Genomic DNA, 57,671 nt, shown 5'->3' on the forward strand with positions numbered 1-57,671 from the left:
GGACACCGCAGGAGATCTACTTCGGAAAGGAAGACCTATAGCAGTCTGACCTAAACTAATCTAGGCTAAAAAATGGTCTTGACAATGGGGTCCACCATACTTTAACGGCTAGCTCTTAGTCGTGTCTGGATAGAGCGGATGATAATAAAAAGGCCTTCCATGAAAAATGGAAGGCCTTTAGCTTTTGGCAGTCCCTAGGGGGTTCGAACCCCTGTTACCGGGCTGAGAACCCGGCGTCCTAGACCACTAGACGAAGGGACCATTTGGCTGGGGAACAGGGATTCGAACCCCGATTACCTGATCCAGAGTCAGGCGTCCTGCCGTTGGACGATTCCCCAATGGTCGACCGAGCTTCAACCCGGTGCGAGAGGTATAATACCATGGAGGCTGGATGTTCGCAACCCTGGAGTAAATATCGAAATAGTTCTTTTTTTGGGCGTACTTCTCCTCTTTTACGAAACCGGCTGTATGGATATAATGGCAAAAGAGGGATAAGGTATTTTGGAGCGTCTATTGTAGCGTACCTCTAAAAACGTAAGTTATCCATTGGGACTACCTCACTGGAACTAACTGGAAGTGAGGTTCGTGAGGTTTTAGAGGTCCCCTTTAGACGTTATCGTATTAACTTGAGGAGTGATAGTGTTATGGCATCCAAAGAGTGTTCGTTTCTCTCCAGACGTCCTCTAAATGTTCGAGCTAGATGGGACTCCGAGGACGTTGCATTGGTCAGCGGACGGGACGTCTTCGGCGCAATGAAACATAAAGGCGCAATAGCTTTGGCCGCGAACGCCAGGCATCCCCTTACGGTGAAAGGGATTCTAAAAGCTGCGAAAAAACTTGATGCCGCGGTCATTATAGAAATAGCGAAATCGGAGACCAACTATTGTGGAAGTAACTTCGATACTCTGCCTGAGGCTGCTGTTCGATATTCGTCCGAGATCGGTCACGGAGCTGTCTTTGCCCTCCATGTGGACCACTACGGCATAAAGGGTTATGACGATGTGATCAAGGCGGTCTCCGATCTAGGTAGGATAGTCAGAAATGGTTGGACCTCCGTCGCCATAGACGCCTCCCATCTTCCTGATTGGGAGAATCTTTGTGCTACCAGAGATGTCGCTATGCATGTGCCACCTTATTTCGGTTTGGAGGTAGAGGTGGGCGAGATAAAAGGAGCAGGGGAACTTTCAACGGTCGAGGAGGCTCTGTACTTCGTAGGCGGATTGAATTCCTGGAGCATCTTTCCCGATCTTTTGGCCATCTCGAACGGGAGTTTGCACGGTACCTACGATGCCTCGAAGGGACAGGCGGAGGGGATCGATCTCGAGAGGACGAAGGAAATCGCCGAAGCCATAGCTCCCTACGGTGTATCCATCGCTCAACACGGTATATCCGGTACCGCTATAGACAAATGCGCTGAATTCTCAAAATACGGCATAAACAAGGGCAACGTGGCGACCTTGTTCCAGAACGTGTTGTTCGGTATCAAGATGGATCAGGAAACCGGTAACGCCGTGATAGAAGGGGATAGCTACATAAAAGAACAGGACCGTGGAATACCGATGGATCTCTGGAACGACCTGGTCTCTTGGTGTGACGGTCAGGGTTACAGCCGTAAGGACGGGAACTATAAAAAAGCCAATCTTCCTTTCTGGGAGCGGATAGCGTCTCTTCCGTCGGATCGTCTCGATATGATAGTAGAGGAAACTCAGTGGTGGGCCGAGAGGTTCATAAAGGCCTTTAACGCGGAGGGAACCGCCGAGATAGTCAAGGAGAGAATGTCGTCCAGGGAAAACTGGAATCCGTTTCCCGACATGAAAGTTCAGGCTTCCAGAGGGGATTTCGGTTCGGATAAGGCTCCCAATGCCGCGAAGAAAGACGGGGAGGATTACTCCGACTAGCATATTTTGCCCAGAGGCCTCCTATTACGGGGGCCTTTACTATATAATTTCAGGACCGATGTTCGATTTTAAAAGGGGGCCTGGAAAATGCAGGACAGATCTATTCGCTTGGAGGACCACTTTCTGGATGTTCTATCAGTAGAGATAGCCAACTACGAAAGGGTAAGCCATCTCTTGGACGATATGGAAGAAGCTCGTCTGGTTATAGACCCTATCGTGGTCGATAGCAGAAAACTGACGTCCAGTTATATCAGACGTAATAGGGTGCCTTCCGGAGGGACAACTCCGTTCGTAGTCTATTGTCGAATTCGTGGGGGAGGCCCGGCGAAGGGAGTTCTTGTAGAGGACTCCATAAACAGATGGTATGGTGAAGAGATGATATCGCGTGCGACGAAGAGGATCGTCGATAGGGGGTTCTACTCTCGCTATCAGGTGGAGGATGCGGTGGAAAGGATCGGCTCCATGGGGTGGGTCCCCATCGATCCCGACGAGGGCGGTCGTCGATGAGGCTATTTAAAACGGCCCTGGCGGTGCTGTTGCTTTCTCTCTTTTCGATATTTTCATCTCCTTTTATCTGTTGCGCCAAGGTGAAGCTTACCGCCGACAACATGACTTTCGATACGGCTACGGGGCTTTTGGTCGGATTGGGAAACGTGACGTTGATAAGGGAGGATCTCAAGGTAGTCTCCGATCGTTGCGAGGGTAGCTATAGGGAAAATACCGCCAGAATGTGGCAGAACGTCAGAGCCGAGGGGACCTGGAGCGGAGAGAACCTTTCGTTTCAGTGCCAGGAGCTGAATGCCTCCTTCTCCAAGCCGGAGAGGATCTCCATGGTCGGCTCCGTCGAAGGTCGTTTCGGAAGCCGCTCTTTGAGGTGTTATGACGTGGAGATGATCGGAGATCGCTTCATAGCGACTAAGGTCTCTCGTTTCCAGGACGACGACGAGGGGATCTCCCTGTCCTGCGATAGGGTAAAAGGAGCGATCGGCGACGGTATGCTTCGAGAGTTCGAGGCCAACGGATCCGTCAAGATGGAGATAAAACACCTGAAAGACGGAACCTTGACGAAAATCTCCGGTGGCAAGGCGCTATATTCGAAAGACAGGGGTTCCATAGTTATGAGCGGAGGTGCGGTGGCGGTGCAGAGAGGTAGAAAGATAACCGCCAAAAACGTGGTCTTTTATCCGGCTACAAGCAAGATAGAGGCGAAGGGGAGCCCCAAGATAACCTTCGACGTGGAATGAGGTTGTATCATCCATGACATCACGAAACGGAGTTACCCTTTCAGCGGAAGGGTTGACGAAGAGCTACAGAAAGCGGACCGTTGTTTCAGGGGTCGACCTGAAGATTCCTATGGGAAAGATCACCGGACTCCTGGGGCCTAACGGAGCTGGAAAAACCACCAGTTTTTACATGATAGTGGGGTTGATAAGACCCGACAGAGGTCGCGTTCTACTGGGAGACAGGGAGATAACCGACCTCCCTGTCTATAAGAGGGCTCGTATAGGAATAGGCTATCTGCCTCAAGAAAGTTCTGTGTTTCGAAGTCTAACGGTTAGAGAAAATCTGGATCTCGTGTTAGAGGAAAGACACGTCGCTAAGGCGGAGAGACGGGAGATTGCTGATCGTCTGGTGGAGGATCTGGGACTTCAGAGACTGGTGGACGTATCGGGATACGCTTTGAGTGGAGGAGAGCGACGGCGGCTTGAGATAGCTAGGTGCTTAGCTATAATGCCGGACTTTATCTTTTTGGACGAACCATTCAGCGGGATAGATCCGATAGCGGTCTACGATATACAACAGATAATTTTGGGACTCAGGGAAAAAGGTTACGGAATAATGATAACCGATCATAACGTCAGGGATACCCTGGCCATAACCGATAAAACCTATCTGATCCACAGAGGAGAAATAGTCATAGAGGGTAATCCCGATGAGGTAGCCAGGAGCGAGGTAGCCAGGAAATTCTATCTCGGAGAGAGGTTTACCTGGTGACTTTTCGATCAAAGAGGAGCTATTTTATCGATGTCTCCCGATCGGAGGATGCTCTCTACCCTTTCTGCTGCAGAGGCCACCTTTGCGCTGAGGGGCGCTCCCAGCATGACCCTCTCTGGCTGTATCCCTATTACAAACGTCTCCAGATCGAGCTGGTTCAACATCAGGTTCAAGGGCATGTCGTGATTTGTGAAAGAGACATCCGATATCCTCTCTATTGAAAAACGCCTGAAATCCCCGGGGATGAGTCCCATGTCGGAGGCGTCTACCAGGATCAGCCTTTCTGGTCTCTCCCTCTTTATGGCGTATACGTAATTTCCGGGTACGGTATAACATGTGTATACCACCGTGTCGGCAGGAGGGGTTCTCTTTAATCTGTCGGATATTATCACCCCTACCGCGTCGTCCCCGTAGAGCTCGTTTCCCAGACCCCATATCATCGTCTTGCTCATCTTATTATGCACCTCGATCTATCTTGAACTGGAGGAAGCTCTGTGTCGGTAATTCTCTCTCGTATGGTCAGAAACGCTCTTACAATGATGCTGGGAACCTTCGCCAGCCGAATACTTGGACTGGCTAGAGAGATCATAACCGCGGCCCTTTTCGGGGCCTCTCGTTCTCTCGACGCTTTCTACATAGCCTATACCCTTGCTAATCTGGCAAGACAGCTTCTGGCGGAAGGGGCTCTCTCTGCAGCGTTCGTGCCGGTTTTCGCTCAGGTCCTCGAGAAGGACGGATGCGAGAGGGCCGAAAACCTGGCCAGGCAGGCTTCATCTGTGTTGCTTTTTTTGTGTGCCGTGGTTGTCGTTTTGGGTTATCTAATGTCTCCATTATTGGTCTCCTTGATGGCCCCGGGATTTGACGTCGAAAAGACCAACTTGGCGGTGTCCCTGACCAGGTGGATGTTCCCATATCTGATGATGGTATCAATGGCCGCACTTGCCATGGGAGTCTTAAACAGCATGGGCAGGTTTTTCGTGCCTGCCGTGGCTCCCGCCATGGCCAACGTAGCATATATTACGATCGTGCTCCTGTTTGCGTCAAGGAGCGGCGTATCCTGTCTGGTCTGGGCGGTTCTTCTAGGAGGGGTCTTGCAGATGGGGGTACAGCTTCTGGCGGTCTCCAGGGAAGGAGTCTCCCTCCTCCCGGCGATTCCTAAAAAAGGAGATCCAGAGCTCGGAAGGATGATGTTGCTCTTCCTTCCCTATGCGGCAGGTCTCTCTCTGAATCAGATAAATCCGATCATCAGCAGGGTATTGGGCTCTTTTCTCCAGGATGGGGCCATTTCTGTCCTGAACTACGCCAACAGAGTTATACAGCTTCCTCTCGGACTCGTCGTGATAGCCATATCTCAGGCGGTGCTTCCGGAACTATCGAGATGTATGTTGGAGGGGGACAGGGTGTTCTCTGAGACCGTTCGGGATTCGGTGAGGTTTGCTCTTTTCGCCATATTGCCGATAACGGTGGCAGCCTGCATGGTCTCGGGGCCCGTGATACACGTTCTTTTCTACAGAGGAGCTTTCGGCGAATGGGCATGGAACGCGACCTCTTTGGCCATGTCTATGTATGCTTTAGGACTTCCAGGAATGGCCTGTTCGACTGTAATCATGAGAGCGCTCTACGCTAAGGGGCTTCCAAGGGCGGCCGTTGCAGTGACCCTGTCAAGCGTCGTCTCTAACCTGGTAATCAGCGTCTTGCTCCTGCGTCCCATGGGATTCAGTGGGCTGGCTTTGGCTACCTCGATAGCCTTTACTCTTTCCTCGTTTGTCGGGCTTTATCTTCTAGGTAGGAAAACGACGCATCGAATAGGTCTTTTCGACATGTCCTGGATCGTTAAAAATATGGTAGCTCTGTCGGCTCTGGCAGTGGTTCTGTACGGTTTCTCGGTTTTGTATCCCTATCCTCAGGGCGGTTCGATGGCTTGGAGGTCCCTATGGATCCTGTTCGCCGCGATTTTAGGAGGGGTCTCCTACATAGGAGGAGCCGCCGTTATGGGGTCTGGTGAGCTCCATTGGATAAAAGAGGCCGTTGTCTCCAGAAAGAGAAAGGACAAAAAATGCGATGAATCGAATAGGTAAGATGTTTATTTTTTCATCTGCACTAGTGATGCTTTTTGTTGTCGGTATTCCTTGTTGGGGTTCTTCTTTCGAGGATTTGGAGGCCGATCGTTCCTCGGTGGTGTGGGTCGAAGGTCAGATCATGGGCGATATGGTTTTAGGGGCGAAAGGAAAATTGACCTTCCTGTTTATGGACAGGAGGTTGTGTGATGTCGCCAGAGTGGATAGAGGAAATTTGCCGGAATGGCTGACGTGGAACCTTCAATATGAAACGGTCGCAAGGAAAGGGAAAAGAGAGTTCTTCCTGTTGAGATACGAGGCGATAAAAAACTGGGAATTCGACCCTACCGAGATAAAGATAGGAGGGTACAAATTAAAGATGAGCGACGTCGTATCCAGAAAGGACATGATAAACGTAGGCCCCCTGTCTTCCGGTACGGTGGCTACGTTGGCGTTTTCCATGCCCAGGTCTCTGCTGAAGCCGGGGCGTTCTCTGGAGATGGCTTATGGTGAATGGACTACCGATTGGATTGTCCCGAGGAGGTGAGGTTAGTGCACGTCTTTAAATGCGCGGCCTGTGAAAAGGAATTTGAAAGCGAGAAAAGAGAGCTTAGGTGTCCTTTTTGCGGCAGCAATGTCTTGATTCATGTCAGCGGAGAAAAGTTCAATTCGAAAAGTTGCAGCGGTAACTGCAGTTGTTGCAGTGGCTGTGGGAGTTGAGTTTATGGGGTTCCTGACATTGGCCATAGAGAGCAGTTGCGACGATACCGCCGTAGCCATACTCGAAGGCCAGAGAAATGTACTGTCCTCCACGATGTCATCTCAGGTGGAGAGACATGCTCCCTTTGGGGGGGTTGTTCCGGAATACGCCTCCAGGATGCACCTGGAGGCGATTCTTCCCTTGGTGGAAAGGGCTTTAGCTGAAGCCGATGCAAAACCGTCGGATTTGGACCTCATAGCCGTGACCGCCGGACCGGGGCTGATGGGATCATTACTGGTAGGTGTCATGACGGCCAAGGGATTGGCCCAGGCGTGGGAAAAACCGATTTTAGGGGTAAACCATCTGGAGGGACACGTGTTCGCCAACGTGGTGAATCATCCCGACCTTGAGCCTCCCTTCATAGCGATGATAGTCTCCGGCGGGCACACCGAAGTTGTTCTCGTGGAAGATCTAGGGCTTTACAGAATATTGGGTGGAACCAAAGACGACGCCGCGGGAGAAGCGTACGACAAGGTGGCTAAACTTCTAGGCCTTGCGTATCCGGGAGGACCTATCGTGGACGAATTGGCGAAGGACGGAGATCCTCAGGCATTCGACTTTCCGGTTCCCTTGAAAAGATCGGATGAGATATCCTTTAGCTTTAGTGGTTTGAAGACAGCCGTGCTCTGGCAGATAGAACGCATGAAGAAAGAGGGAACATCTCTCCCCGTGGAGGATATATGTGCTTCCTTTCAGAGATCCGCCGTAGAGGCTCTGATATGTAAACTGGATCTGGCTGTCCAAAAGACCGGGGTTAGAAAGGTGGTACTCTCAGGAGGCGTCGCCGCCAACAGCTGTCTCAGGGATATGGTTCTCGATCGCGGATCCTGGAGGGGATATGTCCCAGATATGTTCTATTGTACCGACAACGCCGTCATGATAGGAGCGGCGGGATACCACGGTTGGATGAGAGGACGTAGAAGCGGCTTGGACTTGTCTCCTTCTCCTTCGTGGAGCATTATGGATGGAGTTTGACCAAATGTGATTATAGAAGAAAAACGGCGATTTTAGCTCGTAATGCGTGTTATTTATCTCACAATGCTCCTGATCTCTCTTGAGATTTAAAGGGGCTGCCTGTATCATCAGCATCGTCGATTAGCACTCACAAGGTTTGAGTGCTAATATCACCAAAGAAATTTTGAGGGAGGTATTTAGCGTGAATCTCAAACCCCTTGCGGATCGTATCGTAGTCAAGGTCGTTACCAGTGAAGAAATGACAAAAGGTGGACTCTTCTTGCCCGACACTGCCAAGGAGAAACCTCAGGAAGGCGAGGTAATGGCTGTAGGTTCCGGGAAAGTTCTGGAGAACGGTCAGAAGCTTCCTCTTGAGCTCAAGGTCGGCGACAGGATTATCTTCAGCAAGTATGCCGGTACGGAGGTAAAAATCGACGGAGACGAATACGTGATCTTCAGCGAGAGAGACGTTCTCGCCGTAATAGAGAAGTAGACGTTTAAGACCGTTAGATCATTAATTTACCGATAGAAAGAACGGGAGGTTCGACAACTATGGCAAAAATTCTCGCTTTTGGTGAGGAAGCTCGTCGCGCAATGGAGCGCGGGATCGATAAAGTCGCTGATACCGTAGGAGTTACCCTTGGTCCCAAGGGACGTAACGTTGTTTTGGAGAAGAAATTCGGCTCTCCTACTATCACCAACGACGGTGTCACCATAGCCAAGGAGATCGAGCTGGACGATCCCTACGAGAATATGGGTGCCCAGCTGGTCAAGGAGGTCGCTTCCAAGACCAACGATGTGGCCGGAGACGGTACCACCACGGCGACCGTTCTTGCCAGGGAGATAATCCACGAGGGTATGAAGAACGTCGCGGCCGGTGCTAACGGAATGTTCCTTCGCACCGGTATCGAGAAGGCCGTCAACTTCATAACCGAAGACCTGAAGAAGAAATCCATACAGGTTAAGGGCAAGTCGGAGATCAGCCAGGTGGCCTCTATCTCCGCCAACGACGAGGTGGTCGGTAAACTGATCGCCGAGGCGATGGAGAAGGTCGGTGAGGACGGGGTCATCACGGTAGAGGATAGTCAGACCATGGGAACCACCCTTGAGACCGTGGAGGGACTTCAGTTCGACAAAGGTTATGTCAGCCCTTATATGGTCACCGATCCCGAGCGTATGGAGGCCGCCCACGAGGACGCCTATATCCTGATATACGATGGTAAGATCAGCAACATCAAGGACGTCCTTCCCATCTTGGAGAAGGTGGTCCAGACCGGGAAGCCTCTTCTCATAATCGCCGAGGACATCGAGGGAGAGGCTTTGGCGACCTTGGTCGTCAATAAGCTGCGCGGTACCATGCAGGTTGCGGCGGTCAAGGCACCCGGCTTCGGCGAGCGTCGTAAGGCTATGCTTCAGGATATCGCCATCGTGACCGGCGGAGAGGTCATCACCTCCGATCTGGGAGAGAAGCTGGAGAACGTGGAGCTCTCCAAGCTCGGTAAAGCCAAGAAGATCCGGGTTACCAAAGAGGAGACCACCATCGTCGAGGGCTCAGGCAACCCAGAGGATATTCGCAAGAGGGCTGCTCAGATTCGCAAGGAGCTTGAGGACTCAACCTCCGATTACGACAAGGAGAAGCTCCAGGAACGTCTTGCCAAGATAGTCGGAGGCGTCGCTGTGATACAGGTCGGTTCCGCTACCGAGACGGAGCAGAAAGAGCTGAAGCTCAGGATCGACGATGCCCTGGCCGCTACGAGAGCTGCCGTTGAAGAGGGAATCGTTGCCGGGGGCGGTGTCGCACTGGTCAGCTGTATCGATGGTTTGTCCAAGGAGATAGATAAGCTCCATGGAGACGAAAAGACCGGCGCCAGCCTGGTCCTCAAGTCCCTTTCCTCGCCTCTCCACCTTATAGCCACCAATGCCGGCCTTCAGGGCGACGTTGTGGTAGAGAAGGTGCGAGGCCTGGAGGACGGTTGCGGGCTTAACGCTGCCACCGGAGATTACGTCAACATGATCAAAGAGGGCATCATCGATCCCGTGAAGGTGACCAGGAGCGCCTTGGAGAATGCCGCTTCCGTGGCTAAGATGGTCCTGACCACCGAGGCCCTCGTGGCGGATAAGCCCGAGGAGAAGAGCGATCCCGCCGCCGGAATGGGTGGGATGCCCGGCGGAATGGGCGGTATGTACTAGACTCGATGTCCTGAAGGTCCTTTCCGGAACCCCCGGTTTTTCGCCGGGGGTTCCTTTTTTCGATTTTATCGTTTGAAAGATCACCAAGGCCTCCCTTTCTGGTATCATGAACGGAGCGACGGGAAGGTTCGTATTTAAACGGGGGAGGAACTTTGAGATCATGGAAAACATCGTGATTTTGGACTGCGGCTCTCAGTTTACCCAGCTGATAGCCAGGCGCATCAGGGAGTTGAAAGTACACAGCGAGATAATGCCGTGGGACTCCACCTTGGAGGAGATAGAGGCCAGATCTCCTATGGGTGTGGTCATATCCGGAGGTCCCAGGAGTGTGTTGGAGGAAGGCGCCCCCTGGATAGATCCCGCAATATTGAATATGTCGGTTCCTGTGATGGGGCTCTGTTACGGGATGCAGTACATCTGTAAGGCCATGGGAGGAAGGGTTCGATCGTCCACAAGCAGGGAATACGGTCGAGCTCACGTCACCATAGTGGACGACGAGGCAACGATCTACGACGACGTCCCCTCGAGGACCCAGGTCTGGATGAGTCACGGCGACGACGTCGAGGCCATCCCTGAGAACATGGTCTTGACTGCCAAGACCGACGACGGCGTTATCGCCGGTTTCCGCAGCCCCGACGGGCGATTGGTGGCGTTTCAGTACCACCCCGAGGTTGCCCATACGGAACACGGAACGACCATGCTTTCCAATTTTTTGTTTAAGATATGTGGGTGTAACGGAGACTGGGATCTAGGAGACTGGGTCGAGAGTTCCGTGGCCTCCATCAGATCTACAGTAGGTGACGACAGGGTTATCTGCGGTCTCTCCGGAGGCGTGGATTCCTCCGTGGCCGCCGCTTTGGTGTCCAAGGCCATCGGGGACAGACTTCAGTGTATCTTCGTGGACACCGGAATGCTCAGGAACAGGGAAGCCGAGGAGGTCTTGGAGAGTTACGAGGCCATGGATTTAAACGTCGTTCACGTGGATGCTTCAGAACGTTTTCTGACCGCATTGGAAGGTGTTACCGATCCGGAGAGAAAACGTAAGATCATCGGTGAGCTTTTCGTGAGAGTTTTCGAGGCCGAGTCGTCGAAGATAGCCGATGCCAAATGGCTTCTGCAGGGAACGCTCTACCCTGACGTCATAGAAAGCGGCCATCAGGGGAAGAACGCTGCGGTCATAAAGAGCCATCACAACGTCGGAGGCCTTCCCGAGGACATGGACCTGAAGGTCCTGGAGCCTCTAAGAGATCTCTTCAAGGACGAGGTAAGGGCTATCGGAAGGATACTCGAAGTGCCTCGGGATATAGTCAATCGTCATCCCTTCCCAGGTCCAGGTCTGGCCGTTCGCTGTCTTGGAGATATTACCAAGGAAAAATTGGATGTCCTTAGAAAAGCCGATCGGATATATATCGACGAGATCAAGAAAGCCGGTCTGTACGATAATATATGGCAGGCCTTTGCAGTGCTCCTTCCGGTCTATACCGTAGGAGTTATGGGCGACGATAGGACCTACGCCAGGGTTTTGGCTCTTAGAGCCATAACGTCCTCGGACGGTATGACCGCAGAGTGGTTTCGTTTCCCCTTGGAGGTCCTCGACAGGGTCTCTACCAGGATATGCAACGAGGTATCCGGCATAAACAGGGTAGTTTACGACGTAACTAGCAAACCACCTGCAACCATAGAGTGGGAGTAGTTTAAGGCCGGGCCTTTGCTTGTTTTTATCCTGTCCCTTTACTATAATGTTGGAGCTTTGGCGAGGTGATCCCCCTATGGGGGACCTCGTTAACGGTGTGTTGTATCGAACACAGAGGAGGTCTGTTTTATGGGTCAAGTGTTTTTGCTTGTCGGTTTTTCCGGGATTCTGGCCCTGATCTACGCGATGATGGCTTATCGCAAGGTCAGCGGTTTCAGGGTCGATAACGAGAGGGTGGAGGAGCTTTCCAGCATCATCCATCGCGGTGCCATGGCTTTTTTGAACAGAGAATATCGTTGGCTTTTCCCTTTCGTAATCTTGGTTGCCGTGCTTTTAACCTGGAAGCTAGGATTGCCCACGGCTCTGGCTTTCGTGCTCGGAGCCATGTGTAGCGCCGTTGCTGGCTATATCGGCATGAACGTTGCGACCAAGTCCAACGGAAAGACCGCCTATGCAGCCACCAGAGGGATAAATCCCGCCCTCAACGTGGCCTTCAAGGGTGGCAGCGTAATGGGCATGGCGGTCGTGGGTCTCGGTGTTTTGGGAATATTGGTCTGCTATTTTCTGTATCGTGATCCCAGCATTATCACCGGCTTCGGATTCGGCGCTAGCTCCATCGCCTTGTTTGCCCGTGTAGGCGGAGGGATCTATACCAAGGCCGCCGACGTCGGAGCAGACTTGGTAGGCAAGGTCGAGGCGGGGATTCCCGAGGACGATCCTCGAAATCCTGCCACCATCGCCGATAACGTTGGAGATAACGTAGGGGACATCGCCGGTATGGGAGCCGATCTTTTCGAGTCCTACGTGAACTCTATAATAGCTGCCATGGCTATAGGGGTCATAGTTGCCGGAGGTGTTGGCGTCGCCTATCCTCTGGTGTTGGCTGGTATCGGAATAATTTCTTCGATCCTCGGTACCGTCGTCGTTAAAGTCAAGGAGGGCGGAAATGCTCAGACCGCGCTCAGAAAGGGGACCTTCCTGACCGGGGCTTTGATGATGGTAGGGGCTTTCCTGGCCACCAAGTTCATGATGAACGATATCGCCCTCTTCTGGAGCGTCCTTTCCGGAATCCTGGTAGGTGTCCTTATCGGCTGGGTTACCGAGATATATACCTCGGCGGACTACAAGCCGGTTAAGCAGATAGCCCAGGCTACCGAGACGGGAGCTGCCACGACGATCCTTTCCGGGATCGCGGTGGGAATGATCTCCACGGTCGTTCCGGTCATAATGATATGTATCGCCACCCTGGTCAGCTATAAGTTCGGTGGACTCTTCGGTATAGCCTGTTCCGCCGTCGGAATGCTTTCCATCACCGGCATGACCCTCAGCGTCGATGCCTACGGTCCCATAGCCGACAACGCCGGCGGAATTGCCGAGATGAGCAAGCTTCCTCCTGAGGTCAGGAAGATAACCGATAAGCTTGACGCTGTCGGCAACACCACCGCCGCTATGGGCAAGGGGTTGGCTATCGGCTCGGCCGCTCTTACCGCCCTGTCTCTGTTTGCCGCCTATGCTGCCGCCGTCAACCTTCAAGCCATCGACCTCAGCAACCCGACGGTGATGACCGGACTCTTCCTCGGTGGAATGCTTCCCTTCCTTTTCAGTGCCCTAACCATACAGGCCGTCGGAAGGGCCGCGGAAAAGATGATCGACGAGGTCAGACGCCAGTTCAGGGAGATCCCCGGCATTATGGAGGGAACAGCCCGCCCGGAATACGAAAAGTGCGTCGAGATCTCTACCGGTGCGGCTCTCAAGGAGATGGTCTTGCCCGGTCTTTTGGCCATAGTCTGTCCCGTCTTGGTGGGTGTCTTCCTCGGCCCCGAGGCCCTTGGTGGACTTTTAGGAGGAGCTATAGTCACCGGTGTGATGTTGGCTATCTTCATGTCAAACTCCGGAGGAGCCTGGGATAACGCCAAAAAGTATATCGAGGAGGGACATCACGGAGGCAAGGGCACGGAGCAACACGCCGCCGCCGTGGTCGGAGATACCGTCGGAGATCCTTTCAAGGATACCTCCGGACCGAGTCTCAATATTCTCATCAAGTTGATGTCCGTCGTGGCCGTGGTTATGGCCCCTCTCTTCCTGTAGCAGGAGATATTTAAGCCTACGAATCGGATATCCGTTTTACCATCTCAAACGGGGAGAGCATATGCTCTCCCCGTTTTTAAGTAGACCTAGCTTTTGAGGGGGTGAGTCAGTGGGCGATGACGTGGATAGAATAAAATCCAGGCTAGATGTTGTGGATATAGTCGGAGATTACGTAAAACTGACCAGGAGCGGTAGAAACTACAAAGGTCTCTGTCCCTTTCACGAAGAAAAAACTCCTTCCTTCTATGTATCCCAGGAGAGGCAATCCTGGCATTGTTTCGGATGCGGAAAGGGTGGGGATATCTTCAGCTTCGTTATGGAAAAAGAGGGGCTTTCATTTCCTGAGGCTCTCTCCCTTCTGGCTCGCCGAGCGGGCATAGAGATCGAGTCATATAGTCGAGGCGACGGATCCGGTAAAAAAAGTCTTTTCGACGTAATGGAGGAGGCTTGTTCCCTTTTTAGAGAATGTATGGACGGGGATCAGGGGAGTGTCCCTCGAGGGTATCTGGACCGTAGGATGATCCCTTCCCAGGTTCGGTCGTCGTTCGAGTTGGGGTGGGCTCCTCCTTCCTGGTCTTTCATGGTCCAATCTCTCAAGGAGAAAGGGATATCCTTGAAGGACGCGGAGAGGTGTGGACTGGTCCTCAGAGGAGATCGAGGTCCTTACGATAGATTCCGCGGCAGGGTCATCTTCCCGATCAGGGATATCACCGGTCGTTTAGTGGCTTTCGGTGGACGTATCGTCGATGGCGACGGAGCGAAGTATCTTAACAGTCCTGAGACCGAGATTTACAGCAAGAGGAGGACCCTTTTTCTAATAGATAAGGCCAAGGGAGCTATAAGAAACGGCGGACACTCGATAATAGTCGAGGGATATATGGACGCCTTGCGACTTCATATGGAGGGCTATCCTCAGACGGTAGCCACCTTAGGCACCGCTTTGACGGAGGATCAGGCGACCATATTAAAACGATTGGCCGATGAGGTTTTCATCTGTTACGATGCCGATCAGGCGGGACAGGCTGCGGCGATAAGAGGGATGTACGTTCTTCAGAAAGCGGGCTTATCGGTGAAAGTCGTCGCTCTTCCCGAGGGACAGGACCCGGATGACCTTTTGAGAGCCGACGGTGGCAAGGCTCTTTTCGAAAGTTGTCTGAAAAGAGCTTTGCCCCTGGTGGAACATCACATAAAATTGCTCTCTCCCGCCATCAAGGACGACAGTACCAGAAAATCGGCAGTTCACGATCTTCTAGAGGGCCTTTCAAACATAGACGTGACCGATGTATCTCCCTATCTTCCCTCTTTAGCCGCTTTGTTGGGCATTAGGGATTTCGAGGTGTTGGATGCATTGGAGAAGGTCCGTTCCGGACGCAGGAAGGGCGGTCGTTTTGTCGATACAGAGATCTCGCCATCTCTTCCGGAAGAGGGCAGAGATAGCCTGGAAATGCCTCCTTTGCCTGAGATAGCGCTGATCTCCCTACTCTGGAGCGAGTTCGATCTTCGTAGAAAATGCGATACCAGAGAGGTTATGGAGCTTCTATCCGATCCCAGACTTAAACTCATGGCCGGTTCCATAATTATGGGAGAATCTCCCTCCTCGTTGGAAAAGCGATGGCTCGAGATGGGGGAGACCTTTCAGCTTCGGGTTTTAGCCAGAGGAGGAGCCTATTTGGATGAATTCACTCAAAATTCCGATTGGAAATGGCGACATTTTTGTCATCTCCTCTATCGCCAAAAGGGGCAGATGAGGTATAATGAACTTCGTGTAAAAATGCTCAAAGGGGAGGCTACGACCCGGGAAATAAGGGAAATGGAGGACCTTCGACAGAAACTGGTATCCCAGAAAGGTTCCTGATTGTGGAAGAGGACGGTGGTTGTGATATGAAGCACATCGTTGACCAGCAGGAAGTAAACGACGATCTAGATATAGGAGCGGATCATACCGAGATCGTTCTGGACCAGTACCTCGATAAGATAAAGGATATTCTTCTCGAGGGGCAGAGCAAGGGATTCGTTACCAAAGAGGACATCAAACGTCATATGACCCCTCAGACTCTGAACGAGGTGTTGCTGGAGAAGATATACGACAATCTTCGGGCCTTGGGGATAGATATCCAAGGGGTTGACGACGAGGACGAAAAAAAAGGCGACGATTCCTCTTCTCGCATTTCCGGAGAATCGGTCTCTTCCGACTCCGGAGGCGGAGGAGACCCTGTCAGGATGTATCTTAGGGAAATCGGTACCATCCCTCTATTGAATCAATCTCAAGAGGTGGAACTGGCGAAGAGGATAGAGATGGGGGACGACGAGGCCAAATCTCAGCTGATAGAGGCGAACCTTCGCCTGGTAGTCAGCATTGCCAAGAAATATATGGGACGTGGGATGCTCTTTCTGGATCTGATACAGGAAGGGAATCTGGGGCTCATCAGGGCCGTCGAAAAGTTCGATTACTCTAGAGGTTATAAATTCAGCACCTATGCCACCTGGTGGATCCGACAGGCCATCACCAGGGCGATAGCGGACCAGGCCAGGACCATAAGGATACCGGTCCATATGGTGGAGACTATCAACAAGGTGATGAGAGCCTCCCGCAACCTTGTCCAGAGCCTGGGAAGAGAGCCCACTGACGAGGAAATCGCCGCGGAGATGGGCATAGAGCCGGCCAAGGTAGTTCAGATAAGAAAGGTCGCCCAGGAACCCATATCCTTGGAATCCCCGGTGGGGGAGGAAGACGACAGCGAACTGGGAGACTTCATAGAGGATAAGGACATGATAAGTCCCGACGACTCCACCTCGATGGAATTCCTGAGGGATCAGTTGGACGATGTCCTTGAGGGGCTTACCGACAGGGAGAAGCAGGTTCTCCGACTTAGATTCGGTTTTGACGACGGTCAATGTTACACCCTGGAGGATGTCGGCCGTCGTTTCGGTGTCACCAGGGAGAGAATCCGTCAGATAGAGGCAAAGGCTTTGAGAAAACTTCGTCACCCCAGTCGGAGCGTTACTTTGAGAGACTACATGTCTTGATTTTTTCGGGGGTTCTATGACTATAAGAGTAGATAAATTTTTGAAGCTTGCCAGGTTGGTTAAGAGAAGGACAGTGGCCCAGGAGATGGTGGAAGCCGGTGCCGTGAGGATAGACGGTAGAAAGGTTAAACCGTCGTCAGACGTGAAGGTCGGCTTTATCCTAGAGGTGGCGTTTCCCCGCAGGCTTCTGGTCGTGGAGGTTTTGGTGGACGAAGAAGCTGTCTTGAAGAGACGGGGTTGCGAACCTTACAGGTTGATAGAGGACAAAAGGGTGGAGCCAGAGACCAAACTTTGGGATCGATAGCAATTTACTTGCAGGATTGGGAGGTAGTCGCATGAGTACCATAGTTGGAATACACGGCAGAGAGATTCTTGATTCGAGAGGAAATCCGACGGTAGAGGTAGAGGTCGCGTTGGAATGCGGCGTGATAGGCAGGGCTGCCGTTCCCTCGGGAGCTTCGACCGGAACCTTCGAGGCGGTGGAACTGAGAGACGGAGGCAGCCGCTATATGGGGAAGGGCGTCCTTAAGGCTGTCGAGAACGTCAACGAGCGGATAGCTCCGGAGATCGTCGGGATGGATGTCTCGGAACAGTCCTATATAGACGGAGCGATGATCGATCTGGATGGGACTCCCAACAAGGGAGATCTCGGTGCCAACGCGATTTTGGGGGTCTCCCTGGCGGTCGCTAGAGCTGCTTCCGATTACTACGGTATGCCTCTTTGGAATTACATAGGTGGGTTAGGTCCTTTTACACTTCCGACCCCCATGATGAACGTCATCAACGGAGGAGCACACGCCGACAACAACCTGGATATCCAGGAATTCATGGTAATGCCTTACGGCGCATCAAGTTTTTCCGAGGCTCTCAGGATGAACGTAGAGATATACCACACCTTGAAGAAAATGCTAAAGGAAAAGGGCTACTCCACCTCTCTGGGAGACGAGGGGGGCTTTGCCCCTAACCTGGGAAGCAACAGGGAGGGGTTCGATATACTGGTCGATGCGATAGGGAAGGCCGGATACACCCCCGGTGATCAGGTGGGTATTGCTGTCGACGTAGCTGCTTCAGAGTTGTTCTCCGACGGGGTCTATTCGTTTAAGGGAGAGGGTAAGTCCTTTTCTGCCGAGGAACTCAACGGTTATTACGAAGGTCTGTGCAGGGATTACCCTATAGTCTCCATAGAGGATGGAATGGCCGAGGAGGACTGGGAGGGTTTTGCCCTGATGACCGAGACACTGGGCGACAGGATCCAGATAGTGGGAGACGATCTTTTCGTAACGAATCGAGATCGCCTGAACAAAGGCATAGAGATGAACTCCGCAAACTCCATATTGATAAAACTCAACCAGATAGGAACCCTGACCGAGACGCTGGAGGTAATAAAGACGGCGAAAAACGCCGGTTTTTCCTCTGTGATATCCCACCGGTCAGGAGAGACCTCGGACACGTTTATCTCCGACTTATCCGTTGCGGTGTCGGCGGGACAGATAAAAACAGGTGCTCCCGCTAGAACCGATCGAGTGGCCAAGTACAATCAGCTTCTCCGTATAGAGGAATCAATAGGTTGTTGCACCCCTTATGCCGGGTCCTCTTCGATAAAAGGGCTTAAGGTCCGTAGTTGAAGGTCGAACCATCGATGGCGGAGGAGGGATGCGGATGAAGGTCGCGGAACCTACGGTAGAGCGACTGGTCCAGTATCGTAGACTCCTGGAGCATATGGACAGAGACAAGGTCCAGGTAATCTCCTCCAAGGAGATAGGCGATATGCTAGGCTTCAAGGCCAGTCAGGTGAGAAAGGACCTTTCCTACTTCGGTGAGATAGGAAAACGAGGCGTAGGATACAACGTCGATCGACTGTTGAAACACGTATCCGATATACTTTCTCCTCCTAGAAAATGGAGTGTAGGCCTGGTCGGGGTAGGAAGGCTCGGAGAGGCTCTTTTGGATCACAAGGCCTTTTTATCGGATAAATATGAGATTGTAGCGCTCTTCGACGTTTCGGAGGAAAAGGTAGGAAAGACTTTTTTCGGACGGCCCTGTTTCCATGTCGACGATATGTCGAGAAAACTTAAGGACATGGACATAGAGATATTGATACTGACGGTCCCTAAGGATGCTGCGCAGCGATGCGTGGATGCCGGTGCGGAAAATGGGCAGATAAAGGGGATTCTGAATTTCTCTCCGTCTTCCGTGGTCGCTCCTCCTGGTGTCATAGTGTACTCTGTCGACATATCGGTAGAACTGGAGAAACTGCTCTTTTATCTGAAACACGAGGGGACCGAAAGTATATAAACTGTCCGGTCCATGGTAGAATAGTTATTCCTGGTCGTGGACAAGGGATATAAGATATAGGAGGCGGTATCGTTGAATCAAACTGGACAGGCGGGCGCGATGCAGATGTTTTTCCCTCTGGTAATATTTGTCGTCATCTTCTACTTCTTCATCATAAGGCCACAGAAGAAGCGGCAGAAGAAGCACGATGAGCTTTTAGGTTCTCTCACCAGAGGCGACCGAGTAGTGACAGCCGGTGGCTTCATCGGCATCGTGAGAGAAGTGAAGGACGATAGCCTGATCCTCGAGATAGCCGACGGTGTCAAGGTCAGAGTCCTTAAGGGGTCCATTTCCAGCAAGATGGTTGCAGAAAACCCTGAAGCCAAGAAGTCGGTAAAGGACGAGGTCACATTAGAGTCCGATAACGATAAGACAGAGGACAAGGGCGAGGACGCGGACGAGGAAAAGTAGAGACCTTCGGTTTCGACCGGAGTGGGTGTTCTTGACGCATCCACTCCTTTTTCGTTTTTTTTTATTTTTTGTTTTTTGAGGAGGTAGTGACGTTCTATGCTGAGAAAAGATCGTTGGCGGCTCACGTTGGTAGCCGTCGTCGTTATCGCCGCCTTGGCGTCGGTTTTCCCAATAAAAGGGCGGATTAATCTCGGACTCGACCTCAAGGGAGGGGCTCATATAGTTCTCCAGGCAAAGGGAACCGAGGAGAACCCCTTGACCGGCGACAGCGTCGAAAGACTTCTTGCTGTCCTTAGAAATAGGGTCGACCAATACGGTGTATCCGAACCTCTGATACAAAGAGAGGGTCAGGACAGGGTGATCGTGGACCTTCCAGGTGTGGAAAACCCCGAACAGGCCCTTGAGCTGATAGGCAAGACCGCTCTTTTGGAGTTCAGGCAGGTAGTTCAGGCTACTTCCGCATTGCCTCCTAGGGCTCAGAGGGAGAACTACGATTCCGACGAAGAATATCAGGCCGCCGTTTCAAGGTGGAACAAGGTTAAAACCGACAGAGACGACCTGGAAAGTCGACTGAGATCGGAAGCTTCATCCGAGGCAGGGGCGGTCGTGGGAAGCGACGAAGCCGGACGTATCTATCTTCTGGGGCCTGTCTATGTTGGAGGAAAAGACCTAAAGGACGCAAAGGCCACCTACGATAACCTGGGTAGACCTGTCGTAAGCCTTGAATTCAATGACGACGGAGCTAAACTCTTCGATTCGGCCACCGCCGAGAATGTCGGCAGCCAGATAGCTATCGTGCTCGACGGGATGGTGGTATCCGCTCCGGTGGTGCAGGAGCGAATTAGCGGAGGAGCTGCCCAGATCTCCGGTCGTTTTACCCCGGAAGAGGCCCGTAATCTTGCAATAATGCTTCGTGCCGGAGCTTTGCCCGTTCCTGTAGAGGTATTGGAAAATCGTTCAGTAGGACCTACCTTGGGAGCGGACTCGATCAACTCTGGGCTTAAGGCGGGACTTATAGGGTGTGCCCTGGTCATACTGTTTATGTTGCTCTATTACAGGATTTTGGGCATCGCTGCAGATATCGCCCTTTCGGTAACGATCTTGATACTTTTCGCTTTGCTTATAAGTTTCAAGGCGACTCTTACCCTTCCCGGAATCGCCGGTATCATCCTTACCATAGGAATGGCCGTCGACGGCAATATATTGATATTCGAGCGGATCAAGGAGGAGTACAGGGACGGTAAGACTCCTTTTGCCTCTCTGGATTCGGGGTTCAAGAAGGCCTTCAAGACGATTCTCGACGCCAACGTGACTACGTTGATAGCGGCAGCGGTCCTCTACTACTTTGGAAGTGGACCTATCAGAGGATTCGCCCTTACTCTGGCTTTTGGTATAGTGGCCAGTGTCTTCAGCGCGGTGTTGGTGACCCGTGTCCTCCTCCAGGTCATGGTCAGCCATAACAGCATACCTTCTCTGGCTCGTAGGAAGTAACGGGAGGCCGGTCGACATGAATAAGACAGCGGAATATCGTTTTAATTTTATGGCCTTTCGTAAAAAGGCTATGTTTCTAAGTGTTGTTTTGATTTTGGTGAGTTTGGGGTCTCTGTTTTCCAGAGGGCTTAACCTCGGGATAGACTTCACCGGAGGCAATTTGGTCCAGTTGGAGTTCGGCTCTCCCGTAGAGGTCGGAGAGGTACGAGACGTGTTGGCCGGGGTCGGCCAGGGTAAGGCCGTTATACAGGCCTACAGCGACAAGGGAGTCATTATAAGGATGAAGGCCGACGAGGAGGACGCTCGACGAGATGTACTCGAGGCTCTCAAGGCTAAATACGACTCGGTTCAGGTCCTTCGATTCGAGAAGGTCGGACCGGTGGTAGGAGATCAGCTTCGTAAAGAGGCTTTCATCGCCCTTGGGCTCGCTCTGGTGGGAATATTGATTTACATCACCGTACGGTTTCAGTTTCGTTTTGCCGTGGTCAGCGTACTGGCCCTGCTGCACGACTCGATAATAACCCTGGGTATCTTCAGTATCATGGGAAGAGAGATATCGGTCACCTTTATAGCGGCGATTCTGACCATCGTGGGATACTCTCTGAACGATACCATAGTTGTTCTAGACAGGGTGAGAGAGAACTGGAAACACCTAAGAGGCTGGGGAATCGACGGCCTTTTCAACGTATCGGTAAACCAGACTTTGTCCAGGACGATAAACACATCTCTTACCACGTTTCTTCCCGTTTTGGCCTTCTATATATGGGGAGGACCGGTTTTGGCTAACTTTTCCTTTGCCCTCATGATAGGGATAATAGTGGGAACCTACAGTTCCATTTACGTGGCCAGCTCGATACTGGACGAGTGGTTCACCAAATCTCCGGTCAAACAGTAGTTCGGATAGTTTTTTCAGAGAGGAGGAAGCCTGGTGCTCCTCCTCTCTTTTTATTACAATGTTCGTCGGAGAGTTTTATATGAGCTTTCCCCGAAGGAGTTGTTTGGATAAGTGTTGCCTACCTGTACATTCGACGACATTCGACTTATATCCATAGACGACGACATCCTGAAAATGGCCGGAAAAATGAACTGCTCGGATGTTGTCGCGGCGGTCTTGAGTTCCAGGGTTGAAGATGCCTCGATAGGTATCGGAGACTTTAGAATAGGAGGCCTGGATGAATCTTTGTCCTCTCTGGATCTCGGTCCCGGAGTCTCTGAGGCTGTGGATACATGGAAAAGGGCTGTCTCCGGTCGTTCCGTTCTGGTCTACGGCGATTACGATGTAGACGGAATAGCCTCCACCGCTTTAGCGGTGGAGTTGGCCGGAGTCTCCGGTGCCTCTTCGGTCCATTACTATCTTCCCCATAGACAGAAAGAGGGATACGGGGTACATCTTTCCTTGATCAGAAAGGCGCTGGCTCAAGGAGTCCAGACCTTGATAGTCACCGATTGCGGCTCCAAAGACGTGGAGCCCTTGGGAGAAGCGGTCGCTGGAGGCATGGCCGTCATCGTCTTCGATCATCATTCGGTGGACGGAGAGACGATCGACTTACCCGCCTTCGTCAATCCCCAAAGGGGTGGATCTCCGGAGGCCCGAAACCTCTGTGCTACGTCCGTCCTCTGGAGTTGGGCCGCTGTCTCGTCCATTGCTTCCAGAAGATGGCTAGAGAACAGACTGGACCTAGTCGCTCTCGCTACCGTGGCCGACTGCGTGCCCATGGGCAGGTTCAACCGAGTCCTGGTCGACCGGGGGTTGGAGGTACTTCGGAACACGAGACGACCGGGGATAAAGGAGCTTTATAGTCGTCTGGGAATCTCAACTGCCGTTTTGGACGAAGAAACGCTGGCCATGAAGGTTATTCCCTGTCTCAACGCGGCAGGTCGACTGGACGTGGCTGATCTGGCTCTCTCGATCGTTCTCGGTACGGGAAACGTGGCGGGTGATGTGGATAGACTGGATGCCTTGAATCGCAGGAGAAAAGACCTTTCCGCCGATATCTCGTCGGAGATCGCCGAAAAAATAGAGAGAGACATGGAGCACGTTCTTTACGATGATCGATGGCCGGTGGGGTTGTTGAGCGCCATAGCCAGTCGTCTCTGTCATTCCTACGATAAGGGGTTTGCCCTGGCCGCTCCTTCGGGAAACGGAATAAAGGGCACCTTGAGGGTTCCGGAGGGGGCCAACGCCGTCGAGATATTGTCAGAACTGGACGATATGCTCAATGCATGGGGTGGCCATCCATATGCGGCAGGTTTTTCCGTCGATCCATCCAGATGGGAAACCCTGTCCTCCAGACTTTCTGAGAAACTTAGATCCATAGTGCCCGAACGGGTCGTAGAGACCGCCATAAAATATGACCTTTCTCGTTTCGATATGGGGTTATGGAGGGAACTGCGGATCATAGGGCCTTTCGGGCAACTCAACCCATCTCCGTGTTTTTTTCTTCCCAGGCGGGGAGGGGAGAGGCTTTTGCCTCTCGGAAAAGGGGGAATCCACGGCAAAATCGACGTAGGGTCGGGCTTCCTGATAGCTTTCAACGGAGCTGAACAACATCGGGATATGGATAACATCGCCGGATGGCTATACAAACCGCGACTCAATCAATGGAAGGGCAGAATAAATTTGCAGTTCTTGGTGGAGAAGATAGTCCTCTCCTGCTAAACTTGACGATTACTCCGGAGGTGAGAGCCTTGACGAACGAAACCGATAAATCGCCCAGCAAGAGGGAACTTTTATCCCTTAGAGATAGTTTCATGGGACGCATTCCCATGTCCCAGAGATCTGTAACTGTGAAGTTTGCCTGGCAGGAGTTATGGTCGAAGGTCTCTCGTTACCTTTCCAAAGAAGATCTTATGGAACTCGGCGAGGCCTTGATATTCGCCGCCGAGGCCCACGGTGAGCAGAAGAGAGGGACCGGCGAGCCCTATATAATCCACTGTGTCTACGTCGCTTCGATACTTGCCGATATGAAGATGGACGTTAAAACCATGGAGGCAGCCTTGTTGCACGACTGTATAGAGGATACCGTCGTGACCAAGGATACCTTGGCCGAACGTTTCGGCGAAGAGGTCGGGGTTTTGGTCGACGGGGTCACTAAACTGGGCAAACTTCCCTTTAAGTCTTTCGAGGACTACCAGGCGGAGAACCTCCGAAAGATGTTCTTGGTCATGGCCAAGGATATCAGGGTGGTCCTGATAAAACTGGCGGACAGGACCCATAATATGAGGACTCTGGGTGCCCTTCGAAGGGATAAGCAACAGAGGATAGCTAAGGAGACCCTTGAGATATACGCTCCCTTGGCCCATAGGTTAGGGATATATCAGGTCAAGAGAACTCTGGAGGACCTGGCTTTCAAGTATTACGATCCCAATATGTATTACGAGATAAAGAAGAAGGTTCAAAAAAGGTTGCCCGAAAGAGAGGCCACCATAAAGAAGGCCATAGATGTGCTGGAGGAAAAGCTAAACTCCCAGGGCATCGATGCCCTGATAAAGGGACGAGCAAAGCATTTCTACAGCATTCTCGAGAAGATGAACCGCAAGGGACTTTCCGTCGACCAGCTTTACGATCTTCTGGCGATGAGGATCATAGTTGACGATATAACTACCTGTTACACGGTTCTGGGGATAGTTCACACCATATGGAAACCCATACCGGGGCAGTTCGACGACTATATAGCCAACCCCAAGAACAACATGTATCAATCGCTTCATACCACGGTGGTAGGCCCTTCCGGTGAGCCTTTAGAGGTTCAAATAAGAACCTGGGAGATGCATTGGCTGGCCGAGTACGGTGTAGCTGCTCACTGGCGCTATAAAGAAGGCGCCGACAAGATGGACGATCTTGATGCCAAACTGGAATGGATCAGGAAGGCCATAGAGGGCGGTCAGGAAACCCGTCCCGATGAGTTCATGGAGAGGTTGAAGGACGATGTCCTGACCTCCGATGTCTTCGTGTTTACTCCTCAGGGGGACGTGAAATCTCTTCCCAGGGGGGCCACTCCTATAGACTTCGCCTACGCCGTGCATACTCAGGTGGGGAATCAATACGTAGGAGCGATGGTCAATAACCGGATAGTTCCCACCGACTACGAACTCCAAAATGGCGACATCGTAAAGGTGTTGACCTCCTCTCAAGGGAAACCCTCTCGGGACTGGCTCAAGGTAGCGAAGAGCAACAAGGCTAAATCAAAGATCAGGACCTATTTCAAACACTTGGACTCTGTAGCCAAAGCAGAATCTCTGCAACGTGGCAGAGATCTGGTGGATAGAGAATTGAAAAAGCGTCTGCTCGGCAGTGAGGAGAACTCCTGTTCGCCCGAGGAAATATCCGCTGCTTTGAACAGGGTAGCCAGAGATATGGGGTACAATAACGGCGACGACGTTTTTTTCGCAGTGGGATCCAACAATCAGTCCGCTGGTCCTATTGCCGCTAGACTATGTTCGATTCTCTCCAGTCATGACGGTAGACCCGACCAGAGAGGCGATGTCAAAAGCGGTTTCGATAAAAAAGACAGCAACGCCGATATCGTAGTGGAAGGAGCCGATGGCGTTCTTGTGTCTCTCGCTAACTGTTGTAAGCCGGTGCCGGGAGATTCCATAGTTGGATTTGCGACCAGGGTTCGAGGAATAACCGTTCATAGGGAAAACTGTCCTAACGTGTCGTCCGTGTCGTCCGATAGATTGATCAGTGTCGCATGGGGAAATACCTTTAAAAAGAGGTACGATGCAAGGATCCTGGTAGAAGGACTCGATCGCCCCGGGCTTTTTTCAGACGTGGCTCAGGCGGTAACAAAGGCCGAGTCCAGCTTGTTGTCCGTGAAAGCCAACCAGATAGGCGGAGGACAGGCCAGGATGAAGCTGGAGGTAACGGTCAGAAATTTGGAACATCTTTACGCCGTTATCGCCAGGATAAATACCGTTAAAAACGTCATAGACGTGTCCAGGGGGTAATCTTGAATGAGAGCAGTTGTCCAGAGAGTCTCCCGAGCTGCCGTCTCGGTCGACGGAGTCGAGACCGGCAGTATCGATAAGGGGTTTTGTGTTTTTCTGGCCGTGGCACAAGGAGACGGAGAGAGACAGGTTGGATGGTTATCGGATAAAATAGCCGGGTTGAGAGTCTTCGAGGACGACTCGGGAAAGATGAACCTCTCCCTTAGAGACGTGGCGGGAGAGGTCTTGCTGGTGTCTCAGTTCACCCTTTATGGAGACTGTCGCAAAGGACGTCGTCCTTCTTTCGTTAAATCAGCTCCTCCCGATAAGGCGAAAGGACTCTATGAGGCGTTTATAGAGGCCTTGAGGGAGAAGGGCTTGGTTGTGGAGACCGGAGTCTTTCAAGCTCATATGGTCGTGGATATCGTCAACGATGGCCCCGTTACCTTGATGGTGGATACTCCGGAGGATATGTGATATGAAATGGAAACGTTTTCCCTTAGGGCCTCTTTGGACGAACGGTTATCTTCTCTGGGATGACGATGGAGTTGGTTTCTTCGTCGACCCCGGAGGCGATCCAACGGACGTGTTCAAATGGGTGGAGGATAATGGAATAGATGTCAGGACTATACTGTTGACTCACGGACATGGAGATCATATCGCCGGTGCCGCTGAGATGTCCAAGCGGTTGGGCTCGGATGTCTGGATTCACAGAGAAGACGAGAATATGCTCTGCGATAGGGACAAAAACCTCTCGTCCAATTTGGGTACAGAATGTCCTCCAGTCGAGGCCACTGGGTACCTGGAGGAGGGGGTTCCCCTTTCCGTAGGGAGTATGGATCTCCAGGTGATCCATACTCCCGGACATACCAGAGGGAGCTGCTGCGTTATCGTTCAAGACGGCAACGACAGGCTTCTTTTGGCGGGAGATACCCTGTTTGCCAGGAGTATAGGAAGGACCGATCTTCCTGGGAGCGTGCCGGAACTGATGTCCGGATCGCTGGAAAGGGTAGCTTCATTGGACGACGATCTTATCGTGCTTCCCGGCCACGGTCCGGAAACTGATATAGGGACCGAGAGGCTGGAAAACCCCTTCCTGTCATGACCGAGGATCAGCTTCCGAGAGAAAGACTTTTCAACAACGGGGCAACGGCTCTGAGCGATGTCGAGTTGCTCGCCATATTGTTGAGAACCGGCGGAGGCGGGGAGGACGTCCTAGGCCTTTCCGAGTCCATATTGGATGGATTTGGAGGTTTGAGAGGTCTCACCAGAGCGTCGGTAAAAGAGTACCTTTCCTTCAAGGGTATAGGGACGGCAAAAGCGGCTGGACTTGCGGCCGCAGTCGAGATAGGTAGGAGGTTGGCTATCTCAAATGGCCGTGATCCCTCCAGGGCTCCCTACTGGAGGGATGAACTGAAGGAGATCCAGATACGCCTTTCCGACGAGCCCAGGGAGTTGATAGTGGCTATTTTTCTCGGAGACAGGGAGCGTTTTCTCTCCAAGGAGATGATCTCCTTTGGAGGTCCTGACGGGGCTAGTTTGGATATCCGGCATTTCATGAGAGCTGCCGTTCGTCTGGATGCCTATGGAGTGGTTCTGGTGCATAATCATCCCGACGGCTCTTTGATCAGCAGCGCCGAAGACAGAACGCTTACCCGGATCGTTCGCGAAAGGCTGGACGCCTTGGGTATTCGATTTCATGGCCACTATATAGTCTCCAGGCTTGGTATAGCTGCGGTGGAGGAATAGGGGCAAGGATAAAGAGGAGGAACGTAAAGGTGGGCTTCTTTTCTGGTTTTTTGGGCAACGACGTAGGGATCGATCTTGGAACGTCCAACGTTGTAGTCTATCTATGTGGTGAGGGGATCGTTCTGGATGAGCCTTCCGCCGTGGCGGTAAGAAAAAGAAAGAGGGGCGGACAGGCCGAGGTAATAGCCTTTGGACATGAGGCCAAGGCCATGGCCGGTAAGACCCCTGCGGGAGTGTCTACGATAAGGCCCTTGAAGGATGGGGTCATAGCCAACTTTGATATGACCGAGGCCATAATACGTCATTTTCTTCAACTTACCGGAGGAGCAGGTATCAAGTCAAGACCGAGGGTGGTCATATCCGTCCCGGCAAAGGTAACCGAGGTGGAGAAAAAAGCCGTCATAGACGCGACCCTGGGAGCCGGAGCCAGAGAGGCATACGTCGTCGACGAACCGATCGCGGCGGCGTTGGGGGCAGGGCTTCCCATACAGGACCCCATAGGAAGCATGATTCTGGATGTCGGAGGGGGAACCAGTGAAGTCGCTGTATTATCCCTCGGCGGCATAGTGGTGAACAACTCCCTGAGGGTAGCCGGGGATGACATGGACGACGCCATAATAGCTATGTTGAGGCAGAAACACGCCATACTTATAGGGGAAACCACCGCGGAGGCGGTCAAGATAGACATAGGTTCTGCTATGCCGACCGACCAGGAGGTAGAGATAGAGGTAAAGGGCAGGGATCTAGCGGACGGTTTGCCGAAGGTCGCGACTGTATCGTCCGCCGAGATAAGGGAAGCGTTGGATCCTCTGGTCTCCAGAGTGGAGGACATGGTCAAGGTTGCTCTCGAACAGACTCCTCCGGAGCTATCGAAGGACATAGTCGATCAGGGGATCGTTTTGACCGGCGGAGTCTGTCAGCTTCGTGGTTTGGACCAGCGTCTCTCAAGGGCTTTGAACGCCCCGGTGATTCTATACGAGGATCCGTTGCACTCCGTGGCTCAGGGGGTCGGCAAGATCCTAGAGGATCTGAACGCCATGAAGAAGGTATTGATGTCCGTGGAAAAGGGGAGCCGTTGATATAGACCTCGGAGGATGGCATGACGGAGAATCGTCAGGGATACATAATATCTGGACTATGCGCCGTGGCTCTAGGGCTGGTATTGACTCTCGGGACCGGTAGTCCCTTTACCGAAAGGGCTATGGGGCTATGGACCGATTGTCTTGTTTGGTTGGAACAGCCTGCGTCGCATCTTAGGGGGTTTTACTGGACGGGACGTAAATGGGTCTTAGAGAGACGTTTTTTAATAGACAAACTGTCGAAAATGGAGGAGGAGAACGATGCCCTGTTTCTATCCCTTCATCTCAAGGATGCTTTAGATCTGCGGGATTTTCTCTTGGAATCCACTGTGAACGCCATGGTGGACTTGAGACTGCCTCTAAGTTGGTGGAAGGAAATAAGGATAAACCAGGGAGGCATGGACGGGCTTTCCCCCGGGGACCCTGTTTTGCAAAACGGTTTTTTAATAGGCCGGGTAAACCGTGTGGACTGCAGCAAGTCGTGGATTACACTTTTGACATCCACGGAAGAAATGACTCCTGTGGTTATAAGGGAGACCAGAGACGTCGGTGTAGTCGTCGGAGACGGTATGGGAGGAATATGGCTTTGTTATATACCGTTGGATTCCGAGATCAAAGCGGGCATGAATCTGGACACCGCTTTGATCAGCGAGATAATTCCTCCGGGAGTTCCAGTCGGAACTGTGACGGACGATATGAGAGATAACGAACAGGGGTATCGGGAATATCGAATCTCCTCGGGGGCCGATCTCTCCAGGCTTTACGACGTCAAGGTCTTTCGTAGAGGGGATAAACTTCCATGATAGCCGTTTTGGTCTTTGCCTGGTGTCTTCAGGATTTTCTCCAGGCGTTGTTTTTGGGGTGGACTAACTCTCCCGATGTATTTCTCCTGACTTTGTTGACAGTGGGATTGCTCGATGAAACGGCGGAGCACAGGTATCTGTGGATAGCTTTCATAGGTGGGGTGCTTATAGACCTCCGTTGGACCGGGGTTCCCGGAATGCATGGAGCTCTGTTCTGCGTCGCCTACATGACCTCAGGCCTTTTTTGGGCCTTTATTCCGAAGGAAGGTCGTGTTCCCTATCTCTTCCTGTCCTTAATAACGGTGAATTTGGTAGTAGTAGCCCTATTTCGGTGGGTGTTATCACAGGTCGGTTTACCTATAGGAACAGCCTCTTTTGGAGCCTGGGTGTTGCTAACGGTACCTTTCATACTGATATCGTGGCTCTATTATTGCTGGTTTTACAGGAGAGAAAATGTTTGACGATAAAGTGTTGCTGAACTCCAGACTACGGCTGATAAGGATAGCACTGATGCTCTCTATGTTGGTCCTGTTCAGCGGATTGCTGTATTATCAGGTTTTTCGATCCGACAAGTACGTCAAATTGGCGACGTCGAACAAACTGAGAGTGGTTAGGCTTCCCGCCAGAAGAGGGAGAATTCTCGATGCCAACGGGGTTCTTCTGGCGAACAATGTCTTGACGTTCGACATAGTGGGCTACCCGTTAGACCTTAGAAAAGAGGGAATACTGTCCGATTTTGCCGACCTGTTGGGTCGACATGGTATTCCTCTTACCGAGGAGATCCTGGAGAAGAGGATAAAAAAACAGTATGTAGTGCCCTACCGTTCCGTTGTTTTGCTCCGTAACCTGACCTTACCGCAGGTAACGGATCTGGTTGGGGATCCCGAATTTCCTCCGCAGCTTTTTCACCTTCCCGTCTGGAGAAGGACCTACCCTGTAGGAGCTCTCGTCTGTCACGTATTGGGTTACGTCGGGGAGATTTCGGAGCAGGAACTCAAGGAATTGGGGCAGGACGGCGAGACCTCTCGTTTTGTCGGAGGCGACGTAATAGGCAAGGGAGGGGTCGAACAGTTTTACGAAGATCGCCTACAGGGCTACCCGGGACACAAGGTTCTGGAAGTCGACGCGAGAGGGCGATTCGTCAGGATTCTGTCCGGGAGAAAGCCTGTCCCTGGAGAAGACCTGTCTTTGACCCTTGACCTGGGAGCGCAAAAGTTCGCTGCCGATCTTTTAGGAGAGAGTCGAGGTGCCGTCATAGCCATGGACTTGAGGAGCGGAGGATTAAAAGTACTTTACTCCAACCCTACCTTCGACCTAAATCCTCTTGCCTGGGGAGTTTCTTCCAAAGAATGGAGAGATCTCGTCTCCGATCCCCATCGTCCCATGATGAACAGAGCGATCAGTGGGACCTACTCTCCCGGTTCGGTGTATAAACCGGTCGTAGCCTATGCCGCACTGGCCGACGGTGTCGTAACGGAGAAGACTACTTTCTTTTGCTCCGGAAAGTTCGAACTCGGAAATCAGGTCTTTCGTTGTCATAGACGTTGGGGCCACGGAAACGAGGATCTAGTCGGAGCTCTGAGAGATTCCTGTGACGTCTATTTTTACGAGGTTGGACAGAGAGTAGGAATAGATTCGTTGGTTCGTTGGGGCAAGGTCTTTGGGATAGGCTTAAAGACCGGAATCGATCTTCCCGGTGAATCGGAGGGAAATATCGCAGGTCGGGATTGGAAGGAAAAGCGTTTCGGAGATAGGTGGTACAAAGGCGATACAGTAAATTATTCGATCGGTCAAGGGTTTCTCCTGATGACCCCTATACAGATATTGAGGCAGTTCGGAGCTCTTGCGACGGGGAAATTGTTGCGCCCCCATTTGTTCTCAGACGCGGCTTCGCCTCCGGTCGACCTCGGTCTCTCTCCTAAATTTCTCAAGGTGGTTCAAAAGGGCATGGCCGCTGTGGTCAAGCCCAAGGGGACGGGATGGCGTGCCGGTATCTACGGAGTCTCCGTGGCCGGTAAGACCGGTACAGTTCAGAATTCCGGAGAGGACCATGCGGTGTTCGGAGGATATGCTCCGGCCGAAAATCCACGCTATGCTGTCGTAGCTTTCGTAGAGGAAGGATTGCATGGCAGCACCGCCGCCGCTCCCATAGTTGGTCAGCTTCTGGCGTATTTGGTCAAAAACGACGAAGGAGGTTCCGGCGGTGCTTCAAGAAAAGGCAAATGACGATATGGTTACGTTGAAAGGACAGGGCAGTCTACTGAGATTATTGTTGCCCTCGAATGGTCCGTTGGAGATAGTGCTATCTCAGGCCAAACAGGCCTTGGATAAGGCATCTTCCATGATCGGCGATATAGGGATTGTCTTGGAGACCGGTTGTAGACGTCTGGACGGGATCTCTGTCGTTCGGATTCTGGAGGATCTTATATGGCCGATGTCCTTAAACGTGAAATATTGGAAGAGTGAGGATAGAGAAACAACCGTTCTTCTTAAGAGATCTGGTTTTTCCTTGGAGGACGATGAGGTTTCCTCCGGTAATCTCTGCACCGGAGAGCCCTTGGTGGTGGATCGATCCCTTAGATCGGGTCAGAAGGTGGTTCACGATGGCGACGTCCTTATACTGGGGAGCGTTCACGATGGTTCCGAGGTTTTGGCGTCAGGAAATATCTGCGTTTTTGGAAAACTTCAGGGCCTTGTTCACGCTGGTTCTCAAGGAGACGATAGAAGGTTCATCGCCGTCGATTCCTTTATGGCTCGTCAGGTAAGGATAGGCTGTAGGGTCAGCAACGAAATGGCCCAGTCGGAACAACGCTGGTGGGGAAGGCCTGTTATAATTTCCATTGAAAGAGGGTCTTTTTTGGTTACCGAGCGAGATTGATTACGGGTTTTATAATTTTAAAATAGATGGGGGTTTTTTCTGTGGATGCACGGGTGATAGTTGTTACCTCGGGCAAAGGCGGAGTGGGAAAGACGACCACCACCGCCAACGTCTCAATGGCGCTTGCCAAGAGAGGCTATAAGGTCGTGGCCGTCGATGCGGATATAGGACTAAGAAATCTCGATGTCATCCTCGGACTTGAGAACCGAATAGTATATAACCTAGTGGATGTCATAGAGGGTAATTGCGGACTTCGACAGGCTATGGTAAAGGACAAAAGGGTAGAGGGGCTTTACCTTCTTCCGGCGGCTCAAACCAGGACCAAGGATGCGGTGTCTCCCGACCAGATGAAGTATCTCTGCGACGAGCTCAAGAAGGAATTCGACTTCGTTCTTCTTGACAGTCCCGCCGGTATCGAGGGGGGGTTTCAGAATGCGGCCATAGGAGCCAGAGAGGCTCTGGTCGTTACCACTCCCGACGTTTCCGCTGTAAGAGATGCCGACAGGATCATAGGAATGCTCGAGTCGATGGGGAAGATGCCCATAAAACTCATCGTTAACAGGATAAGACCCCAGATGGTGGCCAAGGGAGAGATGTTATCGGTCGACGACGTGCTGGAGATCCTTGCAGTGGACCTCGCTGGAATAGTCCCCGAGGACGAATCGGTCGTGACTTCCTCCAATAAAGGGGAACCTCTCACCATGGGGGACGGATCCCCTGCTGCCAGGGCTTTTGCGAATATAGCCGGAAGAATAGTGGGAGAGGAAATAAACCTGCTGGACATGAGGTCATCTCAAAGGGAAGGTCTTCTGGATGGCTTTAAAAAGTTCTTTCTCCGGAAGTAGAAAGGGACAGATATGAGTTTTCTGGATAAGATATTCGGTAAGAAAAAATCTCAGTCCGTCGCCAAGGAGAGGCTCCAGCTAGTATTGATCAACGATAGATCGGACATCTCCCCAGAGGTGCTGGAAAGGCTTCGAGAGGACTTAATCTCCGTGATCTCCAGTTATATGGAGATAGATACGGAACATATAGAGATGGACTTCGATCGAGAGGGGAAGAAAGTGGCCTTAGTGGCCAACATCCCTGTAACCAACATCAGGAGGGGCCAGCGAGGCAACAGGGATGTCTGAGGAAAGAACGCATTCCTTCCGTAGATCGTTGAAAGGACTCGATCTTGCGCTGTTCTTCTGCATCGCAGTTCTGTATTTCGTGGGAGTTGCCTTCATATACAGCGCAGCATCGGGGATAAACGTCAGCGGAATTGGTTTCGCTCGTCGCCAGTTGGTATGGGGGGGCGTCTCAATTCTGGCCTTCGGTGCGGTTCTGAAAGTCGGTTACAGACGTTTGTTAAGTTGGGGGTACTGGATTTACGGTGGAATTCTCTGTTGTCTCGTATTAGTCTTGCTTACAGGAGTCGTGGCGAAGGGAGCCCAGTCCTGGTTCTCCTTCGGTGGACTCAGACTGCAGCCATCCGAGATGGGGAAGATCTCCTTGGCTTTGTTGCTGGCCAAGCTTTCGGTATACGGCAAGTTGGAGACTCTTTCGGGCTTTCTGAAGGTGTGGGCTCTGTCCGGGTGCAGTCTGGTCCTTGTCTTGCTCCAACCGGACCTGGGAAGTGCCCTGGTATATGCGACCATGATCTTCGCCGCTCTATGGGCATCAGGGTGTCGTAAACGCCATTTCTTTTCCCTTATAGGCCTTGGATTGGCCATGCTCCCCGTGGGATGGCATTTTCTTAAGGGATATCAGAAACAGAGGTTGATGGTCTTCGTTGATCCATCCCTAGACCCGTTAGGGGCGGGCTATAACGTCATACAGTCCAGGATTGCCGTCGGTTCCGGGTCGATCTGGGGCAAGGGATTCCTTCAAGGTACCCAGAGCAAGCTTCGTTTCTTGCCTGAGCCTCATACGGATTTTATATTCAGCGTTTTTTCCGAGGAATGTGGTTTCATCGGAGGAGTCGTTGTTCTGGCTATTTTTTCGTTGCTTTTCTGGAGAATGATCTCCATCGCGATCAAGACCAAGGATAAACAGGCTAAAGTCATGATAGCCGCCTTGACCGCCTGGATATGGTTTCAGGTCTTCGAATGTGTGGGGATGAGCATGGGGCTTCTTCCCGTGACGGGGCTTCCTCTTCCCCTTCTGAGTTACGGAGGTAGTGCCTTGGTCGCCACCTCCGTTGCCTTGGGATTGATAGCGAGTGTGGGCATTACCGATGAGATGGAGCGCCAGACTTTTGAAAGGTAATCGTTTTTGTTTTTAACTGACAGGGGAGCGATTTATGTTTTTTGACGAGTGGAACGATCGACGATGGGAAGCGATGGCCTCGGTCAAGCGTCCTTCGAGATACGCCGGAGGGGAGTGGGGAGACACTTCACCCAAGGTAGGTCCCTCCTACAGGATATGTCTGTGTTTTCCAGATGTCTACGAGGTGGGTATGAGCTATCTGGGGTATCAGCTTTTGTACTCCATGATAAAAGGACTCGATCGGATAGATGTGGAGAGAGCTTACTGTCCTTGGATAGACATGGAAAAAGAGATGAGATCCAGGAACATCTCTCTGGGATCTCTGGAATCCGATCGGTCTCTGTCCGACTTCGACGCCTTAGGATTCACGTTGCAATACGAGCTCTCTTTTACGAATATACTGACCATGCTTGATCTGGGCGGCATCCCCCTGAAGGCATCCGATAGAGGTGATGACGCCCCGCTTGTCATAGCGGGAGGCCCGGGGGCGCTGGCTCCCGAACCTATCTCCGAGTTTTTCGACCTTATCTGTCTTGGAGACGGAGAGGAGATGCTCCCATCTCTGCTCGAGTCATTGGCCGAATCTTCCGAAATGTCACGGGACGACAGAATTCGTATGGCCTCCGATATCCCGGGGGTCTACGCTCCTTCAATAATTGATTGGACCTACGGCGAGCAAGGTGCCTTACCTCTTGAGTTGAAAAGCTCTCTTTCCAGAGTAATTTCTGCCGACATGGACTCGATCTGCCCCGATTCCGCGATAGTTCCGTCTGCCAGTATCCTGCACGACAGGATCGCCGTCGAGGTCTTTCGTGGTTGTTCCAGAGGATGCCGCTTCTGCCAGGCTGGGATGATATATCGCCCCATAAGGGAACGATCTCCCGAAAAGGTATTGGAGACGGTAAAGAAACTTGCCGAGGCCACCGGATGGGAGGAGGTCAGCCTCGTGTCTCTGGCGAGCTGCGACTACTCCAGGATCGGCGAGGCCATAGAGATGTTGAGGCCTTATCTGGACGCCAGAGACATGAAGCTCAGCTTGCCCAGCCTCAGGATGGACAACTTCGCCCTCTCTTTGGCCGCAGGGCTGGACGTAATGAAAAAAAGCGGTTTGACCTTGGCGCCGGAGGCGGGATCTCAGAGGCTCAGGGACGTGATAAACAAAGGGGTCTCCGAGGAAGACGTGGAGACCACTCTGAAAGCTGCCTTCGAGCACGGGTGGAATAGGATAAAACTTTATTTTATGATGGGGCTTCCGACGGAGACGGAGGAGGATCTTGCCGGGATTCTCAGGATAGCCGATAGAGCCGCCAAGATAGGTCGTTCCATGAAAAAGAGGGGGCAGATCTCCGTTTCGGTGGCAGGTTTCGTGCCGAAACCTCACACCCCTTTCCAATGGGAGGCTCAGGACGATATCGAGACCCTAAGAGAAAAGGGACGATGGCTCAAGGGACGTGTCAGAGATAAGAAGATATCTCTCAGGTACCATGAACCGGAGCAGACTTTTCTGGAAGGCGTTTTCGCAAGAGGCGACAGGAGATTGGGCGATGTCATAGAGCGGGCCTGGCGTTTAGGGGCCCGTTTCGACGGTTGGACCGAGACATTCGATCTGTCCATATGGCTCAGGGCTTTCGAGGAATGTTCCGTCGACCCGGAATGGTACAACCAAAGGGAGAGGTACAGGGACGAGGGCTTCCCCTGGGATCACATTGACGTCGGAGTGACCAGAGAATTTCTCTGGAGAGAGAGATGCCGTTCCAGGGAAGGTCTTTTAACCCCCGATTGCCGTGGAGGGACCTGCTCTGCCTGTGGATGGCAGGGGCGAGGATGCAGCTGGTCCGGGGGAGGTGCCGATCTTGCCCAGAATTAGAGTCCTTTTCTCTAAAAGAGGTCCTTTTTGTTTCATACGTCACGTCGAGTTACCTCAGATATTCTCCCGGGCTGCCGCCAGGGCGGGGTTGTCCATAGAGTTGACGGAGGGATTCTCCCCCCATCCCAAGATCTCCCTAGGTCCTGCTCTGCCTGTCGGTGTGGTCGCCTGTGCCGAGCCGGCGGAGATCTGGTTCGACGACTGGCGGGATTCATATCTCGAAAAGTTTGACGGCGCTCTTCCCGACGGCCTTTCTGTGTTTGCAGCCGAGCCAGTCGAGGGAAAATCGCTAAATAAACTCTCCGATGCCGGGGAGTATGTCGTGCATTTTCCCCGTGACGAAAAGAGAGAGACAGTTTTGTCTCTCTTGAGAGAGGAAAAGCACCCCTGGGAGGAGTCCCTTCTCGACTGGGAGATAATCGATCGCTCCTTCCGTATGGTTATGTCGTCCCCCTCTCAGAAAGGTCCGGGGCATATAGTCAAAAAACTGGTAGAGATGGAGATAATCCGGGGATGGGCCGATGTAAGATTGGCTCGTCTTTCCGTAGGTACATGGAACAGCGAATCTAAAAAGGTGGTTCCTCTGGTCGAGAGCGCCTCTGGGACTCTTTCCGTCAGAGAGGGGTGAGACCGTGGCCGATCGGGACAGCGAGATCAGGATAATAGCCAACACAGTCGATCCCGAGGAGATGAGGGTAGCGATAATAGAGGGCGACAGGCTCAGAGAGCTCTTCATAGAGCGGATGTGGGAGCGCCAGAAAACAGGTGAGATCTACAAAGCCAGGGTGGAAAGCGTCTTACCGGGTATGAACGCCTCCTTCGTCAACCTAGGGGACGGCAGAAACGCCTTTCTCTATCTCAACGACGCCAAGGGGTACCATCTAAAGCCTGGGATGGACGTGGTCGTTCAGGTCGTCAAGACCGCCAGAAAAAACAAAGGAGCCAGGGTTACAACCAGACTGTCTCTGCCAGGACGTTTTCTCGTGATAGTCCCCGGAGGTCAGGACGTCGGGGTTTCGAAGAGGATCGTGGAAGACAAGGAACGTCTCAGACTCAGGGACGTAGCCAGACAGCTCTCGAAAAGAGAGGATATCGGCATCATCGTCAGAACCGCCGCCGAAGGTCAGGATCCGGAAATTCTCGAAAACGATTTCGATAGCTTGATGCAACTTTGGCGCGAGGTCGCACACGAGGCCGATGTACAGACAGCCCCATGCCTTCTCTATCGGGATCCGGGGCTTACCGGCCGTGTCCTTCGGGACGAGTTCTCCGGAGACGTCTTCGAGATCGTGACCGACAACGAGGAAGAGAAAACCAAGGTGGAGGAATGGCTGAGGACATACGGGGGACAGGTTATGCCGTCGGTATCCCTTCATCGAGGCAATACCCCTGTCTTCGAGTTCTACGACATAGAGAAAGAGGTAGCGGCCGCGCTGGACCAGAAGGTATGGCTTCGTTCCGGTGCCTATATAGTGATCGAACAGACCGAGGCTATGACGGTAATAGACGTAAATACCGGTAAATTCGTAGGCGATACGGACCTGAGGCACACGGTTTTACAGACCAACCTCGAGGCAGCCGACGAGATAGCCTGGCAGCTTCGTCTCAGAGCCATCGGTGGAATAGTCATAGTGGATTTCATAGACATGGAATGCGAGGAAGATAAAACGGCCTTGGTCCAGAGGATGGAACAGCTTTTGGCCGACGATCGATGTCGCTCCAAGGTCTTCGGAGTTACCCATCTTGGATTGGTGGAGATCACCAGAAAGAGAGCCAGAACTGACGTGAGGTCCATACTCACGAGGAGCTGTCCTTTTTGTGGCACCACTGCCAGGGTATTGAAGGAAGACAGCGTCGCCGTGACATTGAAACGATTCATCCGAAAAATCGTCAGGTCCAATAAATCGGAGGCCATGCTGTTGGAATGTAACTCCCATATCGCCGGCTATATAGCGGAGACCTATCTCTCCGTATGGGAGGAGGCTTTCGAACGTGCAATAGCTCTATGTGCCGTCCCTTCGATGGATTGGGAGAAATTCAGATTGGACTATCAAGGGAGCAGGGAAGGGCTTGAAAAGAGAGTCGCCCAGCGTCAGGAGGAGGCCCTAGTTGTATATAGCACGACTTCAGCTTAAGAATTTCAAAAGTTTCGGTGGATCCCACGATCTGCCCCTCTCCGAGGGATTTACCGCCATAGTCGGTCCGAACGGCAGCGGCAAGAGCAACATACTGGACGGACTCAGGTGGGGACTGGGAGACAGCAACGGCGGGCGACTGAGGATCACCAGACAGTCCGATCTGCTATTTCAGGGAACTGCCACCCGTCAACCGGCAAAGTCGACCGAGATAGCCCTGGAGCTGAAGGATGCGGACGCATCTACCGTCATACGCAGAAGATTCTCCGACGATTCCGGGGCGGTTACCTTGGTCGACGGTGTAAAGTATCGACTTCAGGATCTCTCGGAAGTCAAACGTCGATGGCGGTTGGACGGCGACAGATTCGCCTTTATCGGACAAGGTGACGTGACGGATGCTATTACCCATCGCCCCATGCAGAGGAGAAATCACCTGGAGGAACTGTTCGGGATAGATACCTATCGAAAGAGGCGGGACGACGCCTTGAACAAAATCCTCTCCGCCGAGGACGAGATGGGACGTCTAGAAGCTTTGATGGCCGAACTGGAATCCAGGAGGCGTGAGATAGCCCCGGCGGTTGTCAAGGCGAAAAAGGCTAGGGACATAGAGACGGCCCTGGATGAATCCAGGGCCGACTGGTATCGGCTCAGACGTCGAGACATGGAAAGCGAGATAGAGGACCTCTCCAGAAAACTGGTCGAGGAGAGGCGCCGTTCCGAGGAGAGGCTGGGATGGAAGCTCATCTGGGATACCGCTTTGAACCGGCTCAAGGAAAAATCCGTCCAGGTGGAGAGACGTAGAATAGAGTCCAGACAGAGACTGTCCAATATAGACGGAGTACTCGAGACCTTGGGAAGAGAGGTCTTCGAGCTAGAGACGGCGCTCAGAGTAGAGGAAGACAGGTTTTCCCGGCTGGAAATGTCCTCCGTCGATCTCAGGGAGAAGGAGAAGAAGGTCTCCGGGGAGCTCGAATCTACAGAGGAGGACTTGCTGTCGGTCGGAAAGGGATTCGACGATAGGCGAGCGGAACTGGCCGATCTCGAGGCCAAACAGGAGGACATCCTTCGAAAGATGGAGGCCCATCGTTCCAGGAGAGAGCAGCTGATCCTCCGAAAAGAGGAGCTGCTTGCATCCATAGAAGCGGCTAAAGCTAGAAGCGGAGCTCTTTCGGGATCGGATAGAGAACGTCGGACCGCATTGAAAAAGCTTTCCATCGAGATAGGCGAACTGGAGAAGGCTATCGAAAAAGCCAAGCTCGTCGAGCGGGATCGCAGAAACGATTTAAAAGAACGTTCCTCCTCCAGGTTGGAGGCGAACAGAAAGTGCAGCGAATTAGGCGCCACGGTTCAGCCTATTCGCAAGGAGATCCTTCAGTTGGAGAGAGAGCAGGACTCCCTTTCATCTGCGGCAAACGATGGACTCTATCCAAGGCCGGTAAATCACGTAATCTCCGCGGCCGACCTCGGTCGTTTGACCGTGAGACCGACCCCTGTGATAGAGTCGTTTCAGTGCCCCGAAAACCTTACAGTAGCCATGGACGCGGCTCTGGGAGGCCGTCAGTTCTGGTTGTTGGTCGAATCCATGGAGGATGCCAAAGAGGGCATAGAGGAACTCAAAAGAAGCAAGGCCGGAAGGGCCACCTATCTTCCTCTGGACAGGACGAGGCCGAGGACGGCCAGGAACGTTCATCTTCCTGAAAAAGGTATCGTAGGTTGGGCTATCGACCTCATGTCCGTCATGGAGGTATGGAGGCCCGCCCTGGAGCATATATTCGGAGATCTTCTGATCGTGGAGGACTACGAAGTTGGGGCGTCTCTCGTCTCCGGAGGATACCGTTTCCCGATCGTCACGGTAGCCGGAGAGGTGTTCTCTCCGGGAGGTACGATAAGCGGAGGTCGAAAGCGCAACTCCGGAGGGGCCCTGCAGATAAGAGGGCGGCTCCACTCGGTGGAAGGACGCCTTGACGAGAGCAGAAAGAAGCTCAGAGATCTGGAGAGAACTCTGGCGGGGGCGGAAGTAGACGAGGCCAGATGGGGTGAGGAAGAAAAGAAAGCCTCCGATCTCGTCGCAGAGGCGGAGAGAGAGGTCCTCAGAGGCGAGAAGGTCCTGGCCGATCGAATCAGGGACAGGGATATGCTGGAGAGCGAGGCGAGCCAGACTGCCAAGAGGCTGGAATCCCTAGATAAAGAGATCTCAGAGGCAGAGGCGGAGTTGCTCTCCGTTTCGGAGGAGATCTCCGGTCTGACCGCCCCGGAGGACGAGACCGTAAGGGATCGACTGAACGAACTTCGTCCGGAACTGAAACTTTGGGAGGAACGCAAGACAGCTGCATTCTTGAGAGTCGAGAAACTACAGTCCGATCTGGATGAGATCAAAGCAACCCTCTCAAAAACCCTGTCGGAGTCCTTGACCCTCAAGGAGGAGATGGACCGGAGGGGCCGAAGACTGTCCCAGTTGAGGTCGATGGTGGATGCCAAAAAGGGGGAAAGAGCCGAGGAAAAAGCCGCTTTGGACGATACCGAATCCGGTGGAGGCCGTCTGGGTGAGGCTCTGGACCGTTGTTATCTAAGATATCAGCTTGCCTCGGAAAGGTCGGACGACGGAGAGAAAACCGTATCGTGGTTGGAGCAGAAAAAAGACAGGGTAGCCAGTCGCCTGGAAGATCTTGTGGAATCCTGGGAGTCCCGATATCCTTACCTTCCCGAGGGGGATACGGTCGAGGGCGATCTGGACGAGACGGAACGGAAGGTAAAGAGGCTGGAAAACGCTATGGCAGCTCTGGGGGACTTCGATAGAGGCGCTCTGTCGGAGGACCAATCCCTGGAAGGCCGGATAGAATACTATCGCGAACAGACCGAGGACGTCTCCTCCGGCATATTGGAACTTCGCTCACTCGTGGAGACCACAGATCTTCAGGCGGGGGAGCTGTTTGGAAACGCCCTGGAGAAGATAGATCTTCGGTTCAACGGTCTTTTTCAGCGATTGTTCGGCGGAGGCGAGGCCCATCTTAGGCTCCAGGAGGATGGAGGACTTTGGGACTCCGGCGTCGATATAGTGGCCCGTCCCCCCGGAAAAGGATCTGCTTATCTGGCCCAGCTCTCAGGAGGAGAGCAGACCCTCACAGCTCTCTCGCTACTTTTTGCCTCTATGGAGGTAGCCCATGTGCCAATGGTGGTGCTGGACGAGGTGGACGCCGCGTTGGATGAGGTCAACCTTGGGAGATTTGCCGGTATAGTCTCGGATTACGCGTCCTCCCTTCAGATATTGGCGATGACCCATCGTCGACAGACCATGGAGAGGGCCGACGTCATGTACGGCGTCACCATGTCCGAGCCCGGCCTATCCCAGATAGTAGGGGTCAGACTGGAGGATTGGCTATGATAAACCTTAAGTCCATAAGCGAAGATTCCATAAACGGCGTGAATATAAAATTGTTGCAGCCTTTAAAGGGGCCGAGGGTAAACGTCGATACGGTCCTTCTCGCGGGGTTTTCGAAGGTTCGTAGAGGCGAGAGGGTCTGTGAGCTGGGTTGCGCTCACGGTGCCGTCTCCCTAATTCTGGCTAAGAGAAAGGAAATTTCCGTGGTCGGCCTGGATATACAGGAAAACCTGGTCCATATGGCGGAGAAAAACCGGGAGCTCAACGAACTATCGGACAGGGCCTCTTTTATACACGGAGACCTACGGGAAATACATAAAATACTACCCCCTCAGGGATTCGACGTCGTAGTGGCAAACCCTCCATACGGCGATCCGATCAGACACAGGACCGGCAACAGATCGGAAAACGTGCTGGCGAGACACGGAGTGGCCTGTTCCGTGGAGGACGTGGCGGAGGCCTGCCGGTATCTTTTGGGAGACAAGGGAAGAGCCTACTTCGTCTTTGCCGCCGAGAGGCTGGTGGACTTACTCTGTGCCCTCAGGTCCCGCGGGGTGGAACCTAAAGCTTTAAGGGCCGTCCATCCCAGAGAGGGCAAGGACGCCTCCGTCTTTCTGGTGAAGGCCCTCCGGTCGGCCTCTCCAGGCATAAGGCTTCTTCCTCCTCTGAGGATAAACGACGACGGCGGTAACTACACCGAGGAGCTGCTGGATTTCTACTCCCCGGAGGGATCGCCATGCCCCTGATAGTTATACCGACCCCGGTGGGCAACATGGACGACATAACCTTGCGAGCTCTGGAGGAACTTGGAAAGGCCGATGTCGTGGCCTGCGAGGACACCAGACACTCTGGGTTGCTCCTCAAACGTCACGGAATAGACGCCAGGCTGCTCTCGTATCATAAACACAATGAAGCCGGCAGGTCGGAGGAGCTGTTGGATCTTCTGGCTCGAGATAAAAGAGTGGCTCTGATATCCGATGCGGGAACCCCCGGCATATCCGATCCGGGATACGAGATCGTAAGAAAAGCCGTGGACGAAGGCTTCGAGATAGACGTCCTTCCCGGGGCGACCGCCTTCGTACCGGCCCTGATTTTGTCGGGGCTTCCTCCCCATCCCTTTCTGTTTTTCGGGTTCCTGTCCGACAGGGAAGGTGACAGGATCAGAGAGTTGACAGGGCTCAAGGACATCCCCTGGACGCTGGTCTTCTACGTGTCGCCACACAAGGTCGTTAGACATCTCGAATCGATGATATCCGTCTTCGGGGACAGAAAATCGGCTCTGGTAAGGGAGATCAGCAAGATCCATCAGGAAGCCTTGCGGGGATCCTTGACGGCAGTTCTCCGAAAGGCCGAGTCGGGATTAAAGGGGGAGATGGTCCTGGTCGTGGAGGGGGCCTCCGTTGATTCCGGAGACGAAGAGGCCCGGTGGAAAGAGAGGGCTCTCGATATGGCCCAGAAGGGGATGTCCCTGAAGGACGTTACCTCGATTCTTTCGGAGGAACTGGGAATACCGAAAAACCCGATAAAAAAATGGCTCCTAGGACAAAAGGGGATAAAATAGAGGGAGTTTTACTTTTGCAGGAGGTCGAGATCATGTCAGATTCCAAGCACTTTTACATAACCACGCCGATCTATTACGTCAACGACGTGCCTCATATCGGTCACGCCTATACCACCATAGGGGCGGACGTTATGTCCCGTTACAAGAGGATGGACGGCTACAATGTGTTTTTTCTCACCGGAACGGACGAGCATGGACAGAAAATCTACGAGAGTGCCAAGGCCAAGGGGATGACCGCCCAGGAACTTACGGACGAGATGGCGGAGAACTTCAAGAGGCTTTTGCCCGTGTTGAATATATCCAACGACGATTTTATCAGAACCACCGAAAAGAGGCATGAGAGGGTTGTCCAGTCCATATTCTCCAAACTCATGGACCAGGGGGATATCTACAAGGGGACCTACAAGGGCCTATACTGCGTGCCCTGCGAGACCTACGTTCCCGAGAGCAGCATGGGAGAGAACAACACCTGCCCTGATTGCGGTCGTCCCTTAGTGGAGATGGAGGAGGAAAGCTACTTCTTCAAGACCTCCCGCTACGCCGACAGACTTTTGAAGTATTACGAGGAGAATCTGAAGGCTATAATGCCCAAGACTCGCTACAACGAGATAGTCAGCTTTATCAAAAGTGGCCTCAGGGATCAGTCGGTTTCCCGAACCTCCATATCCTGGGGCATTCCAGTTCCGGGGGACGAGAAACACGTCATATACGTTTGGTTCGACGCCCTTATAAACTACCTCACTGCCTGCGGTTACGAGGACGACCCGGAGAAACTGGCGGCATTCTGGCCCAACGTTCATCATCTCATGGCGAAGGACATAATACGTTTCCACTGCGTCATCTGGCCCATCATGGTGATGGCCCTGGGACTGAAACCTCCCGTCAGGGTCTTCTCCCACGGGTGGTGGACCATGGAGGGGGAGAAAATGTCCAAGTCCAAGGGCAACGTGGTGGATCCCTTCGAGATGGTCGATCTCTACGGTGCCGACGCTTTCCGATACTTCCTGTTGCGACAGGTCCCCTTCGGTATGGACGGAGACTTCTCCGAGGCCGCCATGGCACAGAGGATCAACTCCGATCTGGCCAACGACCTGGGGAATCTCCTCAGCCGGACCGTGTCGATGGTTTTGAAATACAGGGACGGGATAGTGCCGAGTCCCTCCGATCTCTCGCCCCTTGACATAGAGCTTTCCGAGGTGGCTAGAAAAGCGCTCGAGACCTACAGGGAAAAGATGGACGATTTCGCCTTCGACGAAGCTCTCAAGGCCGCCTGGGGGCTTATCGGAAGGGCAAATAAATACATAGACGAGACCATGCCTTGGAAATTAGGCAACGAAGGGTCTAAAGAGCCTCTGGACGCCGTGCTGTGGGGACTTGTGGAGAGCCTTAAGTTGGTATCCATGATGATATCTCCCTTCATGCCAGAGACCGGTCATAGGGTCTGGTCTCAGCTTGGCTTCTGCGGCGACCCCGCCAACCTCCAGTGGGAACACTACCGCTGGGGAGAGCCTACCGCCGGCATGTTATCCGTCCACAGGAGCAAGGATGTGCTGTTTCCCAGGATAGACATGAAGGAATGGGAGGAAGCAAAAAACAAGAGGGATATCGCAAAAGGCAAGGTAGTCGATCCGGGGGAGCACGAACCTCAGATAACCATAGACGATTTCGCCAAGATAGAGCTCAGGGTAGCCCAGATAGTGAAGGTGGAGGAGGTTCCCAGGGCCAGGAGGCTGTATAAGCTCGAGATCGATCTGGGATACGAGAGGAGAACTATAGTCTCCAGCCTCAAGGAAGACTTCACCGCCGAAGAGCTTCAGGGACATAAAATAGTCGTCGTGGCCAACCTGAAACCAGCCAAGATGTGTGGTGTTCAGAGCGACGGAATGCTTTTGGCCGCATCTCTGCCGGGGCACGACGGGCTGTCCCTACTGGCCCCCTTTGAGGATATACCTCTGGGCAGCAGGGTTCATTAGGTCGAATCTCCCATATGACGCCTTACATAGACGGACATTGCCATCTCAACTCGCCGGAGCTTAGGGGGGAGCTAGAGCGTCATATAGACGAAGCTCGTTCCGCCGGAGTCGAGAGGATGTTGGTGGTGGGAACCGACCTTCGGACCAGCGAGGAGGCCATCTCCATATCGAGGGGGCACTTCGACTCGGGAGTCAGGGCATCGGTGGGGGTTCATCCCCACGATGCCTCGTCCGTCGGTTCTTCCTTGCCGGAGGCACTTACGGATCTGGCTAAAGACCCTGTCGTGGTCGCAATAGGGGAGGTAGGTCTGGACTATCACTATAATTATTCGCCTGTCAAGGTTCAACGCGACGTCATGATATCCCAGATCCTATGGGCCGAGGAGGCGGATCTTCCGATCGTCTTCCACGTTAGGGATGCCTTCGACGATTTTTTCTCCATATTGAGGGATTATCCCGTTGGTCCTGAACGGGCTGTGGTCCACTGTTTCTCCGGTTCACTAAAGGAAGCGAAATCCTGTCTGGATCTGGGGTTCTACCTGGGCTTCGGCGGAATGATAACATTCAAGAGGGCCGACGGTATAAGGGAATGCCTGGCGTCCTGCCCTATTGACAGGATCATCCTTGAGACGGACTCCCCTTGGCTCGCTCCGGTTCCCCTCAGGGGTAAGACCAACAGCCCTCTTAACATGCCCTTGATATACAAGGCTGCGGCGGAGGTCTTGAGGGTTCGGGATTCCGTTGTGGCCGATGCGGTGTGGACCAACGGTATGAATTTATATCGATGGGAGAACGAATGATGTTCGAGTTCAGAGTCCAGGCGGTATGTCCCGAGACCGGAGCCAGAGCGGGAGAGCTCGTAACCCCTCACGGAGTAATAGAGACGCCGGTGTTCATGCCGGTCGGAACCAGGGCAACGGTAAAGGCGATGTCTCCCAGGGAGATGGAGGAGATAGAGGCCCAGATAGTCCTCTCCAACACCTACCATCTCTACCTTAGGCCGGGAGTGGAGCTGATAGAGAAAGCAGGCGGGCTCCATCGTTTCATGAACTGGCATCGCCCGATACTTACCGACAGCGGAGGGTTTCAGGTCTTCTCTCTCTCCGGAATAAACCGCATCAAAGAGGACGGAGTCGAGTTCTCCTCCCATCTGGACGGAAGCAGACACTTCATGACCCCCGAGTTGGCTACCAGGGTCCAGGAGGGATTGGGCAGCGACATAGCCATGTGTTTCGATCAATGCGTAGAGTTGCCCTGCGACGAGAAAACGGCGAGAAAAAGCGTAGAGAGAACCCTGAGGTGGGCGAGACGATGCAAGGAAGTACACCGTAGGGACGATCAGGCGCTTTTCGGGATAGTCCAGGGGGCTCTCTTCGACGATCTGAGAAAAGACTGTGCCAAAGAGCTCATATCGATGGATTTCCCGGGGTACTCCATCGGAGGACTTTCCGTGGGAGAAAGTCACGATGAAATGTACCGCATTCTGGATCTGTTGAATCCGATTTTGCCGCAGGAAAAACCGAGGTATCTGATGGGAGTCGGTTTTCCCACCAACCTGGTGGAGGGGGTTGCGAGGGGAGTGGATATGTTCGACTGTGTGTTGCCCACCAGAAACGGTCGCAACGGCACGCTCCTGACCTCCAGAGGCAAGTTCAACATCAAACACAGTCGCTTCGAGGAGGATTGGGGACCGATAGATCCTGACTGCGACTGTTACGCCTGTAGAGAGTTCTCCAGGGCCTATATCAGGCACCTCTACAGGTCCGGTGAGATGCTCGGAGCCAGGCTGTGCAGCTGGCATAACCTCAGATACCTGATATCTCTCATGAAGGGAGCCAGAGAGGCCATACTGGAAGGGCGTTTTCCTCAGTTTCGGGACGGTTTCCACGAGCTTTTTTCCACGGGTAAGGCTCTATGAGGGTGCCGATAAAGGTAGATCGCTGGAACCCCGATAGGGAGGTCATCGATAGGGCGGTCTCCATCCTCAAGGCGGGAGGTTTGGTTGGGTTCCCCACCGAGACGGTCTACGGACTGGGTGCCGACGGGCTCGACGGAAAGGCCGTCTCTGGCATATTCGAGGCTAAGGGCCGACCGTCGGACAACCCTTTGATATTGCACGTCGGAGATCCAGAGTCGGTGAGAAAGGTAGCCGAGGTGGACGATCGAGCTGATATGATCATGAAAAACCTCTGGCCCGGCCCTCTTACACTGGTGTTGCCCGCCTTGCCCATCGTACCTCCAGAGGTTACCGCTGGTTTGGACACGGTGGGAGTCCGAATGCCCTCTCATCCCGTGGCGCTGGCCCTTCTCCAGGCCTGCCCATTTCCCATCGCTGCTCCCAGCGCCAACACCAGCGGGAGGCCCAGTCCTACGGATGCGGAGACGGTGGCTCGAGACCTTGAAGACAGGGTAGATCTGATAATAGACGGAGGATCCACCGACGTGGGGCTGGAGTCAACCGTATTGGACGTTACCGGAGAGGTCCCTGTCTTGCTTAGACCCGGCGGACTTTCGGTGGAGGCTCTGGTGGATCTTTTGGGCGAGATAGCTCTTCCGGTCGGAGATCTGGAACTTAAGAGATCTCCCGGTACCAGGTATCGTCATTACGCTCCTTCGGTCCCGCTTTTTTTATGGGTACCTGAGGAGAACGGCCGCCCTGATTTTGGCGGAATATGCCGTTATATAGGCATGGTCGAGCCGGTTTTTCCGGTGGATAAGTCGATAATCTTCGATTCCGTCGAGAGCTATGGAAGAGGTCTTTTTTCCGCCCTGAGAGAGTTGGAACGAGAGTGGGATGGGCCTATAGTGGCCCAGTGGCCCGATTCTGATGGAATAGGACTGGCCCTAAGGGACAGACTTCGCAGAGCTTCCGGCGATCGTTGAGGTCCCTGACCTCGAAAAACGATAAAGTACTTGCAAATCGGAGGTTCGACTGATAGAATACATCTCGTTCCGAAGATACGCCCGGGTGGCGGAATTGGTAGACGCGCTAGATTCAGGTTCTAGTGGGCATTTGCCTGTAGGAGTTCGAGTCTCCTCCCGGGCACCATCCAATAGGGGTGCTATGCACGATTGGATCGCCAAGTGTGTATCAGGTCGTATTGTGTCGTTGACATAATGCGACCTTTTTGTTATTTTTGTTGTTCGTCAGCATGGAGAGTTTACCCTCACTTTTAGAGACACAGGGAGGTCGTCAGCCTAATGGCCGAATTCGTACCCGTGGGCAAAAAGCGCAGCCGCCTCACCTTTGGGCGTGTCCGAGATCTAGTGGAGATCCCGGATATGGTCGAGGTGCAGCGAGATTCCTACCGAAGCTTTTTTCAGGAGGATGTCGATCCCGACAAAAGGGACAGCGTAGGGCTTCAGGAACTTCTCGACGAGATTTTCCCGATTGAAAGTTACGACGGCTCCTTTGCCCTGGAGTTCGTCCGATACTATCTGGACAGGCCAGCCACCACACAGGAGGAGTCGCAACAGAAGGACTGTACCTGGCATCGGCCCGTCCGAGCCACCATAAGACTCGTAAACAGGAAGAACCTGGAGATCAAGGAAGAGGAGATCTTTCTCGGCGACTTTCCGATGATGACAGAGAGGGGAACCTTCATCATCAACGGAACCGAAAGGGTCGTCGTCAATCAGCTTGCCCGCTCCGCGGGGATCTACTTCAAGGTGGACTATTCCGCTCCGGTGGCCGAGACCTTCACCGCAAAGATAATCCCCGATAGAGGGGCCTGGCTGGAGTTTGCCATGGGGAGCGGAGATGCTCTCCACGTCAATATAGACAACCGTAAGAAACTTCCCGGAACCCTTCTTCTAAAGGCTTTCGGAGTCTCGTCCAACGAGGAGATGCTTCGTCTTTTCGGGGGGGAGATAGAGGAGGTCGACATATCGGAGGAGCTTCTGATCGGCAGGCTTCTCGGCGAGACCGTATTGGACGAGAGCGGAAACGTCGTAATCCGCAAGGAGGAGCGTATCGGGAAGGAAGAGCTAGAACGGCTCTGGGATCTCGGTCGGACTAGGGTAAAGGTATGGGACGTCAACCCCGTTTTCGCCGCTACCTTGGAGAAGGATTTTACCAACAACAGCGACGAGGCTATGTTGGAGATATTCCGCAGGCTTCGTCCTAACGATCCGGCCAGAATAGAGAACGCCAGAGAGTACATAGACAGCCTGTTCTTCGATTCCCGTCGTTATACTCTGGGCCGTGTCGGTCGTTACAAGCTCAACAGACGGCTGAAGCTGGACCTTCCCGACAGGGAGTACCTGCTCACGATAGACGACCTGGTGAGAATCGTCAAGGGAATAATCGTCCTCAGGGACACGGAGGAGCAGAGGGACGTGGTCTCCTTCCCCGACGTCACCGAGGAGTTCCCCGACGATATCGACCACCTCGGCAACAGAAGGGTCCGTTCCGTAGGCGAGCTTCTTCAGAATCAGGTCAGAATAGGCCTTCTGCGGATGGAGAGAAGAGCCAAAGAGCGTATGACCACCGTGGCGGATCTCACCAAGGCAATGGCCAGGGACCTCATAAACGTCAGGCCCATATCGGCGGCCCTCAGGGAGTTCTTCGGTTCGGGGCAGCTGTCGCAGTACATGGACCAGAACAACCCCCTGTCCGAACTGACCCACAGGCGGAGGCTTTCCGCCCTGGGACCGGGAGGTCTTAGCAGAGAAAGGGCTGGCTTCGAGGCTAGAGACGTCCATTACACCCACTATGGCCGTATCTGCCCCATCGAGACCCCCGAGGGGCCCAATATCGGGTTGGTCACGTCTCTGTCTACCTATTCAAAGGTCAACCAATACGGTTTCCTGGTTACCCCTCGTCGTCCCGTGGCAGAGGGCGTTGTATCGTTGAATCCCGAGGACGTCGTCTACCTGGCAGCGGACGAGGAGGACAACGCCTACGTGGGAAGGGCTAATACCCCTTACGACGAAAGTACCGGTCGTCTTTCCGAGGAGTACTGCTACGCCCGTTACAGAGGGCGCATAGTCGAGGTTCCTAAGGAGAAGATCGACTATCTGGACATATCTCCTAAGCAGATCGTCTCTGCCTCGACGGCTTTGATCCCTTTTCTGGAGCATGACGATGCCAATAGAGCCTTGATGGGCTCGAACATGCAACGTCAGGCCGTCCCGCTTCTACTTCCAGAGGCTCCGAGGGTCGGGACCGGCATGGAGGGCAGGATAGCAAAGGACTCTGGCTCCTGCGTGGTGGCTCCAGAGGACGGAGTAGTCACCTATGTAGACGCAGATAGAATAGAGATAAGAAGCGACCTGGGAGTATATCGTTCCATGTCTCTTCAGAAGTTCAAGAGGTCCAATCAGGGTACCATCATCCATCAGAAGCCTACGGTCTCGAAGGGCGATGTCGTCTCCAAAGGCGAGATAATGGCCGACGGGCAGTCGGTGGACCAGGGAGAGCTGGCTCTTGGACGCAACGTTCTCATTGCCTTTATTCCCTGGGAGGGGTACAACTACGAGGATGCCATCCTCCTCAGCGAGAGATTGGTAAAGGAGGATTTCTTTACCTCCATACACATAGAGGAATACGAGATGGACGCCAGGGACACCAAGCTCGGGCCGGAGGAGATAACCAGGGATATCCCGAACGTCGGAGAGGACGCGCTTAAAGACCTCGACGAGTTCGGAGTGGTTCGCGTCGGAGCCGAGGTCAACGCCGGGGATATCCTGGTCGGAAAGGTGACCCCCAAGGGCGAGTCGGATCAGTCTCCGGAGGAGAAGTTGCTCAGGGCCATCTTCGGCGAAAAAGCCAGAGAGGTCAGGGACACGTCACTTCACGTTCCCCATGGAGCCAGAGGAAAGGTCGTCGCGGTCAAGAAACTGAACAAGGACGAGAATAGCGACTCCCTCAGTCCCGGTGTCAACGAGGTGGTCAAGGTCTACGTGGCCCAGCTCAGGAAGATCACCGTCGGAGACAAGATGTCCGGACGTCACGGCAACAAGGGGGTCGTTTCCAGGGTCCTTCCCGTAGAGGATATGCCCTATCTTCCCGACGGAACTCCCGTGGACGTCTGCCTCAACCCCCTCGGGGTTCCGAGTCGAATGAACCTCGGACAGGTTCTCGAGACCATACTTGCCACCGTGGCAGTTGCCAACGACTGGCACGTAGCTACTCCGGTTTTCGAAGGGGCACAGGAAGACGAGATCTACGATCTGCTCGATAAACTCAGTCAGGAGAACCCGGACTACTCCTCTCTGACCAGAGGCGGGACCATGCAGCTCATAGACGGTAGAACCGGGGAGCCCATGGAGTACAAGACCACCGTTGGGCACATGTACATGCTGAAGCTTAATCACCTGGTGGACGATAAACTGCACGCTCGATCCATAGGACCTTACAGTCTCATAACCCAACAGCCTCTGGGCGGTAAGGCCCAGTTCGGCGGACAGCGCTTCGGAGAGATGGAGGTCTGGGCCCTTCAGGGGTACGGAGCCGCTCATGTCCTTCAGGAAATGTTGACGGTAAAATCCGACGATATCCACGGTCGACTCAAGACCTACGAGAAAATCGTAAAAGGTCAGAATCTGACCAGGCCGGGGGTTCCCGAGAGCTTCAAGGTTCTTGTAAAAGAGCTCGAGGGGCTGGGCTTGGGGGTCGATATAGAGTACAACGACGGCACCATCGGTCCTCTTCTTCCCGACGAGGACGACGAACAGAGCAACTCCGCTCCCATTCCGCCCAAGGTGGAGGTCGTTCCGGCCGTTGCTCCGGAGGCGGCATCTGCTCCTACACCGAAGGAGATGGAGGAGATGATCTTCGGGAACGGAGAGCCCAGCGCCAAGGAAGATAATGCCTCCGACAAGGGGCAAAACGACGGCGATGAGGTGTCGACGGAGAACGCCTCGGATAGTTCCACAGTCGAGAACGATGATGCGAAAGGAGCTGACCGCTAACGATGACCCGTCGCGAGATCGTCGGAGTCAGGGTACGTCTTGCCAGTCCCGGAGAGATAAGGGGACTTTCCACCGGAGAGGTCAAGAAACCCGAGACCATCAACTACCGGACCTTGAGGCCCGAGAAAGACGGCCTTTTCTGCGAGCGTATCTTCGGACCCACTAAAAGTTTTGAATGCGCCTGCGGCAAGTACAAGAAAAGCGGTCCGAAATTCAAGGGCGTGATATGCGATCGATGCGGCGTGGAGGTCACAGATAACCGCGTTCGTCGAGAGAGAATGGGCCACATCGAGCTGGCCGCCCCTGTCGTCCATATATGGTATCTCCGGGGAATCCCCAGCAGACTCAGTCTGTTGCTGGGTACCGCCACGAAGATGCTGGAGAAGGTGGTCTACTTCGCTCCCATCAGAAAAAGGGAGCCGGCCTTCAAGGTAGTCATAGAGGGCAAGAGATCCGATCTCGCCAAGAGGGGAGACGTGGTCTCCGAAAGCGAGGTCAGACTTCATTGTCATTACGACCCGAAGTTCAAGGCAGAGGAGGCCTATAGGGTCGTATCGGTCGACGATGTCCCCATATCGGAGGGCGACATCGTATCGTCCTCTCAGATAAGTCGTTACAAGGCCGATTACGGCGACGAATCCTTTTCCGCCGAGCCTGCCTTTGTCGTGAAAGGCTGCGGCGAGGGAGTCGAGATCGAGCTCGAGTCGATCCTGTCCGGAGATGAATATCGGTCGTTAAAAGAAGAAGGGCTGGACGTAACGGTAGAGAGGGCCATGTCGGGCAACCAGGAGGGGTTTGTCGTCACGTCGGTTGCCAAGCTCCCTTTCTCTAAGGGTGACGTTATATCCACCAGCGAGTTCAACCTCTTTCAGGAGCGCTATCCGGAACGCTTTACCGCTCAGCTCGAGACGGTGGTCGTGGAGGATCCCTGTTTCCTGGTGATAGACGGCAGCGAGTCCCCCTTCGACGACGGTGACGTGATACTGGACAGAGAACAGCATCTCTGTAGCCACTACGACAAGAAATTTCGAGCCGGCATAGGTGCGGAAGGTGTCAGGGAGATGCTCGATACCCTGGACATGGACCACCTGGCCCAGGAACTCAGGGAAGAGTTATCCGAGACTTCCGGCCAGAAACGTCGAAAGTTGGTCAAGAGACTCCAGGTCGTAGAGGATTTTCGCAAGGGTGATTGCAACCCTCAATCCATGGTGCTCGAGGTTCTGCCGGTCATACCTCCGGACCTTCGTCCCATGGTTCAGCTCGACGGAGGGCGTTTTGCCACCTCGGACCTTAACGACCTGTATCGCAGGGTCATAAACAGAAACAACCGACTGAGAAAGCTCCAGGAACTCAGGGCTCCGGAGATAATAGTCAGGAACGAAAAGAGGATGCTCCAGGAGTCGGTCGACGCGCTGATCGACAACGGTAGAATGGGCAAGGCGGTGCTGGGGGCCGGCAATCGTCCCCTCAAGAGTCTCTCCGATTTGTTGAGAGGTAAGAAGGGGCGTTTCCGTCAGAATTTGCTCGGTAAGCGAGTGGACTACTCCGGTCGTTCTGTTATAACGATAGGGCCCAATTTAAAGATATACCAGTGCGGCCTTCCCAAGCAGATGGCTCTGGAGCTGTTCAAGCCCTTCGTAATACAGAAACTGGTGGATCTAGGCATAGCTCCGAACGTCAAGAGCGGCAAAAGGATGATCGAAAGAGGCAAGGAGGAGATCTGGGCCATTCTGGAGGAGATCATAAAGGATCACCCCGTGATGCTGAACAGAGCTCCTACGCTTCACAGATTGGGCATCCAGGCCTTCGAGCCTGTCTTGATGGAGGGTAAGGCCATACGGCTTCACCCCTTGGTCTGTACAGCTTTCAACGCCGATTTCGACGGAGATCAGATGGCAGTACACGTACCTCTCTCCGTGGAAGCCCAGGCGGAGGCCAGGATGCTCATGCTCTCCGCCAACAACATACTCTCCCCCGCCAGCGGGAAGCCCATAGTGGCTCCCTCGCAGGACATAATATTGGGGATATATTACCTGACCAATCTCAGAGAGGGTATGACCGGAGAGGGCAAATACTTTGATAGCTTCGACGACGTTTTAACCGCTCTGGATCACGGGGTTGTGCATGTGAACGCCAGAATTCGCATGAGATGGAACCACGAATGGGGTAACTGGAAGGACAAGGTCGCTCAATGGGGAGTCTCCTTCCTGGACGAAAACGGAAAATGGTTCGAGACCTCGCCGGGAAGGGTCCTTTTCAACAGCTATCTCCCTAAAAAACTTCGATTCCTCGACGGTCAGCTGGGCAAGAAGGATCTCAGCAGGTTGCTGGACCTCGGTTACAACCAGGTCTCCCGTCAGGAAATGGTCGAGATGTTGGACTCTATAAAGGGGCTCGGCTATCACTGGGCTACCCTGAGTGGTATAAGCTTCTGCGTCACCGACGTCGTAATACCCAAGGAAAAAGAGGACGTGGTCTCCACTTCTCTGGTAGAGGACGACGAGATAAGAAACCAGTACGATATGGGGGTTCTTTCGGAGGACGAATACCTCCTTCAGAAGGAGACCCTGTGGTCCAAGGCGGCCGCCGATGTCGGAAACGCAATCCTGAACCACATGGGGCACGATAACCCGGTCAGGATGATGGTGGACTCCGGAGCCAGGGGAAGCCGAGGACAGCTGGCTCAGATGGCCGGAATCCGAGGCCTTATGGCCGACCCGACCGGTCGAATAATAGATTACCCCATCACCACCAACTTCCGTGAGGGAATGAACATGTTGGAGTATTTTATCTCCACTCATGGAGCCAGAAAGGGGCTGGCCGATACCGCTCTTCGTACGGCCAAGTCTGGTTATCTGACCCGACGTCTCGTCGATGTATCTCAGGACGTCATAATAACCGAGGAAGACTGTGGAACGGACAAAGGTGTCAAGATAGAGCCTTTGGAGAGCGACGGCAAGACGGTCATCCCCATCAGCGAGAGGATAGCCGGCAGGACGTCTCTTAACGATGTCAACGATCCCGAGACCGGAGATCTTATAGTCGGAGCCGGTGAGATCATAACTCCGGATCTGGCTTCCCGGATAGATTCCTGCGGATTCAAGGAGATCTGGGTAAGAAGCCCCATGACCTGCACAACCAGACACGGTATATGTCAGAAGTGCTACGGTGTCGACCTGGCTACCCGTTCCGTCGTCGACATAGGAGAGGCTGTAGGGGTCGTTGCCGCCCAGTCTATCGGTGAACCTGGAACCCAGCTCACCATGAGGACCTTCCATACCGGGGGAGTCAGGATTACCGGTGAGGACATCACCCAGGGGCTTCCGAGGATAGAGCAGCTTTTCGAGGCCCGTCGTCCCAAAAAAGTCTCCGTCCTTGCCGGTGTGGACGGCAAGGTGATCGAAATTCGGGAGATGGAGGGCAAGCGCAAGGTAATAATAACCTCCGAGGAGCCCGGGAACGAACAGAAGATCACCCACACCATCCCTTCGTCGCAGAACCTTCTGGTCGAAGAGGGCGAGCCTGTCTACCGTTCGACGAAGCTGACAGAGGGCTATATCGATCCTCAGCAACTTCTCGAGGTGCTTGGACAGGAAGAGGTTCAGAAATACCTGGTGGACAGCATTCAGGAGGTCTACCGATCTCAAGGCGTCTCCATCAACAACAAACATATAGAGGTAATCCTCAGAAAGGTCGCTCCTGTTAACAGACTGAGGGTCGTCGATGAAGGGGACACAGCCTTCGTGGCTGGAGATCTGGTCTGGGCCGGTGACGTGGAGGCCGAGGAAAAGGTAATACTGGAGGAAAACGAGAACAACATACACGAGGCGGTCAAGATCTTCTCCGGTAAAATCTTCCAGGGAATTGCCGGAGCCGTCAAAACGGATCTGAGCAAGAAAAAAGATCAGCCCATGGACGAGGAGCTCATAAGGTCGATCCTGACTCCTGGAGCGCCGGTGACGGAGATAAACGTGACCGATGAGGTCGGACCTCTTAGGATCGTGGCGGGAGAGGCCTCTTTCAGAAAAGAGCTCAAGGGATTCGAGCTTATCGATCCCTTCGAATCCAGGGATGGAAAGGTCGTCGAATCGGGGCAGCCTCTTACACTTGGACAGTTGTCGGTGGTGACCTCTCAGGAACCCCGACCCTTGAGGGTCAGGGACGTGGAGGTAATAGAGAAGCTGGTTGACTCGGCCTATCTTGCGGAGGACGTCGTGGTGGACGGTCAAGCCGTCGCCCTCAAGGACCATATGGTCACGGAGGAAATAGCCGCATTGTTAAGGATAAACGACGTGCCCTCCGTCAAGGTATGGAAGGGGATCGAGAGGATCAGTGTCTCCGATGCAATGCAGGAAAGACTCCTGGCCAGGATATGGGGTAAACCTCTGAGGCAGGCCATAGATTCCCAGGGCAATGCGTTATCCTCAAGGCCTCAGCTCGTCGACGGCAGCGTAGTTCGAGGGATAATAGACGGAGATCTTGCGGCCATCTCGATAGGTGAGGATATAATCACGAGGGAGAACATCCTCAAGGAGGTCATAGCTGAGACCTGTTATGGAAAGGTCCTGCTGGACAGGGTAGAGGTTGACGGAAGGATCGCAGCCGACTCAGGCCAGGAGATAAATAAAACCCTTCTGGATGAGTTGGTCGCAGCTGATCCGGAGGAACTGGTCATAAGGCCTATTCACTGTAACAACGAGACCAGAAACATAGTCTCCAGAGTTACCTTCGTTCGCAAGCTCAGGCAAAACCCCGAGTGCCGGAAGTTCATTCACGGCATAACGAAAGCCGCTCTGGCCACGGACAGTTTCCTGAGTGCGGCGTCCTTCCAGCAGACTGCTCAGGTACTGGCTGGTGCAGCGGTCCGTTGTCAGGTCGATAACCTCGTAGGTTTGAAGGAGAACGTGATAATCGGTCACCTCATCCCGGCTGGAACGGGAGTGGAGGATTTCCGAAAGATCGCGGTCAACGAAAAAGAGTCCTAAAAACGAATAATCTTTCGAAATAAAGCTCGACCTGGTGTTATGTTTCTTGACATAGCATCAGGTCGTTGTTATCATTACCCGGTGCCTATGCTCAGGAGGTTTTATGATGAACGTAGCGGAGTTGGCCGAGGGTAGACGATTAGTCGGTTTCAAACAGGTCCGTCGCGAGCTTTCGAGGGACAACGTCCGTAAAGTCTTCATCGCTGCCGACGCCGACGTTTCGATGATTCAGGAGATTTCCCGTATGTGTTCCGAGCGAGGGGTTCCTAT

The 57,671-nt window shown here is 53.2% G+C and carries 46 protein-coding genes and 3 tRNA genes (1 of these 49 running past the window's edge); 46 read left to right on the top strand and 3 right to left on the bottom strand.

What is annotated here, in order from left to right; all coding sequences use genetic code 11:
- Window positions 1–185: 185 nt before the first annotated feature.
- A tRNA-Glu gene (locus tag L2W58_RS10335) sits at window positions 186–261 on the bottom strand.
- A 3-nt stretch (window positions 262–264) separates the two neighbouring features.
- A tRNA-Gln gene (locus tag L2W58_RS10340) sits at window positions 265–338 on the bottom strand.
- Window positions 339–644: 306 nt separating this feature from the next.
- Here L2W58_RS10340 and L2W58_RS10345 point away from each other — a divergent pair.
- From L2W58_RS10345 to lptB, 4 genes are all read left to right on the top strand, one after another.
- Window positions 645–1,898, top strand: coding sequence for a class II fructose-bisphosphate aldolase (locus L2W58_RS10345; protein WP_236103264.1), 1,254 nt, complete (start codon window positions 645–647; stop codon window positions 1,896–1,898).
- A gap of 87 nt (window positions 1,899–1,985) precedes the next feature.
- Window positions 1,986–2,405: a hypothetical protein gene (locus L2W58_RS10350; protein WP_236103265.1), complete on the top strand. Its 420-nt coding sequence runs from the start codon at window positions 1,986–1,988 to the stop codon at window positions 2,403–2,405.
- Window positions 2,402–3,142: an LptA/OstA family protein gene (locus tag L2W58_RS10355; protein ID WP_236103266.1), complete on the top strand. Its 741-nt coding sequence runs from the start codon at window positions 2,402–2,404 to the stop codon at window positions 3,140–3,142. Before L2W58_RS10350 ends, L2W58_RS10355 begins: the two co-directional genes overlap by 4 nt.
- 13 nt (window positions 3,143–3,155) lie before the next feature.
- Window positions 3,156–3,893 (top strand): LPS export ABC transporter ATP-binding protein, encoded by a 738-nt coding sequence (lptB, locus tag L2W58_RS10360; RefSeq protein ID WP_236103267.1) that lies wholly within the window; start codon window positions 3,156–3,158, stop codon window positions 3,891–3,893.
- Between the two features lie 8 nt (window positions 3,894–3,901).
- On the opposite strand, the gene L2W58_RS10365 is transcribed toward lptB, so the two are convergent.
- Window positions 3,902–4,345, bottom strand: coding sequence for a hydrogenase 3 maturation endopeptidase HyCI (locus tag L2W58_RS10365; protein WP_236103268.1), 444 nt, complete (start codon window positions 4,343–4,345; stop codon window positions 3,902–3,904).
- Window positions 4,346–4,387: 42 nt separating this feature from the next.
- Between L2W58_RS10365 and murJ the strand changes: the two genes are divergently transcribed.
- The 42 genes from murJ to L2W58_RS10575 all read left to right on the top strand — a co-directional run.
- Entirely contained in the window at window positions 4,388–5,971 is a 1,584-nt protein-coding gene (gene murJ, locus L2W58_RS10370) for a murein biosynthesis integral membrane protein MurJ (RefSeq protein WP_236103269.1), read from the top strand.
- Between the two features lie 28 nt (window positions 5,972–5,999).
- The gene (locus L2W58_RS10375) at window positions 6,000–6,497 is read left to right on the top strand and encodes a hypothetical protein (protein ID WP_236103270.1); all 498 of its coding nucleotides are present in this window, start codon (window positions 6,000–6,002) and stop codon (window positions 6,495–6,497) included.
- Between the two features lie 177 nt (window positions 6,498–6,674).
- On the top strand, window positions 6,675–7,685 hold the full coding sequence (gene tsaD, locus L2W58_RS10380; protein WP_236103271.1) for a tRNA (adenosine(37)-N6)-threonylcarbamoyltransferase complex transferase subunit TsaD: 1,011 nt from the start codon (window positions 6,675–6,677) through the stop codon (window positions 7,683–7,685).
- Window positions 7,686–7,866: 181 nt separating this feature from the next.
- Entirely contained in the window at window positions 7,867–8,157 is a 291-nt protein-coding gene (groES, locus tag L2W58_RS10385) for a co-chaperone GroES (RefSeq protein ID WP_236103272.1), read from the top strand.
- A 59-nt stretch (window positions 8,158–8,216) separates the two neighbouring features.
- Window positions 8,217–9,854, top strand: coding sequence for a chaperonin GroEL (groL, locus tag L2W58_RS10390; protein ID WP_236103273.1), 1,638 nt, complete (start codon window positions 8,217–8,219; stop codon window positions 9,852–9,854).
- 160 nt (window positions 9,855–10,014) lie between these two features.
- A complete protein-coding gene (gene guaA / locus L2W58_RS10395) occupies window positions 10,015–11,547 on the top strand; it encodes a glutamine-hydrolyzing GMP synthase (protein WP_236103274.1) in 1,533 nt (510 codons plus the stop codon).
- 129 nt (window positions 11,548–11,676) lie between these two features.
- Window positions 11,677–13,635, top strand: coding sequence for a sodium-translocating pyrophosphatase (locus tag L2W58_RS10400; protein ID WP_236103275.1), 1,959 nt, complete (start codon window positions 11,677–11,679; stop codon window positions 13,633–13,635).
- A gap of 109 nt (window positions 13,636–13,744) precedes the next feature.
- Window positions 13,745–15,490 (top strand): DNA primase, encoded by a 1,746-nt coding sequence (dnaG, locus tag L2W58_RS10405; protein ID WP_236103276.1) that lies wholly within the window; start codon window positions 13,745–13,747, stop codon window positions 15,488–15,490.
- A gap of 26 nt (window positions 15,491–15,516) precedes the next feature.
- Window positions 15,517–16,662: an RNA polymerase sigma factor RpoD gene (rpoD, locus tag L2W58_RS10410; RefSeq protein ID WP_236103277.1), complete on the top strand. Its 1,146-nt coding sequence runs from the start codon at window positions 15,517–15,519 to the stop codon at window positions 16,660–16,662.
- A 16-nt stretch (window positions 16,663–16,678) separates the two neighbouring features.
- Window positions 16,679–16,966 (top strand): S4 domain-containing protein, encoded by a 288-nt coding sequence (locus L2W58_RS10415; RefSeq protein WP_236103278.1) that lies wholly within the window; start codon window positions 16,679–16,681, stop codon window positions 16,964–16,966.
- A gap of 31 nt (window positions 16,967–16,997) precedes the next feature.
- A complete protein-coding gene (gene eno, locus L2W58_RS10420; protein ID WP_236103279.1) occupies window positions 16,998–18,287 on the top strand; it encodes a phosphopyruvate hydratase in 1,290 nt (429 codons plus the stop codon).
- 34 nt (window positions 18,288–18,321) lie between these two features.
- Complete coding sequence (locus tag L2W58_RS10425) at window positions 18,322–18,957, top strand: redox-sensing transcriptional repressor Rex (RefSeq protein ID WP_236103280.1); 636 nt, start codon at window positions 18,322–18,324, stop codon at window positions 18,955–18,957.
- 72 nt (window positions 18,958–19,029) lie between these two features.
- Window positions 19,030–19,407, top strand: a complete 378-nt coding sequence (yajC, locus tag L2W58_RS10430) for a preprotein translocase subunit YajC (RefSeq protein ID WP_236103281.1) — start codon at window positions 19,030–19,032, stop codon at window positions 19,405–19,407.
- A 96-nt stretch (window positions 19,408–19,503) separates the two neighbouring features.
- Window positions 19,504–20,898 (top strand): protein translocase subunit SecD, encoded by a 1,395-nt coding sequence (gene secD, locus L2W58_RS10435; protein ID WP_236103282.1) that lies wholly within the window; start codon window positions 19,504–19,506, stop codon window positions 20,896–20,898.
- Window positions 20,899–20,914: 16 nt separating this feature from the next.
- Complete coding sequence (gene secF / locus L2W58_RS10440; RefSeq protein ID WP_236103283.1) at window positions 20,915–21,793, top strand: protein translocase subunit SecF; 879 nt, start codon at window positions 20,915–20,917, stop codon at window positions 21,791–21,793.
- A 114-nt stretch (window positions 21,794–21,907) separates the two neighbouring features.
- The gene (locus L2W58_RS10445; protein ID WP_236103284.1) at window positions 21,908–23,557 is read left to right on the top strand and encodes a single-stranded-DNA-specific exonuclease RecJ; all 1,650 of its coding nucleotides are present in this window, start codon (window positions 21,908–21,910) and stop codon (window positions 23,555–23,557) included.
- Window positions 23,558–23,586: 29 nt separating this feature from the next.
- A complete protein-coding gene (locus tag L2W58_RS10450) occupies window positions 23,587–25,848 on the top strand; it encodes a RelA/SpoT family protein (protein ID WP_420827992.1) in 2,262 nt (753 codons plus the stop codon).
- Between the two features lie 6 nt (window positions 25,849–25,854).
- Complete coding sequence (gene dtd, locus L2W58_RS10455) at window positions 25,855–26,304, top strand: D-aminoacyl-tRNA deacylase (protein ID WP_236103285.1); 450 nt, start codon at window positions 25,855–25,857, stop codon at window positions 26,302–26,304.
- A 1-nt stretch (window position 26,305) separates the two neighbouring features.
- On the top strand, window positions 26,306–26,932 hold the full coding sequence (locus tag L2W58_RS10460; protein WP_236103286.1) for an MBL fold metallo-hydrolase: 627 nt from the start codon (window positions 26,306–26,308) through the stop codon (window positions 26,930–26,932).
- Window positions 26,929–27,576: a JAB domain-containing protein gene (locus L2W58_RS10465; RefSeq protein ID WP_236103287.1), complete on the top strand. Its 648-nt coding sequence runs from the start codon at window positions 26,929–26,931 to the stop codon at window positions 27,574–27,576. Before L2W58_RS10460 ends, L2W58_RS10465 begins: the two co-directional genes overlap by 4 nt.
- A 29-nt stretch (window positions 27,577–27,605) precedes the next feature.
- Window positions 27,606–28,655 (top strand): rod shape-determining protein, encoded by a 1,050-nt coding sequence (gene mreB / locus L2W58_RS10470; RefSeq protein ID WP_236103288.1) that lies wholly within the window; start codon window positions 27,606–27,608, stop codon window positions 28,653–28,655.
- Between the two features lie 20 nt (window positions 28,656–28,675).
- Entirely contained in the window at window positions 28,676–29,458 is a 783-nt protein-coding gene (mreC, locus tag L2W58_RS10475) for a rod shape-determining protein MreC (RefSeq protein ID WP_236103289.1), read from the top strand.
- Entirely contained in the window at window positions 29,455–29,919 is a 465-nt protein-coding gene (locus L2W58_RS10480; protein WP_236103290.1) for a hypothetical protein, read from the top strand. Before mreC ends, L2W58_RS10480 begins: the two co-directional genes overlap by 4 nt.
- Complete coding sequence (gene mrdA, locus L2W58_RS10485) at window positions 29,912–31,684, top strand: penicillin-binding protein 2 (protein WP_236103291.1); 1,773 nt, start codon at window positions 29,912–29,914, stop codon at window positions 31,682–31,684. The genes L2W58_RS10480 and mrdA overlap by 8 nt, the downstream gene beginning before the upstream one ends.
- A complete protein-coding gene (locus L2W58_RS10490; protein WP_236103292.1) occupies window positions 31,662–32,336 on the top strand; it encodes a septum site-determining protein MinC in 675 nt (224 codons plus the stop codon). Before mrdA ends, L2W58_RS10490 begins: the two co-directional genes overlap by 23 nt.
- Before the next feature lie 41 nt (window positions 32,337–32,377).
- Window positions 32,378–33,181: a septum site-determining protein MinD gene (gene minD, locus L2W58_RS10495; protein WP_236103293.1), complete on the top strand. Its 804-nt coding sequence runs from the start codon at window positions 32,378–32,380 to the stop codon at window positions 33,179–33,181.
- Window positions 33,182–33,193: 12 nt separating this feature from the next.
- Complete coding sequence (gene minE, locus L2W58_RS10500; protein WP_236103294.1) at window positions 33,194–33,469, top strand: cell division topological specificity factor MinE; 276 nt, start codon at window positions 33,194–33,196, stop codon at window positions 33,467–33,469.
- Between the two features lie 28 nt (window positions 33,470–33,497).
- Window positions 33,498–34,586: a rod shape-determining protein RodA gene (gene rodA / locus L2W58_RS10505; protein WP_236103295.1), complete on the top strand. Its 1,089-nt coding sequence runs from the start codon at window positions 33,498–33,500 to the stop codon at window positions 34,584–34,586.
- Between the two features lie 34 nt (window positions 34,587–34,620).
- Complete coding sequence (locus L2W58_RS10510) at window positions 34,621–36,453, top strand: TIGR03960 family B12-binding radical SAM protein (protein WP_236103296.1); 1,833 nt, start codon at window positions 34,621–34,623, stop codon at window positions 36,451–36,453.
- Window positions 36,440–37,081, top strand: a complete 642-nt coding sequence (locus L2W58_RS10515) for a TIGR03936 family radical SAM-associated protein (RefSeq protein WP_236103297.1) — start codon at window positions 36,440–36,442, stop codon at window positions 37,079–37,081. Before L2W58_RS10510 ends, L2W58_RS10515 begins: the two co-directional genes overlap by 14 nt.
- A 4-nt stretch (window positions 37,082–37,085) precedes the next feature.
- Window positions 37,086–38,588, top strand: a complete 1,503-nt coding sequence (locus tag L2W58_RS10520) for an Rne/Rng family ribonuclease (RefSeq protein WP_236103298.1) — start codon at window positions 37,086–37,088, stop codon at window positions 38,586–38,588.
- Window positions 38,563–41,970, top strand: a complete 3,408-nt coding sequence (gene smc, locus L2W58_RS10525) for a chromosome segregation protein SMC (RefSeq protein ID WP_236103299.1) — start codon at window positions 38,563–38,565, stop codon at window positions 41,968–41,970. The genes L2W58_RS10520 and smc overlap by 26 nt, the downstream gene beginning before the upstream one ends.
- Window positions 41,967–42,713, top strand: coding sequence for a tRNA1(Val) (adenine(37)-N6)-methyltransferase (locus L2W58_RS10530; protein WP_236103300.1), 747 nt, complete (start codon window positions 41,967–41,969; stop codon window positions 42,711–42,713). The genes smc and L2W58_RS10530 overlap by 4 nt, the downstream gene beginning before the upstream one ends.
- Window positions 42,704–43,528, top strand: a complete 825-nt coding sequence (gene rsmI, locus L2W58_RS10535) for a 16S rRNA (cytidine(1402)-2'-O)-methyltransferase (protein ID WP_236103301.1) — start codon at window positions 42,704–42,706, stop codon at window positions 43,526–43,528. Before L2W58_RS10530 ends, rsmI begins: the two co-directional genes overlap by 10 nt.
- Window positions 43,529–43,560: 32 nt before the next feature.
- Complete coding sequence (gene metG, locus L2W58_RS10540) at window positions 43,561–45,501, top strand: methionine--tRNA ligase (RefSeq protein ID WP_236103302.1); 1,941 nt, start codon at window positions 43,561–43,563, stop codon at window positions 45,499–45,501.
- A 14-nt stretch (window positions 45,502–45,515) separates the two neighbouring features.
- A complete protein-coding gene (locus tag L2W58_RS10545) occupies window positions 45,516–46,301 on the top strand; it encodes a TatD family hydrolase (RefSeq protein ID WP_236103303.1) in 786 nt (261 codons plus the stop codon).
- Window positions 46,301–47,419 (top strand): tRNA guanosine(34) transglycosylase Tgt, encoded by a 1,119-nt coding sequence (tgt, locus tag L2W58_RS10550; RefSeq protein ID WP_236103304.1) that lies wholly within the window; start codon window positions 46,301–46,303, stop codon window positions 47,417–47,419. The genes L2W58_RS10545 and tgt overlap by 1 nt, the downstream gene beginning before the upstream one ends.
- A complete protein-coding gene (locus L2W58_RS10555; RefSeq protein ID WP_236103305.1) occupies window positions 47,416–48,384 on the top strand; it encodes an L-threonylcarbamoyladenylate synthase in 969 nt (322 codons plus the stop codon). Before tgt ends, L2W58_RS10555 begins: the two co-directional genes overlap by 4 nt.
- A gap of 79 nt (window positions 48,385–48,463) precedes the next feature.
- A tRNA-Leu gene (locus L2W58_RS10560) sits at window positions 48,464–48,550 on the top strand.
- A 152-nt stretch (window positions 48,551–48,702) separates the two neighbouring features.
- Entirely contained in the window at window positions 48,703–52,416 is a 3,714-nt protein-coding gene (gene rpoB / locus L2W58_RS10565) for a DNA-directed RNA polymerase subunit beta (RefSeq protein ID WP_236103306.1), read from the top strand.
- 2 nt (window positions 52,417–52,418) lie between these two features.
- The gene (gene rpoC, locus L2W58_RS10570) at window positions 52,419–57,401 is read left to right on the top strand and encodes a DNA-directed RNA polymerase subunit beta' (protein WP_236103307.1); all 4,983 of its coding nucleotides are present in this window, start codon (window positions 52,419–52,421) and stop codon (window positions 57,399–57,401) included.
- 106 nt (window positions 57,402–57,507) lie between these two features.
- On the top strand, window positions 57,508–57,671 hold the 5' portion of the coding sequence (locus tag L2W58_RS10575; RefSeq protein WP_236103308.1) for a ribosomal L7Ae/L30e/S12e/Gadd45 family protein. 130 nt of this gene lie beyond the right edge of the window; 164 of the gene's 294 nt are visible here — the first part of the coding sequence; it begins with the start codon at window positions 57,508–57,510; its stop codon lies off the right edge, out of view.

The sequence above is a fragment of the Dethiosulfovibrio faecalis genome (assembly GCF_021568795.1).
GTDB classification, from domain to species: Bacteria; Synergistota; Synergistia; order Synergistales; family Dethiosulfovibrionaceae; genus Dethiosulfovibrio; species Dethiosulfovibrio faecalis.

What these genes read in the sequence shown, in the direction of transcription:
- L2W58_RS10345 (WP_236103264.1), top strand. Translation starts at nt 645, where the DNA reads ATGGCATCCAAAGAGTGTTCGTTTCTCTCCAGACGTCCTCTAAATGTT.
- L2W58_RS10350 (WP_236103265.1), top strand. Translation starts at nt 1,986, where the DNA reads ATGCAGGACAGATCTATTCGCTTGGAGGACCACTTTCTGGATGTTCTA.
- L2W58_RS10355 (WP_236103266.1), top strand. Translation starts at nt 2,402, where the DNA reads ATGAGGCTATTTAAAACGGCCCTGGCGGTGCTGTTGCTTTCTCTCTTT.
- lptB (WP_236103267.1), top strand. Translation starts at nt 3,156, where the DNA reads ATGACATCACGAAACGGAGTTACCCTTTCAGCGGAAGGGTTGACGAAG.
- L2W58_RS10365 (WP_236103268.1), bottom strand. Translation starts at nt 4,345, where the DNA reads ATGAGCAAGACGATGATATGGGGTCTGGGAAACGAGCTCTACGGGGAC.
- L2W58_RS10375 (WP_236103270.1), top strand. Translation starts at nt 6,000, where the DNA reads ATGCTTTTTGTTGTCGGTATTCCTTGTTGGGGTTCTTCTTTCGAGGAT.
- tsaD (WP_236103271.1), top strand. Translation starts at nt 6,675, where the DNA reads ATGGGGTTCCTGACATTGGCCATAGAGAGCAGTTGCGACGATACCGCC.
- groL (WP_236103273.1), top strand. Translation starts at nt 8,217, where the DNA reads ATGGCAAAAATTCTCGCTTTTGGTGAGGAAGCTCGTCGCGCAATGGAG.
- guaA (WP_236103274.1), top strand. Translation starts at nt 10,015, where the DNA reads ATGGAAAACATCGTGATTTTGGACTGCGGCTCTCAGTTTACCCAGCTG.
- L2W58_RS10400 (WP_236103275.1), top strand. Translation starts at nt 11,677, where the DNA reads ATGGGTCAAGTGTTTTTGCTTGTCGGTTTTTCCGGGATTCTGGCCCTG.
- rpoD (WP_236103277.1), top strand. Translation starts at nt 15,517, where the DNA reads ATGAAGCACATCGTTGACCAGCAGGAAGTAAACGACGATCTAGATATA.
- L2W58_RS10415 (WP_236103278.1), top strand. Translation starts at nt 16,679, where the DNA reads ATGACTATAAGAGTAGATAAATTTTTGAAGCTTGCCAGGTTGGTTAAG.
- eno (WP_236103279.1), top strand. Translation starts at nt 16,998, where the DNA reads ATGAGTACCATAGTTGGAATACACGGCAGAGAGATTCTTGATTCGAGA.
- L2W58_RS10425 (WP_236103280.1), top strand. Translation starts at nt 18,322, where the DNA reads ATGAAGGTCGCGGAACCTACGGTAGAGCGACTGGTCCAGTATCGTAGA.
- secD (WP_236103282.1), top strand. Translation starts at nt 19,504, where the DNA reads ATGCTGAGAAAAGATCGTTGGCGGCTCACGTTGGTAGCCGTCGTCGTT.
- secF (WP_236103283.1), top strand. Translation starts at nt 20,915, where the DNA reads ATGAATAAGACAGCGGAATATCGTTTTAATTTTATGGCCTTTCGTAAA.
- dtd (WP_236103285.1), top strand. Translation starts at nt 25,855, where the DNA reads ATGAGAGCAGTTGTCCAGAGAGTCTCCCGAGCTGCCGTCTCGGTCGAC.
- L2W58_RS10460 (WP_236103286.1), top strand. Translation starts at nt 26,306, where the DNA reads ATGAAATGGAAACGTTTTCCCTTAGGGCCTCTTTGGACGAACGGTTAT.
- L2W58_RS10465 (WP_236103287.1), top strand. Translation starts at nt 26,929, where the DNA reads ATGACCGAGGATCAGCTTCCGAGAGAAAGACTTTTCAACAACGGGGCA.
- mreC (WP_236103289.1), top strand. Translation starts at nt 28,676, where the DNA reads ATGACGGAGAATCGTCAGGGATACATAATATCTGGACTATGCGCCGTG.
- L2W58_RS10480 (WP_236103290.1), top strand. Translation starts at nt 29,455, where the DNA reads ATGATAGCCGTTTTGGTCTTTGCCTGGTGTCTTCAGGATTTTCTCCAG.
- mrdA (WP_236103291.1), top strand. Translation starts at nt 29,912, where the DNA reads ATGTTTGACGATAAAGTGTTGCTGAACTCCAGACTACGGCTGATAAGG.
- minE (WP_236103294.1), top strand. Translation starts at nt 33,194, where the DNA reads ATGAGTTTTCTGGATAAGATATTCGGTAAGAAAAAATCTCAGTCCGTC.
- L2W58_RS10510 (WP_236103296.1), top strand. Translation starts at nt 34,621, where the DNA reads ATGTTTTTTGACGAGTGGAACGATCGACGATGGGAAGCGATGGCCTCG.
- L2W58_RS10530 (WP_236103300.1), top strand. Translation starts at nt 41,967, where the DNA reads ATGATAAACCTTAAGTCCATAAGCGAAGATTCCATAAACGGCGTGAAT.
- rsmI (WP_236103301.1), top strand. Translation starts at nt 42,704, where the DNA reads ATGCCCCTGATAGTTATACCGACCCCGGTGGGCAACATGGACGACATA.
- metG (WP_236103302.1), top strand. Translation starts at nt 43,561, where the DNA reads ATGTCAGATTCCAAGCACTTTTACATAACCACGCCGATCTATTACGTC.
- L2W58_RS10545 (WP_236103303.1), top strand. Translation starts at nt 45,516, where the DNA reads ATGACGCCTTACATAGACGGACATTGCCATCTCAACTCGCCGGAGCTT.
- tgt (WP_236103304.1), top strand. Translation starts at nt 46,301, where the DNA reads ATGTTCGAGTTCAGAGTCCAGGCGGTATGTCCCGAGACCGGAGCCAGA.
- L2W58_RS10555 (WP_236103305.1), top strand. Translation starts at nt 47,416, where the DNA reads ATGAGGGTGCCGATAAAGGTAGATCGCTGGAACCCCGATAGGGAGGTC.
- rpoB (WP_236103306.1), top strand. Translation starts at nt 48,703, where the DNA reads ATGGCCGAATTCGTACCCGTGGGCAAAAAGCGCAGCCGCCTCACCTTT.
- rpoC (WP_236103307.1), top strand. Translation starts at nt 52,419, where the DNA reads ATGACCCGTCGCGAGATCGTCGGAGTCAGGGTACGTCTTGCCAGTCCC.